Origin of the sequence: Pseudomonas sp. Z18(2022) (genome assembly GCF_036346535.1) — a bacterium.
GTDB lineage: Bacteria > Pseudomonadota > Gammaproteobacteria > Pseudomonadales > Pseudomonadaceae > Aquipseudomonas > Aquipseudomonas yamanorum_A.
In genome coordinates this window covers 1-56808 of sequence record NZ_JAOTOA010000005.1, presented here as the reverse complement: position 1 = coordinate 56808, position 56808 = coordinate 1, and the positions used below count along the sequence as shown (strand labels likewise).

Sequence of the window (56808 nt, the reverse complement as noted above, 5' to 3'; positions counted from 1 at the left end):
TTTCGGCTGAACTTGGTTTCCATCACGATATGGGACGCGGTGTGCGCCACGCCCTTGATCATATTGATGCGGGTGAGCTCGGCGTTGAGTTCGCTCAGGGTGGCGGTGGCGAGGTGAATGATGAAGTCGGACTCACCCGAGACCGCATACACGGCCTGCACCGCGTCCATCTTGCGCAGCGAGGTCATCACATCGGTGTAGCTCTTGTTGGTGCAGGAGGTCATGGTGAAACAGGTAACCGTCTGCTGCAGCCGGTCCTGGTCGATGCGCACGCTGTAGCCGGTGATGACGCCGGCCTTTTCCAGGCGGGTAATGCGCTCCTGCACCGCAGAGCGCGAGACCCCGAGCTTGCGCGCCAAGGACGCGGTGGGCTCGCGTGCGTTGGCTTGCAGCAGGCCAAGCAATTGCCGGTCCTTGTCGGTGAGGTTGAACAGTGGACCGGGATTCTGCGTATCCATGGGCATGTCATTGACCTCGCTGGGTTTCAGTTCTTATGAGTCGCTCGGTGTTGTGAACGCCTTTCCTGAAACAGGTCCATCATCTTCAGGCCTGCGTAAACCGTTTGTGCCGCCGCCGGGCCCAGGGGGCCGCCGTTCCATTCCAGGCCGTAGGCATCGAACAGTCGGTAGCGATCGGTTTCGCCGCAGATCGCTTCGGCGATCACCCGTGCACCAATCGGCGCGGTGTTCATACCATGGCCACCAAATGATGTACATGTCCACAAGCCCTGCCCGAGGGGGCCGATGTGCGGCATTTTGTGCCGCGCATAGCCCATCAGCCCGGACCAGGCTTTGTCGATCTTGATGCCGCGCAATTGCGGATACACGTCGAGGATGTCTTGGGTCAGCAGCTGGCCCAGGCGCTTTTCATCCTGCAGGTTGCGGGTGGTAATGCGACCGCCCCACAGCAGCCGGTCGCCCTCGACGATGCGGTAATAGTCCGAGGCCCGGCGGTTATCGCCCACGGCCTCGGTGGTACACACCGCCTCTGCCAGGCGATCACCCAGAGGCTCGGTCAGCACCGCATAGGTTGCGATGGGCAGGAAGGCGCGGCGCAGCTTGCCGAACTCAGGCCCGCCGTAGCCGCCGCAGCAATACACCACATGGGCGCAATCGACGCTGCCCTGGTCGGTGAACACCCGGTGTCGCCCGTTGCGGCTTTCGACGCGGACCATGGGCGAGCGCTCATGGATTCTGCCACCGCTGTGTTCGATCAGTTGGGCCAGGCCCAGGCAATAGTTCAACGGGTGGAAGTGAAAGCCGTGGTTGTCGCGCAGTGCCTGAAAATAGCGCTCGGTCTTGAGCTTTTCACGCACCGCCTGGCGGTCCAGGTAGTCGAGGTGAAAGTCGAAATCCGCCGCCATTTTGTCGCGCAGGCGTTGCAGATTCTCGCCGTCTTCGTAGCGCACCACGCTCAGCTTTCCGGGGGTGGGCGTGCAGCCGGGGAATTGATGGTGGGCGATCATGCCCCGCACGATGTCGACCCCTTCAAGGGACAGCTTGAACAGCGCGGCAGCCGTGGGTTTACCGCAGCGCCGCTCGATGGAGGACAAGCCTTCGGACCAGCCTTGCAGCACGAACCCGCCGTTACGCCCCGACGCGCCCCAAGCCACACGGCCGGCGTCCAGCAGCACCACGGACTGCCCCCGCGAGACCAGTTCCCACGCCGCGCTGAGCCCCGCCAGCCCGGCGCCGATCACACAGACATCGGCCTGGGCATTGCCGCACAGCACCGCGCGTTCGGTGGTGTCGCGCATCGTGGCGGTGTAGTAATTGTTGTTGTAGGTGTACATGAAGTCCGTCGTCCTTTTTTTTGCGGCGCAGGCGTACAGCGCGCCGCGTCGAGGACGGGCGCCTGTAGGGCCTGTGGGGTTTTTATTGCACCTGGGTGAGGTCGGCGCCGTACCATTTTTCAGACAGTTGCTTGAGCGTGCCGTCGGTTTTCATCTCGGCGACGATCTTGGTCAGCGCGCTGTTGAAGGCGTCATCGCCCTTGTCCACGGCGATGGCCAGGGGTTCGTAGTAGGCCGGTTTGCCTTCCACCCGGACGATGGGGTAGCCATTCTTGATGGCCGCGACGATGGTGGGCAGGGCGGACAGCGTTGCGTTCAGCCGCACCCCGTTGCCCATGCGCAGGTCATCCAGCGGGCCCATGCTGTCGCCGTACGTGCGAACCTCGCCGGGTGTGACGTCGTAAGTGAACGGCGGCACATCGGCGGCGTCGATCTTCAGGCGACGGTTGATGTAGTCCTCGGAAGTGGTACCGGCTTCGACGCCGATGATCTTGCCGTTCAGGTCCGCCAGCTTGGTCCCGGCTGCGTCCTTGTGCACCGCGAATACATACGGCGTGTAGTAGTAGATGGCGGGAAAGTCGAGCACCCGGGTGCGCTCGGTGGTGGGCGTCATGGAGCCCACCGACAAGTCCCAGCGGCTCGACCAGCGGCCCGCGGTGATGATCCCGTACTCGGGCGTCACGAAGTCGACTTTGCTGCCCAGGCGTTTGGCAATCTCGCTGGCGACATCGATATCAAACCCTTGCAGTTTGTTGTCCGGCCCGAGGAACGATTGCGGTGGCCAGTTGGCAGAGGTGGCCACTTTGATCACCTTGGTTTCATGGATACGGTCGAGGGTCGAGCCCGCCCAGGCTGCGCCTGTAAGGCCGGCGAGGGCGGTGGCGACAGTGGCTGCTGCGACTAAGCGAGTGAGCGAGATCATGGGTAAGCCTCCAGATATCGTGAGTACGGTTTTTTGTTGTTTTGGTCGATGTCCGACGGTGCTTCTCAGTGGCTGAGAATCTGCGACAGGAATTCCCGGGCACGTTCGTGCTGGGGGTTGTCAAAAAACTCGGTGGGCTTGGCCTGCTCGATGATGCAGCCCTGGTCCATGAAGATGATCCGGTCGGCAACCCGTCGGGCGAAGCCCATCTCATGGGTGACGCAGACCATGGTGATGCCGTCCTGGGCCAGTTCGCCCATCACGTCCAACACCTCCTTGACCATCTCGGGGTCGAGGGCGGAGGTGGGTTCGTCGAACAGCATGATGCGCGGGCGCATGCACAGGGCGCGGGCAATGGCCACGCGCTGCTGCTGGCCGCCCGAGAGCTGGCTGGGGTATTTGTCGGCCTGGTTGCCGATACGCACCCGGTCCAGGTATTCATGGGCCAGCTCGCGGGCCTGCAGCTCGCTGAGTTTGCTCACCAGGCGAGGGCCCACCATGAGGTTCTCCAGCACGGTCATGTGCGGGAACAGGTTGAACTGCTGGAACACCATGCCCACCTGGCGCCGTATGCCGGCCACGCAGGCGGCATCGCGGGTCAACTCGGTGCCTTCGATAAATACGTGGCCTTTCTGGAAGTCTTCCAGCAGGTTCAGGCAGCGAATCAACGTGGACTTGCCGGAACCCGACGGCCCGCACACCACCACGATTTCACCGCTGGCAATGTGCAGGTCGATCCCCTTGAGCACATAAAAATCGCCATACCATTTGTGCATGTCCTGGATCGAAATCGCGGGATACGGGGCAGGGGCTACTGAGGGCTGATTCATCGTCATGCTCCTGGTTCAGCGATGGGCGCGGTTGAAGTGTTTTTCCAGGCGGGCCTGGACGGTTTCCAGCACGATCGACAGCAGCCAATACAACACGGCGGCGGTGATGAGCATTTCCAGGTGCCGGAACTCGGCGCGTCCCTGGGTTCGCGCCAGGAACATCAACTCCCAGACCCCGATCACCGACACCAGCGAACTGTCCTTGAGCATCGAGATGAACTGGTTGCCCGTTGGCGGAATGATCAGGCGCATGGACTGCGGAAGAATCACCCGGGTCATGGTCTGGAAAGGATTCAGGCCAATCGCCCGCGAGGCTTCCCACTGGCCGCGGGAAATGCTGCTGATGCCCGCACGGAAGATCTCCGTCATGTAGGCGCCATAACACAGCGAGAGCGCCAGGATGCCGGCCGGAACAGCGCCGACCACATAACCGAGCTGAGGGATGCCCAGGTAAATCAGATAGATCTGGATCAGCAGCGGAACACCGCGGAAAAACGAGGTGTAGAAGCTGGCAATCGCAATCGCGAAACCGTTGGAAGACAAGCGCGCGGTGGCGCCCAGCAAGGCCAGGACGAATGCGATCGCAATGGAGATCGCCGACACATAGACGGTGGTGAACACCCCTTGGGTGATCATGAAACCGATCTTGGTCGCGATGAAACTGTAGGAAAGGTTGAAGGTGTCGAAGAACAGCAGGAACAGCACCAGCAACTCGCACCACACCGTGATGATCTGTGCGCGCAAGGGAAAGCGGCCGAGGATGAAGAGGTTCAGCACCACCGTTATGGTGAACGTGCCGCCCACTGCAATGTCGCGCGCCAGTGGTGCCTTCAGGTCGAGAACGATGGGGCCCATCAAATGGGAAAGACGGCCGTCACCCACCCCACAGGCCAGCGTGATGATGAAGATCACAACGGCGATTGCGCCCATGAAGGCGGCGCTGTCAGTCATGCGGGTCTTGACGATATGGTCTTTGTACATGGCTTACGCGCCCCGGGGTGAGCCCCTTTATTGTTGTAGGTTCATTATGGGTTGGCGAAATGCCGGGCGGCACCCTGCGCAATGTTGGGAAATGCAGTTGTTTTCGGCATATGAGGGGAGGGGACCCCTACATTTGCAGGAATCTTGTGAGGGTTGCGGTCCGGAGATGTTTCAGTAGAGACGCGCGCGTAACAGGCCCGCTCAGAGAACGCTCGCTGGGCACGATTTGCGAGGGAGAGAGTGGTCTTTTTCGCTTAACTAAAAAGTTCAATTCACTGCGAAAACGAGGGGTGACCACGACTATATAAAAAGCCTACGTCATAGCTTAGTTAGTGTGGTCTGCCCTATTATGTTTTGGTCTGCTATCAGCGATCTGCCAGAGCTATTTCTCTACTGTTAATGACTTTTTCGTTAACGATGCGACGTACAACCGGCTCGGTTGGTTTTTTAGGGGGTGTTGGTCTAGCCGTCATAGGTTTAGAGTGGTCATTATCACTTTTCATTTCTGACTCCCATTTGATCCGCCACCTAAAAAGTCTTCGAGCCCCGTTCGCAAAGGTGGAGGACTCGGTTTGACCGGTGCTTCTGGCTTAGGCTGTTGCTCATTGCCAGTTGGTTTTTTAGAGTCGCTCAATTGACTTGCCCCTTGTTCCAGAAGGATCGTTTCCAGGATTATAGTTCTTTTTTCCAGGTCTGCAATGGTGTCATTATTTGAAGTTCTTGCAAGTTGATTTTTTAAAGAGGCTATTTCGCCACCGACAAAGCTGTCTTTAATAGCAAGGTTTTTCCGGGGGGAAGATGTATCCATATCAAATATAACAAATAACAAGCTGGCTATGGCCAAGGGAATGCAGGCGATAAGAAATGCCAGCAGAGACTTAAAGACCCATCGTGACCGCTGTTCATTGGCGACGGCGTTATGTGTTGCGCAACTAACGTACGTTTTACATATGAAATCTTCCGTTTCTTTTTTGGGATCTATTAATGGAAGTATTTCCCCTTGTTCAACTTGAGAGTTATATTTGTCAACTTCGATGTTGTAATGGATCTGCTCGTCGTAGTATTCCTTGACTTTTTCGGCGTATGGCATTCTGTTGAACTCAGAACCGCTGAAGGCTTTGAAGTTGAAGTAAATGGATATTACTGAAATGGCGGCTACAAAAAAGACAAGTGCCGAGATTATGTAGGCTATTTCTGGTTTTGAAGAGAAATCTAAAAAACGAGCAAGATAGACAGCTGTAGAAACAAGTATGAATATTGCTGTAAATATCAGTTGTGTTTTTATGGATATATTGTTTTTTATCTCTTCTTCGTATATGTACATCTTTTCATATGTCGTTCCAAGATCGATATTGCTCAAAATAACGTTCCTTGTGTGCTTTTGTGAGTTCTGGCTATTAAATCACACGGCAGTCGAAAGCAAATGGTTTATGCCGCATCCCGTTCCATGGTTACCCAAATCGCCGGGTCGCTGCTTATAGCTATGACGACTCGGCGAGTAATGGATATGCGAAACGGGTAGCTCGTCAGGTTTAGCTACAAGGCACCTCACGGTCGATGAGTTTGCCCATCAACAATATCCCTAGCTCACTGAGCTGATGAATAGCCAACGCCACATCCCGGTCTTTCCCTGTCAGTTCTTCAGACAGATTAAGCAGCAAGGCACTCACGGAGGAGAAAGTTTCGTAACTATTGGTGATCAGGCTTTCGCTGCTGGCGTCGGCGGCGACGCTGAACAGGGCTGAGGGCGTTGGGGCGGGTTTTGAACTGGGATTGAGGTAGTGATCCATGGCGCGCTGGGCGGCCTGGTGGAGTTTTGGATCGCAAGTTCCCGGAGGATTAGGGGTAACCTTGAACATTGTCTGGATGCTCCATTTTGGCCACCGCCTTATCGCTACTAAACGAAAGGTGGCAGCTGTGTGCAGGTTAGTAGACCGGATATTCCAGACAAAACCGGCGCGCCCGAGGGCGCCCTGCACACAGCCACCATTAAGCACAGACAAAGACGTCCGACAGATGATGCTTATGCACATTGCCTAGAATACTTCGGGCTACTAAACCCGATCACTGAGTTTTCAGCGACCGAGCAACCTTAGAGACCCATCCTCAAGCGCACAAGCCGGCGGATTCTGACGTAACTGTAGGCAACGGAGCAAGGCGCCTCACGAATTGCTACGGGCCAAGCACTCATTCTGCAAACGATGTGGCCCGCCAAGTGCTTCGCATCTCGCGAAAAACCGACAGTGCATTCATGGCAAACGCTTAACACCGCCGGTGAACTTAACATCCTGCAATTCGCTGTCGATTCGGTGGCTCATTTCATAGTGGCCTGCAGAGGGACGCCCATCAAACTCTATGGCCCATGGTTGCTTGACAGCTACCCTACCAACTAGTAGGTTTAGGTCCGCGATGTGCCACCTTCTGGCTCCACTGTGGTGCCGATCCGTTCCCGTCTTGAGAGAGCTACTACCCATGACTCATCCCATTTCATCCCTTGGCGCGATCCATACGCTGATCAGTTTGGTCCCCGTTGTTGCGGGCCTCTACAGCTTCGCCCGCTATCTGAAAATCGACACGCTGACACGCTCCGGCAAGGTCTACCTGGCCGGATTGACACTGGCGGTTATCACTTCTTTTGGGGTCTCCAGCACGGGCGGTTTGAACCCCGGGCATGCGTTCGGCATCGTGATCCTGCTTGCGGCTTTTGGCGGCGTGTTTGTGCGGCGGGTGGCCTTCCTGGGCAGGCTTCGCCCGTACCTGTCGACCTTCGGGCTGTCGTTCAGTTTTTTCCTGTCGCTGGTGCCCGGCGTCAACGAAACCCTGACCCGGCTACCGGTCGCCCACCCACTGGCCGACGGCCCTGGCTCGCCAGCCGTGCTGGGCACGTTGCTGGTTTTTCTCGCTCTGTTCGCTATCGGTTTTGCCGCGCAGTGCTGGCGGATTCATGCGCGAAACAGCGAAATGGCACGTGCATAGAAATTGATGGACCACGTCGTTGACGGGCTGCTGACCAACCAGTAGGTTTGATTTTCATGAGCCCGTTTTGCGGTGTTCCAATTGCTATTTGTTGATGGATTCGTGTCATGAGTGAACAACTTTCCCCCAAGGCAGCCGAAATCGTGGCACACGCCCGATTGCTGCTTGCCGCGGGTGGCTACAACAGTTTCAGCTACGCCGATATTTCGCAACGGGTCGGCATCAGCAAGGCGAGTATCCATCACCACTTTCCAAGCAAGGCCGAACTGGTGCGTAACGTCGTCATTCGCTATCGGGAAGAAGCACGGGAAGGCATGGCCCACCTGGCACAACAGCTCGGCGATCCGCTGGCAGAGATCAATGCCTATGTCGATTATTGGTCCAGCTGCATTCTCGACGGCACGTCTTCATTCTGTATTTGCGCGATGCTGGCAGCCGAACTCCCGATGATCCCCAGTGAGATCGCAGACGAGGTTCGCGGGCACTTTGAAGACCTGACCACCTGGCTGACCTCCGTTATCCAGAAGGGGCAGGCCACCCGGCAGTTTCACGTTGCGGGCGAGCCGGCTGTCGAAGCGATGGCCTTGATGGCGACGGTGCATGGGGCCATGTTGGCCGCCCGTGCATTCGGTGCGCCCGAGACGTTCAGAACGATTGTTCAGCCGACGATCAAGCGGTTGATCCGGGTGCACTGAGCCGGGCAACCTCACCACAGGGGGAGCATTCCTGGGAAGAATAGCTCCTATGCTTTCAGCCTCTCTACTACCGCACCCTGCAAACAGCAATGCTGGTCTGGCGATTAAATCCGGGCGGTCAACCGCCCCCATGCCAGGAACCGAACATGACTCTTCAAGCAAAACTCGATGCCTTCAAAGCGGACTTCGTCGCCGGCAAACCACCCTATAACGCGCCGCCCCAGGTGCACGTTGTGATGAAGCGCGCCACCGACGAATTGATCGCCACCGGCCAGGCCGAACGCGCGCTGAAGGTCGGCGACAAAGCCCCGATATTCAAGCTCAACGACCCGGACGGCAACCCGGTTTCCTCGGTGGACTTGTTGGCCAAGGGCCCGCTGGTCATCACCTTCTACCGTGGCGTTTGGTGCCCGTACTGCAACATGGAGCTGCAAGCCCTGGAAGCAGCCTTGCCGGCGTTTCGCGAGTTAGGTGCAAGCCTGGTGGCGATTTCTCCGCAGAACAATGTGAACAGCCGCAAGTCGGTGCGCGAGAACAAGCTGAGCTTCCCGATTCTGTCCGACACCCTGAGCGACGTGGCCGATGCCTTCGGCCTGCGTTTCAAATTGCCCGACTATCTGGTGGACCTGTACAAGTCGTTCGGCAACGACCTGCCGGCCTTCAACAACAACCCGGATTGGGTGTTGCCCATGCCGGCGCGTTTCGTGATCGGCCAGGACGGCGTGATCACTTACGCCGAGGTCAACCCGGACTACACCCGCCGCCCGGACCCTGCCGAGTTGCTTCCCGCGCTGCAGGGTTAACGCTTTTCCATCAACTGCTCGACAAAGCCGACAAACGCCCGGGCCTTGGCGCTTGCCATGCGCCCGGTGGGGAAGATCGCCCACAGGTCCAGCTCCGGCAGCGCCCAGTCTCCCAGCACCGCTACCACCTCGCCACTCGCCAGCTCAGGGGTGAACATCCATTCTGACGAGACGGTGAGGCTGTAGCCCGACAACACCGCCGTGCGCACACCCTCGGCCGCGCTCACCCGTATACGGCCGGCGAGGGTGGCGGGTTGCTCGGTGCCGTCTTTCTTGAAGACCCATGAAGTGCCCCCGCCGCCCAGCGTATAGATCACGGCCTCGTGATCGGCCAGGTCGGCGGGGTATTGGGGCATGCCGCAGCGTTGGAAATATGCCGGCGTGGCCATCACCAACCGCCGGCACTGGCTGATTTTTCTCGCCGTCAGATTCGAATCACTGAGGTCGCCCATGCGCAAGGCGACGTCGATCCCTTCTTCAATCAGGTTCATCGAACGGTCGTCCAGGCGCACGTCGACCTCCAGCAGCGGGTGCTGCTCCAGGAACGCGCCAAGGTGTGGAAGAACGTGCAGGCGGGCGAAGGTGGTCGCCGCCGAAATCCGCAGGGTGCCGGTCAGCCCGGCCGCCGATCCGCGTGCGGCGAGCTCGGCTTCATCTGCGCCTTCGATGACCTTTTTGGCGTGCTCGAAAAACAGCGTGCCGGCCTCGGTGGGCGTCAACCCGCGGGTCGAGCGGATCAGCAGGCGCACGCCCAGGTGGTCTTCAAGCTGTGCGATGGTTTTTGAAATGGCGGGTTGCCCGACGTCCAGGCGCCTGGCCGCCGCAGAAAACGAACCGGTCTCTACCACGTAGACATAGGTTTCCATCGCCGCCAGCCGATCCATCCTGTTGTTCCCCGCCATGCTTCGTTGCGGGCAGTCTGCCGGGATTGCCGGGGGCGCGCCAGTGCATCAGGGTTTGCGATAGGCCCTGTAGTCATTCTGCAAGACGATATGGTCGGCCACGTACTTCGCATCGTGCCACACCCCGTAGATGAACGAAGACGCTCGGTTCACCAGGTTCGGCAAACCCAGGAAGTAAATCCCGCTCTGGGCCGAGATCCCTCGCTTATGGAAAGGCTCGCCTTTCTCGTCAAACGCATTCACCTTCAGCCAGCTGAAATCGAAGCTGAAACCGGTGGCCCACAGAATGGTGGTCACGCCGGCTTCGGCCAGGTCCAGGCTCAGGATCGGGTTCACCAGGCACTGCGGGTCAGGCAGCAGTTCCCACGCGTCAGGCTCAAACTCAAATGGCAGGCCGTTCTGCTCGATATAGGCGTCGGCATCCCGCAGCACGTCAAAGTAGGCACGGTCACCTTCGGCCACGTTGGCCGCCAGGCCGGGTTCAAACTCCATCACGCCGTCATCCCACGCGCGGGTGACGCCCACCAGCGTGATGCCCAGGTGCGCCAGGCGGCGGAAGTCGACGGTCTTGCCGCCTTCATAGCCACTGACGGCAAACGCTACGTGCTTCTTCTTCGGCTGGATTTTGACCTCGTCCCACAAACCCAGGGCGCCCAGCCACCAGCAGTAGTCGCGGCCACGATACGAGCGAGGAGGGCGATAGTGTTCGCCCACCGAGAGGTACACCGTCTTGCCGGCCTTTTGCAGTTCCTCGGCTATTTGCGAACCGGATGCACCGGCGCCCACGACCAGTACCGCCCCTTCGGCGAGCTGGCCAGGGTTCTTGTACGCAGAGGAATGAAGCTGTTGCACCTGGGCGTGTTCGGGCACCAGGTTCGGGATCGACGGCCGTTGAAACGGCCCGGTCGCGGCAACCACATTGTCAGCCTCGATCACCCCGGCCGAAGTGGTCACCTTGAACCCGGGCCGACCCACATGGCGCTCCACTTGCTGGACTTCAACCCCGGTGCGCACCGGCGCCTTGAGCATGTTCACATAGTCTTCGAAATACGCCGCCATGCGCTCTTTCGGCGGGAAGCTCTCGGGGGAAATGCCCTCGAATTTCATCCCCGGAAAACGGTCGTGCCAGGCCGGGCCATTGGCGACCAGGGAATCCCAGCGCTCCGACCGCCAGCGCTCGGCGATGCGGCTGCGTTCCAGCACGATGTGCGGCACGCCCATGAGTGACAGATGCTCGCTCATGGCGACTCCCGCCTGGCCTGCGCCGACCACCAGGGTGTTGATTGTTTCAACTGACATGTGAGCTTCCTAAAGATAAGCGACCATCGACAGGGGCCAGTGTGATCAAGTGCCGGCCAGCCGGAAATTCTGCTTTTTGAACGTAGAGGTTAGGCAAAACCAAAGCCCTTCAATCGGCCTCCAGCAGCTCGGCCACCGCCGTCAGGGCCAGGCGATAACCCAGCGCGCCGAGGCCCGCGATCACGCCGGTGGCGGCTTTGGATACATAGGAGTGATGCCGGAAAGCCTCGCGCTTCCAGATGTTGCTCATGTGGGCTTCGATGATCGGGCCGTCGAACGCCAGCAGCGCATCGAGGATCGGCACCGAGCTGTAGGTCAGGCCCGCGGCGTTGATGATCACCGCGTGGGCGTTGAGCCGGGCTTCCTGAATCCAGTCCACCAGCACGCCTTCGTGGTTGCTCTGGCGAAACTCCAGGGTCAGGCCCAGCTCCGTGGCGTGGCGCTGGCAGCGGGCTTCGATGCTGGCGAAACTCTCGCTGCCGTAGGTGCCGTTCTTGTCCAGCCCGTACAGGTTGGCGTTGGGGCCGTTGAGGAAATACACGGTGCGGGGCATGAGAACCTCCAGGTCGTCAGATTTGCTGGCCCGGGTTCCAGTCATCCGGCACCACGGCGATCACGTCGATTTCCATCAGCCACTCCGGCTGCCCCAGCCCCGAAATCACCAGGCCGGTGGAGATCGGGAATACGCCCTTGAGCCATTTGCCAACCTCCTGGTACACCGGCTCGCGGTAGCGCGGGTCGATCAGGTAGGTGGTGGTTTTCACGATGTGCGACAGGTCGGAACCGGCTTCTTCCAGCAGTTGCTTGACGTTTTTCATCGCCTGCTCGGCTTGCGCCCGCGGGTCGCCGAGGCCGACCAGGTTGCCCGCGAAATCGGTGCCGATCTGGCCACGCACATAAATGGTGTTGCCGGCACGCACGGCTTGGCACAGGTCGTTGTCCAGCGCCTGGTTGGGGTAAGTCTGCTTGGTGTTGAACATGCGAATACGGGTATGGGTGGGCATTGCTGGCAACTCTTGGGGAGCGGAATAAATCCAGCTTCACATTCAGCCCGTGCACGCGAAACCAGCATTTGCGCGAGGTAATGCTTAGGCAAAACCGAAGCGCCATACCCCGGCGTCAGCGTCAGGCCAAAACAGCATCCGGCATGAACCATGCAACGGCACCGTCAAGGCCGTCGACGCCGGTTTGGCGTCAGCTTATTGATGATGTGGAGGCGTGATGCTCAGTCGTATTACCCAGCGCCAACTGGAATATTTCGTGGCTTCCGGTGAGGCAGGCAGCATCAGTGCCGCGTCTGAACGCATTCATGTGTCGTCGCCGTCGATCTCGGCGGCGATCACCCATATGGAGGCCGAGCTGGGCATCCAGCTGTTTGTGCGGCACCACGCCCAGGGCATTTCCCTCACGGCGGTGGGGCGCCAGGTGATGCAAGAGGCCAAGCTGATCCTGGAGCAGATGACCAACCTTTACACCATCGCCTCCGAGTCGCTGAACAGCGTGCGCGGCCCGCTGCGGGTGGGGTGCCTGGAGTGGCTGGCACCGATGATCACCCCCGAGCTGGTGTTTGGTTTTGGCCGGGCGTTTCCGGGTGTGCGCCTCACGCAAGTGGAGGGCAACCACGAGGAAATGCTGGAAAAACTGCGCAGCGCCGAGATCGATATCGCCCTGACCTACGACCTGGTCACCAGTGACGACATCGACTTCCAGCCGCTGGCGCAACTGCCGCCGTATGTGATGGTGGGTGAGTACCACCCGCTGGCAAGCCTGTCGGCGGTGAGCATGCTCGACCTTGAGGATTACCCCGTGGTGCTGCTGGACACGCCGTGGAGCCGGGAATATTTCCTCAGCTTCTTTATGCAGGCCGGCACCACCCCGAACATCATCATGCGTTCCAGCAACCTTGAAACCGTGCGTTCGATGGTCGCCAATGGCATCGGTTATTCCTTCGCGAATGCCCGGCCCAAGGCCAACCTTTCCCAGGATGGCAAACGCTTGATCCGCCTGCGCTTGTCCGGCCCGCACCGGCCCATGCAACTGGGCTATGCCACGGCGAGCAACACCCAATTGTCCCGCGTGGTGTCGGCGTTTGCCGAGCGTTGCCGCATGTTTGTTTCAGACCAGTACATCCCGGGCATGGCGGCTCCGAGCTTTTTTGATGCCCATGCGGTGCGCACAGTCCTGTAGGAGCTGGCTTGCCTGCGATGGTCGTTAACGATGACGTTGGCATCCTGGATGAACGCGGTGCTCTCAGGTTCTTCGCTGGCAAGCCAGCTCCTACAGAGGGTTGTGTTCGCATTGCACCAAAAGATGGCGCTGGCTGCATTGCGCACGCGGTGTCGCACCAATACGAGACAGGCTGTTTTAACAGCCCGGTCGTCACCCAGGGAACGGTGACGCTGCGTAGGTTCTCCCTACCCAATAGGCCGGCTTTTACGAATTGACCCCAAGTGCCTCCTCCCACGACTCTCAGTCCATCGGTGCAGATCAGGGTTCGACCTTCACGTTGAGCATTCGGTGGGCATTTTCATTTTTTTGTCGAGCACAGTGACGATGACTTTCAACTGGAATTACATGTTTGGTTTGCTGGCCGATGCCGAGTTCTGGCGGGCGACATGGACGGTCATCCAGCTCAGTTCATTGACATGGGTGTTGAGTATCGCGCTGGGGTTCCTGCTGGCCCTGGCCAAGCAATCCAAACATGCGCTGATCAGCCTGCCGGCGCGCGGCTATATCTGGTTGTTCCGAAGCCTGCCGCTGCTGGTGCTGCTGATCTTCATCTACAACCTGCCGCAAGCGATTCCCGCCACGTCAGTGATTCTGGCGGACCCGTTCTGGGCCGGCCTGCTGGCCCTGGTGATTTGCGAAACCGCCTATGTCGCCGAGATTCACCGAGGCGGGTTGCTGTCGATTCCCAAAGGGCAGGGCGAAGCCGCCCGGGCGCTGGGGCTGAGGTTTTTCGGGATTCAGTGGCGGGTGGTGATTCCCCAGGCATTGCGGGTGGCGCTGCCGTCGTTGGCCAACGAATACATCTCCATCGTCAAGCTCACCTCATTGGTGTCGGTGATCTCGCTCACCGAGATCCTGATGGTTGGCCAGCGCCTGTATTCGCAGAACTTCCTGGTGATCGAGACGATGGCAGCGGTGGCGTTCTTCTACGTGTTCATCGTCACGGTGTTCGACTTCCTGCTGAAACGGCTGGAGCGTTTTCTCGACGTCAACCAACGCAACGTTTCCCGGGTGCCCGATGCAGAAGTGCTGGCCCTGGCGACTCAACAACGTGTCGCCTTGCAACGTCCTGCCAGCACCGACGGCCCGGCGCTGCAAGCCAGCCGGCTGCACAAGGCCTACAACGATGTGGAGGTGCTGGGCTCGGTCAACCTGCAGATCCAGCCCGGTGAAGTGGTGTCGGTGATCGGGCCTTCGGGCTCCGGCAAAACCACCTTGATTCGCCTGCTGAACGGCCTTGAGCAACTGGATAACGGCGAGATCAAAATCAACGGCCAACCCTTCATTCACCTGAACAAAGTCGGTGCGCAAAAGCCGCAGTACGTGGAGCACGCCGAGCATCGCCTGAACATCGGCATGGTGTTCCAGAGCTTCAACCTGTTCCCGCATCTGAGCGTGCTCGACAACCTGCTGATGGCGCCGAAGTACCACGGCCTCGGCAGCGTCGAAGAGCTGAAGCAGCAGGCTTACGCGCTGCTGCACAAGGTCGGGATGCTCGACCACGCCTGGAAGTATCCGCACCAGCTTTCCGGTGGACAACAGCAGCGCGTGGCCATTGCCCGCGCCCTGATGATGCGCCCGCAAATCATGCTGTTCGACGAGCCTACCTCGGCCCTCGACCCGGAAAAAGTCAACGAAGTCCTGCAAGTCATCGAAGCCCTGGCCCAGGAGGGCATCACCATGGTGATCGTCACCCATGAGATGAATTTCGCGTTCAAGGTCTCCGACCGGATCGTGTTCATGGAGAAGGGCCGGGTGGTGTGCGATGACACGCCGCACGCATTGCGCAGCGGTGAAAACCCACGTGTGGAGGCGTTCCTCAAGGACGTCTCGCTGGCGTGACCCCCTTAACGTTCGAGCGACAAGAGAGCAACAACATGATCGAGCAAGCGCAAATTGAACAGTTTCACCGGGACGGCTTTCTGGTGGTGCAAGACGTGCTGTCGCCTGAAGAAGTGGCCGCGTTGCAACACGACTTCGACCAGTGGGTAGAAGACAGCCGCAGCCACGACCAGGGCTTTGGTGAAACGGTGGATGGCCGTGCGCGGTTCGACCTGGAAGGCGACCATCGCCCGGATCATCCTTCGCTGCGCCGGGTGAGTTCGCCCACCGAAATTTCGCCGGCGTACCAGCGCGTGGCGCTGCAATCGCGGATGGCGGCGATCTCCGCGCAACTGATCGGGGGCGGCGGCGCGCGCTTTCATCACAGCAAGATCAACTCGAAATTGCCCCACACCGCCACGCAGGTGAAGTGGCACCAGGACTTTCTGTTCACGCCCCACAGCAACGACGACATCGTCACGGCCTTGCTGATGGTCAGCGAAGTCACGCCGCAAAATGGCCCGCTGAATGTGATCCCCGGCAGCCACAAAGGGCCGCTGTGGTCCCACTGGCACGAGCAGCGTTTCACCGGCTCGGTGGAAGACACGGTGGTTGACGACCTGTGCCGCAACCCGGTGGCCTGTTATGGCCCGGCCGGTTCCGTGTGCTTCATGCACACCCGTCTTTTGCATGCTTCAAGCCCTAACGAGACCGAACTGCCGCGCACCCTGTTTATCAGCGTCTACGCCGCTGAAGACGCGCTGCCATTCGGCGAAAACCCGCTGCCCAGCGCACACGCCGGCCTGATGGTGGCCGGTGAAGAAAGTGGCCTGGTGCGTTCCACGGAAAACCACCTGCGCTTGCCGCAGAAGCCCCGTGGCGCCTCTTTCTTTGTGCAACAGGCCGGCCAGGACTCAGTCACTGCCTAACCTTCTTCTCACCTTGCAGGGAATTACCATGACAGCGTTTCACATGATTGCTCGCCCAATTGCCGTGTGCCTGCTGGGCGCTGCGGTTGCAATGACGTCGTTGGCGGCTGCGGCTTTCCAGAAAGACGGGAAAATTGTCGCCGGTTCCGACGTGACCTTCTTCCCCTATGAATACATGGACAACAACAAGCCCGCCGGCTTCGATATCGAGTTCATGGACGGCCTGGCCAAGACCATTGGCCGCACCGTCGAAACCCTCGACACACGCTTCCCCAACCTGATCACCGGCTTGCAGGCCGGGCGCTTCGACGTGACCAACTCGTCGATGTACATCACCGCTGAGCGCGTCAAAGTCATCGACATGATTCCCTACCTCAAAAGCGGTGAATCGATCCTCACCCTCAAGGGCAGCGACTTCCAGCCCAAGACCCCGGAAGAGTTCTGCGGCCACAAGATCGGCTCCATGGGCGCCACGTCCTGGCTGGCGCAGATGCACAAACTGTCGGATGAGTACTGCGTGAAAAAAGGCCTGAAGCCGATCGCGATCAGCGAGTACAGCACCGACCCGCAAACCACCCAGGCGTTGCTGGCCCATGCGGTCGAAGCGCAGATCACCGACGCCGCGGTGGCCCGTGGTGCGGTGGAAAAACTTGGCGGGCGCGTGGTGATTTCTTCCGAGACCCTGATCTACCCGGTGCTGAACGGTTTTGGCGTGAAGAAAGGCAATGACGAGGTCAAGAATGCCTTGATCGAAGGCATCAAGAAATTCAGCGCAACCCCTGAATACGCGGCCTTGCTCAAGAAATACAACTTCCAGGCGCCCACCGATGCCGACATCGCCGAGCTGATGCCGAAGTCCTGATCACAAGAGTGCTCACTTAAAGGAACGCACCGAACCTGTGGCGAGGGAGCTTGCTGTGGCGAGGGAGCTTGCTCCCGCTGGGCCGCGAAGCGGCCCCCTCGCGTTATCCAAGCGAATGGGACTGCTGCGCAGTCCAGCGGGAGCAAGCTCCCTCGCCACAGCAAGCTCCCTCACAGCAAGCTCCCTCACCACAATAAACCCCTCGCCATCTAATCGCCCTGCGGAGAAAGCAATATGGCGTTATCACTTGAAGAGCAAACCCGCATCGACCTGGCCGCCACGTTCCGCATCGTTGCGCACCTGGGCATGCATGAGGCAGTGGCCAACCATTTCAGCGCGGCGGTGTCGGCCGACGGCAAACAGTTTCTGCTCAACCCGAAGTGGAAGCACTTCTCGCGCATCCGTGCCAGTGACCTGCTGCTGTTGAACGCCGACGACGCTTGCGGCGCCGACCACCCGGACGTGGACGCCACCGCCTGGTCGATCCACGGGCAGATCCACCGCTTGTTGCCACAAACCCGCGCCGTGCTGCACCTGCACCCGGTGTACACCACGGCCGTCGCCTGCCTGGCCAGGCCGCATGTCCCGCCGATCGACCAGAACACCGCGCGCTATTTCAATCGCGTGGCGGTAGATGAGTTGTACGGTGGCATGGCCGACACCGAGGCCGAAGGTGAGCGCCTGGCCGGGTTGTTGGACGGCAAGAGCCGCTTGCTGATGGGCAACCATGGGGTGATGGTCACGGCCACCTCCATCGGCGAGGCATTCGACGATATCTGGACCCTGGAGCGCGCCTGCCAGATACTCGTCACGGCGTGGTCCACCGGCCAACCGCTGCGGGTGCTGTCTGACGAGGTGGCGGAAAAAACTGCACGGGGCTGGGAAGGCATCACGGATTTCTCGCAACGGCATTTTGAAGAAATGAAGCAACTGATGATCGACGCCGACCCTTCGTTGCTCGATTGACTTGACCCCTCAGAGGCAGGATTCCCCATGACCTTTTCGGTTGTCGCCCGCTGTGCCGAAACCGGCCAGCTGGGTATCGCTATCAGCTCGTCGAGCATTGCCGTGGGCGCCCGTTGCCCCTGGTTGCGCCCGGGCGTGGGTGCGGTGGCGTCGCAGAACATCACCTTGCCGGCGCTCGGCCCGCAAGCCCTGGATCTGCTGGCTGAAGGCATGGCACCCGGTGATGCGCTGGCTGCGGTGCTGACCCCGCAAAGCCACAGTGAGTATCGCCAGGTGACCGCCATTGACAGTACCGGCAAAACCGCGCATTTCAGCGGCGCCCACACCCTGGGCATTCATCATGCGGTCAGCGGTGAGCAGTGCGTGGCTGCAGGAAATATGCTGGCCAATACCGGCGTGATCGAGGCCATGGTGCGCGCCTTTGAAGACGCGCCAGGGCACCTCGCCGACCGACTGCTCGCCGCCATGCAGGCGGGTGTGGCCGGGGGCGGCGAGGCGGGGCCGGTGCATTCGGCCGCGCTGGTGGTGGTCGGCGATCACCTGTGGCCCATCGTCAACCTGCGGGTGGACTGGGCCGACACAGACCCCATCGGCGCCCTCGACCAACTCTGGCAGGCCTATCGCGGGCAAATGCAGGACTACATCGACCGCGCCATCAACCCGCAAAACGCCCCGGGTTATGGTGTGCCGGGGGATGCGCGATGAACCGCAGCCGCGAGCTGCTGGCGCAACTGGTCAGCTTCGACACCACCAGCCGCGAATCCAACCTGGCGCTGATCGACTTCGTGCGCAACTACCTGCAGCACCACGGCGTGAGCTGCGAGTTGTTGTTCAACGAGCAAAAGAGCAAGGCCAATCTGTTGGCGACCATCGGCCCGGCGGACGTGCCGGGCATCGTGCTGTCGGGCCACACCGACGTGGTGCCCGTGGACGGTCAGCGCTGGAGCGTTGCGCCGTTCGAGCTGACCGAGAAGGACGGCAAGTTGTACGGCCGTGGCACCGCCGACATGAAAGGCTACATCGCCTGTGTGCTGGCCAGCGTGCCGGCGCTGGTACGGGCACCGCTGCGCATGCCGGTGCATATCGCGCTGTCTTACGATGAAGAGGTGGGCTGCCTGGGCGTGCGTTCGCTGATCGAAGCCTTCCACGCGAACCCGGTCAAACCGTTGCTGTGCGTGATCGGCGAACCCACAGAACTCAAGCCGGTGCTGGGCCACAAGGGCAAGTTGGCGATGCGCTGCGAGGTGCACGGCGCGGCGTGCCATTCGGCGTATGCGCCGTCGGGGGTGAACGCCATCGAATATGCTGCGCAATTGATCATCGAACTGGGCCGGCTCGGCGAAGAACTCAAGGCGCCGCAACACCACGACCGGAGTTTCGATCCCCCGTTTTCCACGGTGCAGACCGGCATGATTGCGGGTGGCAAGGCGCTGAATATCGTGCCGCAGCACTGCAGTTTCGATTTTGAAGTGCGCTCGCTGCCGGCGCAGGATCCCTGGCAGGTCGCGGACCGGCTGCGCGGTTATGCCGAGCACACTTTATTGCCCGCGATGCAGGCCGTGAGTGCGCAGTGCGCGATTCACTTCAGCGAGCTGTCGAGTTACCCGGGGTTGTCGACCGCGGCGCAAAGCCAGGCGGCCGAGTGGGTCGCCGATTTCTGTGGCTCCCGGGAATACGGCACGGTGGCGTTCGGCAGCGAAGGCGGGTTGTTTAACCAGGCGGGGATTCCCACCGTGGTATGTGGACCGGGCAGCATGGACCAGGGGCACAAGCCTGATGAGTTCATCAGCGTTGCGCAGCTTGAGGCCTGTGACCGGATGCTGGAGCGGGTGCTGGCGTTTGTGAGCCAGTAACCTGACTCACCCCACCTGTCCCGCAAACACTAACCCTGTGGCGAGGGAGCTTGCTCCCGCTGGAGTGCGCAGCGCTCCCAGGATTTTGGGGCTGCTACGCACCCCAGCGGGAGCAAGCTCCCTCGCCACAGAGGGTTACCGTTCTGCCACCGCTGCTGAGTGCTTTTGCCCCATTTTCGCGCACACCTCTCAGATTGTTCAGCGATGCCCCGTCTGATCTGCGGCCTTTGCCCGGCGGTCCGTTTCTTGCTTGAGCCAGCTTAATCAATGACATGGCATTTTGCCGTCAGTCATTTCAAAGCTTGATTCGCCGCTCAGGCGAGTGGTTCTAGGAGTAGTCGGACATGCAAAGCCTCTTGTCGCCGGGAATCCGCCTGCTCGGACGTTTCGGATTTGCGCGCAAGTTCCAGATCCTGTTTTTTCTGTTCATGCTGCCCCTGGCGGGCAGCTTGTGGATGATCGCGCAGGAGTACCGCACCAAGCTGACGGTCATTTCAAACGAGCAATCCGGCGTGCGCGAACTGCTGGCCCTGGATGCCCTGGACGCCCAGCTCACTGCCCAGCGCAACCTGGCAGCACGCTGGAAAGCTGCCGACATCCTCCACGACCAGACACCCGCCGCCAAAGCCGCGATGACCGCAGTGGACACCAATTTCCCGCTGATCCTGCAAAGCGTGCAGGCCCTGGGCGAGGCGCTGAAAGCCCAGAACGCCAGCGCAGACACCGTTGCGCGCTTCGAAGCGTTGCAGGCCTCGGTCACTGGCATGGACTCCCAGGCCCTGCGTACTGTGGGCTGGTGGCCGGACGGTTACGACCGCTTCACCTCTGCCCTGAGTGCGATGCAAACCCTGCGGGAACAGATCACCATGGACGCCGGTTTGATCCTCGACCCATGGCTTGAAACCTACCTGTTGATGCAGATATCCACCCAGCAGACCCCCGACCTGATCGAACGCATCGGGCGCATGGCAAGCGTCGGCCAGTCCTCCATCGCGTCGGGCCAGTTCACCCTGCAAAGCCGTTTGCAGATGCGCGACCTGCGCGGGCGCATCGGCGATGCCCGGGACCAGTTGGTCAAGGCCGCTGCATCGCTGAAGGCCAAACAATACCCGGGGCTGCAACCCTGGATCGCGCAATACGACGACAGCCTGCAACGCCTGGACAGCGAGCTCAAAGCCCTGGACGACGGCGTGTTCGGCGGCACCATCAAGCTCGACACCAGCGCCTTCGAACGCAGTGTGGATGGCATGCTCGGCACCCTGGGGGCGCTGCGTAACCAGTCGCTGACCTCGCTGGATGCGCGCCTGGGTTACTACCGCGACAGTTCCCTCAAGCAATTCATCCCGGTGGCGGTGACGTTCAGTGTGTTGGCGTTGGCGGCCTTGTACCTGTTCGTGTGCCTGCAGGCGTCGATCCGCCGCAGTGCCAGCGGCATCACCACCCTGGCCGAATCCCTGCGTGACGGCAATTTGTGCGTGGAGGTGGCGGTGGAAGGGCGCGACGAACTGGCGGCGATCAGCACTGCGCTCAACGTGGCCGTGGTGCAATTGCGCGCAAGCCTGTTGGGCGTCAACCACGAGACGCAGCAGTTGGGCTCTGCGGTGCTGACGCTGAATTCGCAATCGGGCAGCACGCTGACCGAAGTGGAAGACCAGCAACAGCAAATCAGCCAGATCGCCGCGGCCGCCACGCAGTTGGCCGCCACCTCCATGGGCGTCGCCAGAAGCTGCGAGCAGGCTTCCGGCAGCGCGCAGAAAACCCGGCAGATTGCCGAGGACAGCAGCCGCGACAGCCAGCGCACTACCGCCAGTATTCAACAGCTCAACCAGCGCTTGAGCGACACCTCCGACGCACTGGAGCGGGTCAGCCAGCAGGGCCAGCAGATCCAGTCGGTGGTCGACACCATTCGCGGGATTGCCGAGCAGACTAACTTGCTGGCGCTTAACGCTGCCATCGAGGCCGCACGGGCTGGCGAGCAGGGCCGGGGTTTTGCGGTGGTGGCCGATGAAGTGCGCAGCCTGTCACAACGCACCCAGGCCTCCACGGCGCAGATCGCCGGGACGGTGGACAGCCTGCGCTCGACAGTGAGCCAGGCAGTCACGCTGATGGGCGCGGCCTGTGAGCAGGCGGTGACCGACGCCGAGTCCGTCACCGGCCTGGGCCATCGCTTGGGCGAGATCGCCAGCGCAGTGCAGAGTGTCACCGACACCCTGGCGCAGATTGCCACGGCGGTGGAGGAGCAAGCGGCAACGGCGGACGAGGTAAGCGGCAATATCCAGCAGGTGGACCAGGCCGCAGGGCGCTTGCTGGATGGCGCGCGGGCGGTTAACCAGGCGGCAGACACCTTGAGTAAAGGCAGCCGCGCATTGAGTGACAACACCGCGCGGTTTCGGTTGGGGTGATGGGGCAGGAGGTCGGGGATACCCGACCCAGGCCGACCCTGGCTAGTTTTTCTTCTTGATAAGCTTGTTGATGTAGTACTTGAGGCTTAGACGGTCTTTTGGCCGGGGTTTGTAGTGGGTTTTGTTTCTTTGTGCCGGGTCGATCGCCACGGCCGAGGCAGTGTAGTAATACAGCGCTATGGATTTGCGCGTGATGTGTTCCGGCGTGGTCAACGGTTCTGGGTGTCCGTGATTGCTGTCTTTGTCTGTATTGAAAATGACACAACGGTTGTACACGGGTAGCACTTTCTTGAGGCAGGTTTTCATGCCGGGATCCCAAAGCTCCAGGTTGCCGCCATAGGCCTCCTGCCAGTTTTCATTCAGGTAAATGATGATATTCAGCCTGCGCTCAATATTGAGTTTCTTGTTGAGCCTGAAGTCGGAGTGCACGCCCAGATAGCCGCCGCTTTTTGTTTCATGCAGCCCGCCACCGGTGAAGTAGGGGTCGGGTATCAAGCCGTCGATGCCCGTGAGATGTTCCAGAAACTGCAACATGGGCGCCGAGTTGAAAGCGTTGAACACCGATTTTAAATAGGGATCACATTCGTTGGGGCTGATTTGACGTTTGCGCTGGCCTTTATAGCCGCGCTCATACAGCGTTTCGTTATGGGTTGGCTCAACGGGGAAGTGCGAGCAAATGCTCGCGATCAGCTCGTCCTGCAGGAAATCATCGATGACGATGTGCGCAAACGGCGTGGCCTGCACATACAGACTGCTCAATGACGTACCTAGCTCGCTGGCCGCCTTCTGATCGAAGTCGAGCGCTGGAGAAAGGCTCATGGGTAGCGTTTGGGTGATAGGTGCCATTACCGCTCCGATACTGAAAATAAAGCGCTGTGGAGGCCTTCGATCACGCTCGGACTGGCCCCGGTCGCGTGTTGCCGAAGCCTAGGCACCAAGGGCGTCCTTGTTAAGGCGCCTGAGAATGTTGTTATACATCCTGGTTCGCCTGTGGGTTGCGCCATAGCCACCCGCCGCCGAAACGGTCCCGGCCTGGATGTGATCCAGGTAACTGAAGATTTTGCGCGGCGGCAGCATTTCAACGCTGTAGCCGAGTGCAGTCATGCGATCTTGAAGTGTATAGCCGGGCACGCGGTCATCCATTGAAAAGTGCAGGCCATGTTGCTTGATGAGCTTGCAATTCCATAAGGTGCAAAAGCTCTTCAGGTAGAGTTCCCGGTATGGCTTGGGTTCTCTTGAACGTAGCCCCAGGGCAATTTTCAGGCGTCGGAAATAATGCTTGAACAGGCGCGAGCTGAAACGCCAGAACGTTCTGGTGGGGCCGCGATTGAGTTGCTCTACACAACCCACTGCTGCGACGTCTGGATAGTTGATGCACTTGTTCAGCATCATCGGAAAAACGTTCTTGTCGAAAATGAAGGTGTCCGTGTGAATCAGCAATAAGTAATCAGTGTCAACGCGCTCCAGCACCTTATCCAGTGCTTTGCCATGGGCGATATGGCCCGGCTCGGGCTCGGAAGTGGTCCGCTCGATCAAGTTGATCCAGTCAAGTGTTCGCAAATACTCGGTGCTTTCATCGCCTGAATAGTTGTCGACCACCCAGACAGGCGTGCGGCGGGGGTCAATATGCTGGTGCAATAGCTCCAGGCAGATCTTGGTGATTTCAGGCGTTTTATAATTGACAAGAACTATGCTGAATGGCATTGGAAGTTCGCTGGGGATATCGGCTTTACTCATCATTCACGTACTCAAAGTGGGTGTGTATGAGGGTAAAAAATCCTTGTTCTTAGTTGTCCTTGAGTTTCATTTTTAACAAAGCAATTGGCGTGAAAAAGACGTGTGGCTATGTATGCAATTGTTGCTGATTGTGTCGCGCCTGACATATTTAGATACTCAATTAACAACTGTGGAGCGGGCTGCGTTATTTAGGCCCGCTTTATAAATAAGTGAATGTGAAATAAGTATGAAAATGCAGTGGATAAAATCTTGGTTTTTATGCGGGCTATAGGGCAACCGTATAATGGATAGATGTTCTATCATGAGCATCTGTTCATAAGCGGTGATGCGATGCCATGAAAGACCTGCCACCCACCTCGACATTGCGTGCCTTTGAAGTTGCGACGCGGCACGCCACCTTTACCTCGGCCTCGCAAGAGCTGCATGTCACCCAAAGTGCCGTCAGCCATCAGCTCAAGCATCTCGAAGCACTCTGGGGATTGCAGCTGTTCCAGCGGGGCAAGTCCCTCAGCCTGACGCCTGCCGGGGCGGCCCTGGCGCCGATCGTGCGCGAGTTCTTCATGAACCTTGAGACCACACTCGCAGACCTGCGAGAGCAGAAGGGCCGGGTTCGGCTCAAGGTCAGCACCACTTATTCCTTCGCGCTGAAATGGCTGCTGCCACGGTTGCCGAGCCTGGCCCAGCGGCATCCTGAAATTCTGGTCACGCTGGACTCCAGCGACAAAGCCATCAACTTCTCAAGTGCGGAGGCGGATGTGGCGATTCGCTTCGGCAATGGCAATTACCCGGCCCTGTACTCGGAGTTCCTCTTCCGGGAGCAGATTTTTCCGGTGGCCAGTCCTGACTTGTTAAACCGTTTTGGCATGCCGCGCACGCCAGCGGAACTGCTGCGCTATCCCTTGTTGACGCGGGACGGCGCGGACCTGGTGCCGAAATGGGAAGTCTGGTTCCAGCACGTCGGGCTGGGAATTTCGCCGCTCAAGGAGAGCGTCAGGTTTGCGGATACCAACATGACGATCGAGGCCGCATTACTCGGCCAGGGCATTGCGTTGGCGCGCAGCGGGCATGTGGAATCGGAGCTCCGGGACGGCAGCCTGGTCAAGTTGTTCGACGTGCCGTTTCCGTCGCCGGTGGCCTATTACTTTGTCTGCCCCAAGGGCATCGAGTCCCGGCCACACATCGTCAGCTTCCGTGAATGGCTGATGCAGGAGGCGGTGAACGCCGGGTTGGCGTATGAATGAAGCATGAGGAAATGCTCATTGTTGAATGAGGAGACTTTGTTACATTTAACGCGCCACTTTGCTTAAGATCGGCGCATGCCTTATCACATCATTCTCCTGGTTCTCTTCGCCGCCTTACTGCATGCCAGTTGGAACGCGCTGCTGCGTGGCGGCGCCGACCGGCTCTGGTCGATGACGGTCATGTGCCTGGCGGTGGCCATCGCCAGCGCCGCAGTTGCGGTGTTCCTGGAGCCGCCGGCACCGGCCAGCTGGTTTTATGTGGTGCTGTCGGCGGTGCTGCACGTTGGCTATAACCTGTTCCTGGTGCGCAGCTACAAGGTGGGCGACCTGGGGCAAACCTACCCGATTTCCCGCGGCTCCTCGCCGGTACTGATCACCCTTGGCGCCGCGGTGTTTGCCGGGGAGAGCGTGTCGGCCAGCTCATTGCTGGGCATTGCGCTGGTATCGGGCGGCATCATTTCCCTGGCGTTCAGGGGCCGCCGGCTGGCCGTTCCCAGCCTGCCTTACGCCTTGGGCACCGGGTGTTTCATTGCCGCTTACAGCGTGACGGATGGGATTGGCGCACGCCTGTCGGGTGCCCCGATGGCCTACACCGTGTGGATGTGCGCCTTGTGGGGCGTGTTGATGCCGGCGGTGTATATCGGCCTGCGCGGGCCGAAAAGTCTGTTCAGCCTGCGGCCCGGGTTTTTCACGGCCTTCGCCGGTGGGCTGGTGTCGCTCCTGGCCTACGGAATCATCATCTACGCCATGGCCGGCGCGCCCATGGGCGCGGTGTCGGCACTGCGTGAAACCAGCGTGTTGTTTGCGGCGCTGATCGGTTATTTCTTCCTGGGCGAGACATTGACGGTTCGAAAGGTACTGGCGTGCGTGGTGATTGCCACCGGCACCTTCCTTATCGGCTGAGGCCAGGTAACGCTTTCCCCACCACATGAAGGTTCGCTCAATGGATACCGTCTCGCAGGCACCGCTGATTCTGATAACGGGTGGAAGTCGTGGCGTAGGTGCCGCCACCGCGCGGCTGGCCGCCGCACAAGGTTATGACGTGGCGATCAGCTTCGTTTCCGATGAGGCTGCTGCCCTCGGGGTGGTGGCGGATGTCGAGGCGGTGGGGCGCCGGGGGCTGGCCGTGCGCGCCGACAGCGCCGACCCGGAGCAGGTCATTCAACTGTTCGCCGCGATCGACCGGGCATTCGGCCGCATCGATGTGCTGGTCAACAACGCCGGGATCAACGCATTGCAGTCCCGGGTAGAGCACCTGGCGTTCGAGCGGATGCAGCGGATTTTTGCGGTGAACGCCATCGGGCCGATGCTGTGTGCCCAACAAGCGGTGAAGCGTATGTCGTTCCGTCACGAGGGGCGCGGCGGCTCGGTGATCAATCTCTCGTCGGCCTCGGCCCGGCTCGGCAGCCCCAATGAATACGTCGACTACGCGGCGTCGAAGGGTGCGCTTGAGACCTTTACCATCGGGTTTGCCAAGGAAGTCGCCCGGGAGGGAATACGCGTCAACTGCATTCGTCCCGGGCATATCTACACCGATATTCACGCCAGCGGCGGGGAGCCGGGGCGGGTTGACCGCGTGAAGGATTCGATCCCCATGGGCCGGGGCGGTCAGCCCGAAGAAGTGGCGCGGGCGATCCTGTGGCTGGCCGGCGCCGAGGCATCCTTCATCACGGGAACGTTCCTGGATGTGACTGGCGGCAAGTGATCAGCGCACCACCTCCAGGGCGGTGATTTCGTACACGTCATGGTCGGCACCGGACGTTGACTCCAGCGTAATGGCGAGGCCCAGGTCTTCTACAAAGGCCTGGGATGTGCGGATTTCGCCCTGGACACACGCAAGCTTGATGGCATCCCCCGGCAGCGAGGCGAATACCTGGCGGGCAGGCATGCGGTCGCCCACGGTGCATTCCAGTTGAGTCTTGAAGGGCTCGTCGCCGGGCTTGGCCGGCACATGCTTCATGAGCAGGCGTGCACTGAGGGTCTGGCCCGGGCTCCAGCTTTGGGGTGCCTTGAATTCCATTTCACTGGTTTGCAGCACGCTGTCATCCCCGAGGCCGATCATCTTCGCCTTCAGCTGGATCAGGTCGGCCTTGGTCACCCGTTCGACCCGGAAGCTGCTGTAGTTCTCTGTTTTGTTCAGCAGGCCATTCTCGACCTTGTACTCCACCGACTTCGAGTCCCGCTTGGTGGCTCCCACCGGTTGTGTCGTGTAGGTGTAGGTCAACGATTTGAATTTTGGCGCCAGCAGGGGCGAGTCGAGTTTCTTCAGCAGTTCCTGCGGCACGGGGACATCGCCGATCGCCTTTTCCAGGCGTGTTTGCGGGTACTCGGCGGGCGGGATGTCCGGACGCAATTGCACCAGCAGCGCGGCGTCGACGGCGCCTTGCACCGAGCAGCTCAGGCGGGTTTGTGCGCCTTCCGGTTCCAGCAGCAATACGCGCTCTACCCGCGACTTGCCAGGGGCGCTGCCCGGCATCGGCTCGATGCTCACCCAGTTGTCGCGAAACCGCAGTTCACTGCGCACGTAAGCCGTGTCGATTTTCTTCAGAAGGGCGGGCTTTTCAAGCAGCGGGCCGAGGCGTTTGGCTACGTCGTCCGGACTGCCATCGACCATGAAACCCCAGTAGAAGTAGTAGCCCACGTTGCCGAGGTCGGTACTCTCGTCGAAATAGGACAGCAGTTTCATCCCGGCGACAGGGGGCAGGTTACGCAGGGCCACCGTGTTGCCGGAACGGCTGGCACGGTTGGCTACGGTAATCCACGCGGTATCCTTGTCCTGCTGCAGCGGCGCATAGGCTTTCCAGGCATCGCTGTGGGCCTTGAGGCTTGAGAAGAAGCTGGCGTCACACCGGCTGAAGGCCTTGAGTGTGTCGTCCAGCGCCGCATCGCCGGCATGGGCAATGGACGGAAGCAGCAGGGCAGAGGCGAGAAGGGGCAGCAATTTCATCGAGCAAGATTTCCGTATCGTTGGCTGGGCGTGTGATCACGCGGGGGCCATTATCCAGAACTTGCACGCTTCCCTCTACTTATCCTTCATCGCCTCGTGCCTGAGCCTAGCCCGTGGCGTTGAGCTTGACCTGCTCTTTCGCCAGCTTCACCACGTTCTCCAGGGTGAAGCCGAACTTGGCCTGCAACTTGGCCAAGGGTGCCGAGGCGCCAAAGCTGTTCATCACCACCTTGGCCCCGGTCTGGCCTACGTAGCGATCCCAGCCCAGGGGGCCGGCCTGTTCCACCACCAGCCGGGCCTTCACCGCAGGCGGCAGTACGCTGTCGCGGTAGGCCTGGTCCTGTTCTTCGAACAACTCCCAGCTCGGCATCGACACCACCTGCGCCGCCACGCCCTCGGATTTCAGCTGCTCATAGGCGTCTACGGCCAGGCTGACCTCACTGCCGGTGGCCATCAGGATCACCTGAGGCTTTTCGGCGCCAGCCAGCACATAAGCACCACGGGACGTGCCCGAGGCCGCTGAGTACTTGGTGCGATCCAGGGTCGGCAGGTTTTGCCGCGACAGCACCACACACGTCGGCCGATGGGTCTGGGCCAGGGCGATTTTCCAGGCTTCCAGGGTTTCATTCGCGTCCCCCGGGCGCAGGGTCAGCAAGCCCGGCGTGGCCCGCAGTTGGGTCAGGTGTTCGATGGGCTGGTGGGTAGGGCCGTCTTCGCCGACGCCAATCGAGTCGTGGGTAAACACGAACACCACCGGCAACTCCATGATCGCCGCGAGGCGAATCGGCGGTTTCATGTAGTCGCTGAACACCAGGAAGGTCGAGGTGTAGGGCCGAAGGTACGACAGCGCCATGCCGTTGGCAATCGCGCCCATGGCATGTTCACGAATGCCGAAGTGCAGGTTGCGCCCGCCATAGTTCTCGGCGCTGAAACGCCCGGCGCCGTCGAAGGTCAGGTTGGTCTTGGTGGACGGCGACAAATCGGCCGAGCCCCCCAGCAACCACGGGATCTGTTGGGCAAACGCGTTCAACACCTCACCACCGGCTGCGCGGCTGGCGACGCCCTTGGCATCGCTGGCAAAGCTTGGCAATGGGTCCTGCCAATGCTCGGGCATTTCGCCCGCGCGCATGCGCCGCAGTTCATCGGCCAGTTCCGGCTCGTACTGTTCCAGGTGGGACAGGGTTTGCGTCCATTGTTCATACAGCGGCTTGCTGCGCGCCAGCAGCGCATCCCGCAGGACCGTGCGCGCCTCATCCGGCACCAGGAAGCTTGAGTCTTCGGGCCAGCCGTAGGCGGCTTTGGTCAGGCGGATTTCTTCTTCGCCCAAGGGTTCGCCGTGGGCCGAAGCGGTGTTGTGTTTGTGGGGCGAGCCGTAGCCAATCACGCTGTCGACCACGATCAGGGTCGGTGCCCCGGTGTTTTTCTGAAACGTGCTCAGGGCATCGCTCAGGGCCAGCAGGTTATTCGCATCGGTGACGTGCAGGGTGTGCCAGCCATAGGCCTGGAAGCGCTTGATCACGTCTTCGCTGAAGGCCAGTTCAGTGTGGCCTTCGATGCTGATGGTGTTGTTGTCGTAGATCCAGCACAGGTTATCCAGCTTCAAGTGCCCGGCAATGGAGGCGGCCTCGCTGCTGATGCCTTCCATCATGTCGCCGTCGCCGCACAGGGTGTACACGTTGTAGTCGAACAGCACCTGGTCGTCATGGTTGAAACGCTTGGCCAGCCAACGCTCGGCCATCGCCATGCCGACGCTGTTGGCGCAGCCCTGCCCGAGTGGCCCGGTGGTGGTTTCCACGCCGGTGGTCATGCGGTATTCGGGGTGGCCGGGGGTTTTCGAACTCATCTGCCGGAACTGCTTGATGTCGTCCAGGCTGATGGCTGGCTGGCCGGAGCGCTTGCCGTGGGCGTCAATCTCCACCACGCCCGCCAGGTGCAGCAGCGAATACAACAGCATCGACGCATGGCCTACCGACAACACGAAACGGTCGCGGTTGGGCCAGTCGGGGTGGTCGGGGTGATACCGCAGGAAGCGGCTCCACAGGGTGTAGCCGACGGGCGCCAGGCCCATGGGCGTGCCCGGGTGGCCGGAGTTGGCCTTTTGCACGGCGTCCATGGCCAGGGTGCGAATGGTGTTGATGCACTGGGTGTCGACAGCGTTGGCAGCGTGATTCATGGAACCTGTTCTCCATCGGGTGACGATCTACAGTGGAGGCCAGGGTGGGCCAAAGGTTTTATGAAATCGTCTGCCCAGCGACGAACGGGGACTCAAACGCGACAGGTTGATCTCAAACATGACAAGAGCCCGCCAGATGGGCTAGCTTCAAGGTGCACTCAGTCATTGATCAACTTGCGGAGGTACTCCATGCCAGTGAAACACGACCTGTATCAGGACCTGACTTTCACCAAGGAAGACATTCAACAGCGCAGGGCGGGCGACAACTACCTGGATTCGCTGCTCCACCAGTACGACAGTGCCGACAAGGAGGTACTGGAGCTTGAGTCCTCCAGTGGCAGCGACGATGAGTTGGAAAAGCTGAAGAAGAAACGCCTGTTGATCAAGGACAAGATCGTCGAGCAACTGGAGAAAGCGGCGGCCAGGTAGAAGATTTGTTCAGAATTGTCTGAAAGACAGCGACCTTGGCGCTGCCTATCATGCCAACCGTTCGCCCGGCACTGGGGCTCTTAGACGGCGCATGGAATGCGCTGTGGCCGGGCGAACTCTCTTTTCAAGCCAGCAGCGCGCGGGTGCATTCGTCAATCGAGCGCTGCTGGGTTTCCCCGTACAACTTCAACTCATCGATCGTCGATCGGCCCAGGGCCTTTTCGAACTCGGCCTGGTTGGCGTTGGCGGCGTAGTGACTCTGCGCGGCATCCCCCAGGTTCGACTGGAAAATCCCCGCCGCACTCACCGGCAGAAAATCTTCATACACCAACGGCTCCACGTCCACGTGGCCGGCGGCGATCAGCTCGTCCAGCGTCGCGGCCTTGTGCTGGGCGGCCAAACCTTTCTCGGTCACGAAATAGCGGAAGTACGCCAGTTCCTGTTCACGCATCTGCCGGTAATTATCGGGGAACGCCTGGAAGTGCTGCTCCATCAGTTCGGTGTAGCGCCCGGCGTTGGCTTCATTTGGAAACGCCCCCAGTTCATCCCGCGCGGCATTCAGCAGTTGGTCATACAGCGCACGCCCCTTGGGAGTGAGCGCCACGCCGCGTTGTTCTATTTCGCCGAAGCGCGCGCTGTGGCTGCCCTGGGCGTCGGTAAAGGCGATGGCCTCGTCGAGGGCCTTGAAACTGGTCTGGCGCAGCAGGATCGGGCACTGCCGGCGGGGCGGGCCTTCGATCACGGCCTTGGGGGTGATGCCTTTGCCGGGCATCGCGGCCTGCACCTGGTCGATGTCCAGGGTGCGCGGCGTCAGGTGGTTGATGTGCGGGCCCTTGAACGCCACGACGTCGGCGATCAACCGGTGCTGGTCGCTCAGTTGCTGGTATTGCGCGGCGGTGACGGTGGCGGTGTGGTGCCAGCGGAAGGTTTCCAGGGCTTGCTGGATAAACTCTTCGGCATGGGCCGCGTCGAGGCCGCCATCGGCTTGCGCCTGCTGGATCAGCTCAAGGGCGCGCGGGGTGAAGATCGAACGCTTGGCCAGGGCCGACTGGGCGAAGGCTCGCAGTTCAGGGTTTTCGATCAGTTCCAGGCGCAGCAGGGAGGTGAACACCCGGAACGGGCTGGCTTGCAGCGCGCTTTCATGCACGGCACGAAAGGCCGTGGAATGCACCGGAACCCCGGCCGGCGTGAGGTCGTAATAGCCCACCGGCTGCATGCCCATCACCGCAAACAGGCGGCTGATGGTCGCCAGTTCTTCGGCGGTGCCCAGGCGGATGGCGCCGTGGCGCTCCATGTCCAGGCGCTGGATTTCCCCGGTGCGCTGCAGTTGGTGCGCCAGCCCGGGGTCGGTTTCCAGTACGCGGGCGTTGGTTTCGGCCACCAGTTCCATCAGTGCGCCATACAGCGGCACTTCATCGCGGTACATGTCGGACATGGCCTTGGAGAAGCCTTTGCGAATCTCGTCAGGGCTGACAGGGCGGACGGTGGGCATAGAAAAATTCCTGGCGGCTACAGAGGTAAAAAGCACGGTTGCCTGATTTTGTTGGGCCTGCCGGCGCCTTGCAAACGAAGATTCCTCTGGACTTCATTCTGCAAATGAATGAGCTGCATGTAGTCAGCTTCACGTGCATCTCATCGCCGAAGGGCTCTACACTGGCCGTCACCTCGGAACGCGACGGAAGACTCGATGACGGCACAGCCTGCGACGAACATTCTGGAAACGATTGAAGGCCAGCGCCTGGCCAGGGACGACGCCGAGCGCTGGCGTGACTGGGGCCCCTACCTGAGCGAGCGGCAATGGGGCACGGTGCGCGAAGACTACAGTGCCGACGGCGACGCCTGGCGCTACTTCCCCCACGAACATGCCCGCAGCCGCGCCTACCGCTGGGGCGAGGATGGCCTGGCTGGCTTCAGCGATAAGGCCCAGCGCTGGTGCCTGGGCCTGGCGCTGTGGAACGAGCACGACGCAATCATCAAGGAGCGCCTGTTCGGCCTGAACAACGCCGAGGGCAACCACGGCGAAGACGTCAAGGAACTGTACTTTTTCGTCGATGGCGTGCCGAGCCATGCCTACATGCGCATGCTCTACAAATACCCCCACGCGGCCTTTCCCTACGACGACCTGATTACCGAGAACGCCCGGCGTGGCCTGGGTGACGCTGAATACGAAATCCTCGATACCGGGGTGTTCGAAGACAACCGCTATTGCGATGTCACCGTCGAATACGCCAAGCACCAGCCCGATGACGTGTTCATGCGCATCACCGTGCATAATCGATCCGACCAGCCCACGCGCTTGCAGGTGTTGCCCCACCTGTGGGCGCGCAACGATTGGAGCTGGACCGCGGATGCGCCCAAGCCCGAGTTGCGCCTGGAGGGTGAGCAGGTGCTGGCGCGGCATCATGAATTGTCTGATCGTCATCTGAGTGCGTGGGGCCAGGACGGGGTGGAGTGGCTGTTCTGCGAGAACGAAACCAACTACCCCAGGCTGGACGGGCTGCCTGGGCCCGGGCCGTTCAAGGACGGGATCAACGACTACGTCACCACCGGCGCGCCCACCGCGATCCGTCGGGATTCGGGGACCAAGGTCGCCGCCCGTTTCATCCTGGAGTTGGCGGGCCTGCAAAGCAAAACCCTGTACCTGCGCTTCGCCCCGGCGGACGCGCCCTGGATCAACGCGCGCAAGCTGTTCGAGGCGCGCCGCCAGGAAGCCGATGACTTCTATGCGGCCCTGCAACAGGGCATCGCCGATGAGGACGCGCGTAATGTGCAGCGCCAGGCCCTGGCCGGGTTGCTGTGGTCCAAGCAGCTGTATTACTTCGACGTCAACCAATGGCTCGACGGCGACCCGGCCCAGCCCGCGCCGCCGCCCGAGCGCCTGCATATTCGCAATACCCATTGGCGGCACCTGTCGAATTTCGACATTCTTTCAATGCCCGACACCTGGGAATACCCGTGGTACGCCTCGTGGGACCAGGGGTTCCAGGCAGTGGCCTTTGCCCTGATCGATCCGGGTTTCGCCAAGCAGCAACTGCTGTTGTTGGTGAAGGACCGCTTCATGCACCCCAACGGCCAGTTGCCGGCCTACGAGTGGCGTTTCGATGACGCCAACCCGCCGGTACACGCCTGGGCCAGTTGGCGGGTGTACCAGCAGGACAAAGCGCTGAACGGCGTGGGCGATATGGATTTCCTCGAACGGATCTTCCACAAGCTGCTGCTGAATTTTTCCTGGTGGGTCAACCGCAAGGACGCCGAGGGTCGCAACCTGTTCCAGGGCGGGTTCCTGGGGCTGGATAACATCGCGCTGTTCGACCGATCGGCCGATCTGCCGCCGGGTTACCAGCTGGACCAGGCGGACGGTACGGCGTGGGTGGCCGCGTATGCCCTGGACCTGATGCGCATTGGCCTGGAGTTGGCCAAGCGCAACGTGGTGTACGTGGACATTGCGGTGAAGTTCTTCGAGCACTTCCTGTACATCGCCGGCGCGATTAACCGCGTGGACAACGGCGAAGAAGGCCTGTGGGATGAGCAGGACCAGTTTTTCTACGACGTGCTGCACCGGCCCGGGGGTGAAAGCGAACCGGTGCGGCTGCGCTCCATCGTCGGGCTGATGCCGCTGTTTGCGGTGCTGGTGCTGGAGCAGCGCGAGCATGAAGGCTTGGAGGGGCTGCGCGAGCGTCTGTTGGGCTTTATGAAGCACCGGCCAGACCTGGCCAAGCTGGTGTCGCGCTGGAACGAGCCGGGGCAGGGCAATCGCCTGTTGCTGGCGTTGTTGCGGGGCGAGCGGACCAAGGACTTGTTGCGGCGCATGCTGGATGAGTCCGAGTTTCTCTCCACGTTTGGCGTGCGCTCGCTATCCAAGGCCTTTGCCGAGGAACCGCTGGCGCTGAAGATGAATGGCAACACCCTGTGCGCCCGCTATGAGCCGGCGGAGTCTGACTCACGACTGTACGGCGGCAACTCCAATTGGCGCGGGCCGTTGTGGATGCCGGTCAATTACATGCTGATTGAGTCGCTACGGGAGTTTCATCGCTACTACGCCGACAATTTCTCGGTGGAGTATCCGGCGGGGAGTGGGTACCTGGCGTCGCTGGAGGAGGTTGCAGACGGTCTCAGCCAGCGCCTTACCCGCTTGTTTCTGCGAGATGAAAACGGTTCAAGGCCGTCGATGGTGGGGTATGCGCAGTTGGAGGCCGACCCGGCGAGTCGCGACCTGGTGTTGTTCCATGAGTACTTTCATGGTGAGACCGGGCGTGGGTTGGGGGCGTCGCACCAGACGGGGTGGAGTGCGTTGGTCGCGCTGTTGTTGCAGCCAAAAACCTGAAAACAACACGATCAAAATGTGGGGCTTATGTGGGAGCTGGCTTGCCTGCGATGCAGACGCCTCGGTGAATCAGTTGCACCGAGGTGATGCTATCGCGGGCAAGCCCGGCTCCCACACAAACTCACCTGGTCTGGCCAGAGTTACCCTGATCAGGCCGGGAACAGCTCGCTCAATTTCATCGCCAGCATCATGTCGCCTTCAGTGCGCAGTTTGCCGCCCATGAATGCCTGCATGCCATCGGTGGAACCGTCGACGATGCCTTCCATGGTTTCGGCGTCCATCACCAGGGTGACCTGGGCGTCAGGGTTTTCGCCTTCCAGCAGTTCGCAGGTGTTGTTTTTCACCACCAGCGAGAAGTTCTTGGTGTCGTCGATACGGAAACCGAACACCAGGTCCAGACCGTCGGCAGCGGCTGGGTTGAATTTGGCTTTCATTGCTTCTACGGCTTTAGCTACGTCAGTCATGGTTTCGATCCTTTTATGGTGAGTCCAGTGACCTTGGGGTCACGGTTGGCCGCAATTCATCGGAAGGTGATGAGCTGCGGCGCCTTCAACAGTTGCAAGTGGGTATGACTGTTGAAGGAAGCCAGTGCCACCTCGCGACCACGGAATTTCAGCTGGTTGAGCGAGGTGTTAACAATTTGCCAGTTCAGTTCGAAGGCCTGCGCGGCAGGCATCCGGGTAATCAGATGGAGCAGGGCAGTGATGGTGCCGCCGGAGGTGAACACGGCGATCTTGTGACTGTTATCGGCGGTTTCGAGCAGGCGTTGCAGGCCGCCCTGGACCCGTTCGACAAACCCCAGCCAGCTTTCCAGGCCCGGCGGGTCGTAGGTGCCGGCCAGCCAGCGTTCGACAATCAAGGAAAAGATGCGCTGGAACTCGCCACGGTTTTGCGCGGCGTTGCGCAGGATGTGCAGGGCTTCGGGTTCGCTGTGCAGCAAGTCCGGGAGCAGGGCGCGAATGATTGCCTCGGCATCGAATTCGTTGAACGCGCTGTCGATTTCCAGCGGCGGTACCGGCAGGCCAAGGGCGCTGTACTGTTCGAAGGCAGCGGTGGCCGTGTGCTGCTGGCGACGCAGGTCGCCGGACACGCAACGGTCGAAGCTCAGGCCCAGTTCCGCCAGATGGCTGCCCAGCACTTGCGCTTGTTGCACGCCGATGGGCGACAGCACGTCGTAGTCGTCTGCACCGAAGGAGGCCTGGCCATGTCGAATCAGGTAGATGCTGCCCACGTCCGTTTTCCCGGTACGTTGAAAGTCTGGCGAGGTTATGAGGATGCCGGGAAGCTGTCAATGAAAAAACATACGCTTGTTTTAAAAGCTCGTTGGAAGGCCGCCCCGGCGCCGGGGCGGCCTTGCTCGTGCGCCGTTGTCAGCGGCCTTTTTGATCAACCCCGCTGGTCAGCAACTGGCTCTGGTCGTGCCCGCCGGCGCGTAGCAGGCCGGTATCGAACTGCTCGTCGGCCAGGCTTTGCGGGTCGCGGGCGTCGGTGTACGCATCGCGCAGTGCAAGGCCCAGCAGCAACGGGGACGAGGAGGCATTGAGGCCCAGGTCCGTACGTTGGTCGCGGCCACTCAAGTCCTTGCCGGTAACCGCCGCGCCGCCCAGGTCCACGGCGCCGTTGCTGGCGCCGATCCGCGCGCCGAGCAAGTCGACACCGCCCGCCACCTGCAGATTCACGCCGTCACGACCCTGGATGCCGGAGGCCTCGGCCACGGTGTTGTTGCGGGTACGGCTGAAGTCCGCCAGCAAGGTCGGGGTGACATCGCGGTTTTCAGGGTTCTGGAACAGCAGGTCCTTGAAGCGGTCACGGGAGGTGCCCGGGCTGCCAGTACTTCTGGCCAGCAATTTATCCTTGAGCGCCTGGGTTTTGTCGCCGGCCTTTTCGTAGAGTTTTTTGCTTTTTTCTTTCACGCTGCCACCAATCGGGCCGGCGGCAACGCTGGCCTTATCGATGCCGCCAGACGGATTTTTTTCGGTGGCCAGTTGTGCATCCACATTCAACGTCAACCCCCGGACCTGGTCTTGCCGGCTTTCCACCCGCAGGTCACCGCCGATCCGGCCACTGACCTCGCCGGCCGTGACGGTGGCGCCCAGCAAGCGCGTGTCGCCACGGCTGTCGAGTTGTACCCGGTCGGCCCGCAGGCGCGTGTTGTCGTGGGTCTGGCTGTCGAGTTGGTCGATGCCGCCTTTCACCCGCGCGAACAGGCCCGAGCCGTTATTGGACGAGTCCGAGCTACGGGCGAGGCTGGCACCCAGCCCGGCGGACAGGGCTTTGTTATTGCGCTGCTCGTCGGAAACGGCGGACTCCAGGATCAGATTGCCGTCGGTGGCGGCCAGCTCGAACGCCTGGGCGTTGCCTTGCACCCCTTGCAGCTGCACGTTGCGGCCCTCGATTTGCACCGTACCGCGGCTGTCGACGCTGCCGCCCCGTTGCAGGGTGATGCGCTCATCGATGCTGCCCACGCTGCCCTGGAGGCCGAATGCACCATTGCCGCCGCTGGCGGTGTCGCTTTGGGTGGCCTTGACGCTTACACGCCCGCCGCCGCCCAGGTTGCCGCCTCGGGCCGAGTAGGTATCGACGCCGGCGAGGAATTCAACGTCGCCACCGGCCTTGAGCCGCACATCGCCGTTGCTGTCGATTTGCGTGCCCTGCAGCGTCAGGTCCTGCCCGGCGACGATCTCGGTCACCCCTTCGGCGAACAGGCTGGCACTGCGGCCTTGAGTGTCTTCGACGTCCAGCCAGGCCTTGTCGAGCTGGCCGCCGGCGTTGGCTTTTTTCAGGGTGTCGGGGCTGGTACCGGCTTCCACCCAGCCAAATCCGCCCAGAGTGGTTTCGTTGCTGGTTTGCCAGTCGCGGGCTTCGGTAAAACTCAGGGAGCCGGGCGTGCGGATCTTCAGGTCACCTTTTCCGGCGTCAAACCGGGTGCTTTCATAGCGACCGTCAGTACCCAGTTGCACCTGGATGCCGTATTTGCCTTCCAGGCTGCCGGGTACGGCGGTGCCGGTGGCCTGCCGCAGGTCGAAGCGGCCGCCCGCACCGAGGATACGCGCGTTGATGTCGCTGCCGGTGGTGGTATAGGTCCGTAACGAGGTATCCACATCGGTGCCCTTGTCCCGGGCGAAGGTGGTGTCTTCGGCGGCCGCGAAATCGTGGCTCCCGGCGGTAATGGAAAGGGTGCCGTCGGTGGCCTCGTAACGGGTGCCGGTGTCGGTCAGTGCGCCGTCGACCTGCACGTTGACCGAGCCGCCTTCGAACTCACTCACCACCGCCGTGGCGGACCCGGACTCGGCGCTGGCGTCCCGTACGCCGACGGCCAGGTCGAGCCCGGCGTTGGGCGGGTCCAGCGCATCCAGTACCGACGGCTGGTAGACCTTGGTCTGGTCGATTCCGTCGACCACTTTCTTGATCGGCCGGGTCACGTCCTTGTACTCGATATTGGCACCGGCGCTGAGGCTCCAGTGATCGACCTCTCGGGTCTCGACAACGCTGTCGTACACCGCGCGATTGTCCAGGATTCCCGCACTGATATTCAGCTCACCCTCGGCCTTCACCTTAACGGCTTCGGTGATGATCCGGCCTTGGCCATCGCTGGCAATCACATTGATATTTCCTGCCCCGTTCAAATGGCTCGATTGAACCTTGGTGATGTCGGTGGTCGTCACTTCCTTATCCTTGTCGACCTGCCAGCCACCGCCTGCGCGGTCCATGCCGCCGGTGTAGAACTGGCCCAGGCTGAGGCTGTCTTCCTCCACGACCTCGCGGTTTTTATCCGCCTCGCTGAGCAACTCGATGGACTGGGCCGCGAGGTTCAGATCGCCGTCGGTGGCCGTCACGTCCGAACCCTTGACCAGCAGATTGTTGCCCGCGTTGATATCGACGCTGCCACCACTGAGCTGGCTGCCTTCGTGGGTGAGTGTGTCCACGGTGGTGGTGGTTTGCTGCTGGTTGTAGTTGATCCCGGCCTGGTATTGCTCCGACCCTTTGACGCCGGGCGCGGCTTCCTTGGTTTCGCCGGCTGACGCAGAGAACCCGTGCCGGTCTGTCTCGGTGACGGTTTTTTCGGTGTTTTTCCCCGCCAGCAGGTTGATGTCGCCGGCGGCCTCCAGTTCCAGCCGACCTTGTGCCGCCACGTCGGAGCCGATCACGTTCACGTCACTGGCGCTTTGCAGGCGCAGGTTGCTTTGGGATTGCACCTGGCTGCGCACCTGAGTGGTGGTGTTCTTGCGCTCGCGGGTCTGGTCCTTGAGCAGGCCGAACAGTTTGCTGTCGGTGGCGGATTTGTCCGAGCTGATCAGGTTCTGCGCACCGTCGATGCTCAGGGCGCCGCTTTGGCTGATCAGCAGCGCATCCTTGCGGCCCAGTACCTGGCTGCCACTGATGACCACGTTTTCGGAGCTGATCCTCAGGGTGCCGTTGCTGTCGACCTGGCTGCCGACCACCAGGTCCTGGCTTTGATCGTCCTGGGCGTTCTGCCCGAAAAACGTCCCGGAGAGCAGGTCGCCTTTGTAGTTTTTTTCCAGGCGTTCCTGGATCACGCGAGTGGTGCCGATTTCGACTTTGCCCCCGGCGTCGACCGTCAAGTCGCCCTGGCTTTGCACCTGGCTGCCGAGCACGTGCAGGTTCTCGCCGCTGGCCAGGGTCATGGCGCCGCCGCTGACGAGGGCGCTGCTGCGAGCGGTTTCGATTGTTTCGGTGGTGTCGTAATCGCCGCGCCAGAGGTTTTTGCGGTGTTTGACGGTTTCGCGAGTTTGCGTGGCGTCGTTCAGCGCGGTCAGGCGCAGGTCCTTGCCGGCCTTGGCCTGCAAAGTGCCGTCGGCACTCGCGGTGGAGGCCTTGAGGTCGATGTCTTGACCGGCCTTGAGGGTCAGGTTGCCGCTGGCCTTGAGGTGGCTACCCTGTTGCTGGAGACGGGTCTCGGTGTTTTTTTTGTCGTAGGTTTCGGTGGTGATGAACAGGACTTTCTTGCTCCAGTCTTCCTGCTTTTCGGTCGTGCGCGAGCTGGTCAGCGCGTCAAGGCGCACGTCACCCCCGGCGCTGGCATCGATGTTGCGGCCATTGACGTCGGAGGCCTTGAGCACCAGGTCGTCCTTGGCGTGCAACTGCACATCGCCGTTGTCGCTGTTCAGTACGTTGCGGTTGGCGACGAGCGAGTTGGTGAACGTGCTGCCGGTAATCTCCAGGTTGCCGGCGGAGGCAACTTTCAGGTCACCGGCGGCGAGCAACGGCGCCGCCACCTTGACCCCAACCCCGTCGGCCGTGCTGATGATATTGATCCGTCCGGCCTGCATCGCGCCGAACAATTGCGCATCCACCGTCGGCCTGCCGGGCTGGCGGGTCTGCTCGATCCGCAAGTCTTCGTACGCCACCTGATTCAGGCCCATGATCACCTCCAGGTCGCCCCGCGCGTCTGCGCTGCCGGTGGTGTCGATGCGGGGGGCGATCAGCGCGATGGCGCCGCCCATGTTGCTCACTCCCAGATCGCCGACCGTCAACCCGGCGCTGGCGTCGAGGGTCGAAAGCCGTGCAAGGCGCCCGTTTTCCAACTCAGGGCTACCCACCACAAACGTGGCGCGCGGCGTATTGATGAAGCTGGCGCCGTTGACGTTGATGCCGTTGGGGTTGGCCAGCACATAGTCGGCGGCCCGGCCGAAGATCTCCTGTGGGCCATTGATGCTTGAGCTGTTGCGGCTGATCACTTCGTTGAGAATCAGGCTGGCGTCGCGGCCATTGAACTGCGGGTTGGCGCCCAGTTGCCCGGCCAGTTGCGACTGCCCGGCCAGCGTGGAGTTGTTCAGCACCAGGCCTTGGCGCTCGACGTCATAGTTCAGGAACTGGTTATGGGAAAGGCCCGCCGAATTGGGGGCCACGATGTTGATCACCGGCACGCCTTGGTTGGAGGACACGGTGGCGCCGCCGGGCGCCGGGACCAGGCTCGGCGCAGCCTGCATGGTCATCATGACGATTGCTCCGTCGGCGGCGATGGCGGGCTGCAGGTAGTGGATAAATACCAGGCTGCCGATCATCCAGCGCAAGGTCTGGCAGGGTTTGAGGGCGGAAGGGGGGAGGTGCGCAGTTCTTTTCATGACGAAACCTTGTGATTGTTGTTATCGGGTTGCGTGCACTGTCCTTATGTTCCTTGCGAGCACGGTGAAGCTCCTCGGGTGTTGGTCCGGAACACCCGTGTTGTGGATTCACATTCGCAGGCTCAATTCCAGGCGCCAGAAGCCGGGCTCCCGGCTCGAAGGGGTCGGGCCGAAGAGTCGGCGCTGGTAGTCCAGGTCCAGCTGCCAGTCGCGTGAACTCAGGCCGACACCGATATTGGCCCCGGCCAGCCGCTGGCTTTCGGCGCCCGCCACCAGCCGGCTCCAGCCTATGTCCAGCCCCAGGCGCGGGCTGAGGGTCCATTGCGCGCCGAGGTGGCGGGAAAGGCTCAGGGTGTTGCGCCACACCGCGCCATTGGCTGCCTGTACCAGGTCCTGACGAAAGCCGCGCACCGCGTAGTCGTCGGTCAGCAGCATCTGTTCCAGGCTCGGCAGCGGGTCGGGGCTGTACTGCAAGGCCAGTTGGCTGTTCCAGTTCCATTGCGCATCGCGGCCCTGGCGCCAGTAGCTGATGTCGGCTCGATACTTGCGAAACTGCGCGCGGGGCAGCGCGGGCGACAGCCGTTGCTCGTCGCGGTCGGCTCCCAGCCAGTCCAGGCCCTGGGCGTAGCTCACGCTGGTATTCCAGAGGCCGTCGGTGATCTTCACCAGGTTGAGGCTGGCCTCGGCCACCGTCAGGCTCGGACTTTGGATGGCCAGGTATTGTTCGGCGAAGTAACTCTGCGAGCGCTTTGAACTCAGGCGCAGCATGCCGTTGAGCAGCGTGCCCTGGTCGCGCCAGAGCAGGCGGTTGAGGCTGAGGCTGTATTGACTCGTCTGGCCGTTGGCGCGGACGGCCTGGCTGGGCAACTGGACCGGATAGCGGTATTGCGAGTGGCTGGCGCTCAAGGCCAGGGTCCAGAAACCGTAGGGAATGTTGTAGTACAGGCTTTGGCTGCGGCTGTAGGCGGACGTCTGGTCCAGGGTGGTACTGGCGGCGAGGGCGATAAAGTCGTTTAACCCCGAGGGGCTGTCGTAGGTCAGGGTCAGCGCGCCGTTATTGGGTCCGATGTAGTCGGTGCCACGGTTGTTGTAGCTCACCACGGCGCCGATCGGCGCGGCGCTGGTGCGTGGGCGAATCAGCAAGCGCGAGCCGCCGGGCAGGCTGCCGGGGGCCACGTCGGCGGTCAGGTCCAGGGAGCGCAGGCGGTTGAGTTGGTCAAGGCCCTGTTCCAGCTCGCGCAGTTGCAGCGGCTTGCCGAGCATGCCGGGGAAGGCGCCGCGCAGCGAGATGGCCAGCTCCGGGGCCGCGAGTTCGATGCTTTCCACAAAGCCTTCCTCAATGCGGATCTCCAGGCTTTGCCCGTCCTGTGGCCGTTGCGCCAGGTAAGGCCGACTGGCGATGTAGCCGGCGTCCACATACAGCGCGGTGAGGGCCGCCAGCAGTTGGTTGAGTCGGGTGACGCCCATGCAGTCGCTCATCAGGGGCTGAAGGCGTGTATTGATCTGCCCTTGGCTGATCAAGGTGTTGCCGGCCAGCCTGAGCCCCCGGACCTGCCAGCAGGGCTCGTCGGGCGGCGACGCTGGTGGTGCGGGCGCAGCCTTGGGGGACGATGGGCCGGAACGCTCCAGCAGGCGCAAGCGTTGCTCCAGTTCCAGTTGTTCCCGCGTACGCCGCTCAAGCTCCTGGGCGCGTGGGTCGGCGGCCAGGGCTGGCGCTGGGGCAATCAGCACAATCGCCAGGGCTGCCAGCATCCAGGAAGTGGACACGGGGCGTGGAATGTCGGGATGCCTGCTATGCATGAGCGTTGCTTCTACGGAAGGGTCGATAAACGCGGAGTTTAAGTCGGTTTTTTCCCGTAAATGCTGGTCGTCAGGTCTGAAAATGTTGTGGGAATTGAGCTACGCAAGTAGGAAAAAATGGTTATTTTTGTAGGAAATTGTTGCGTTCGACAGTGTTAGACATCACGACGACAATCCCCGTAGACTGCGCCTTTCAAGCCTCACAGGTGCCTTATGGAGTTTCTTGCCGAGTACGCAAGTTTTCTAGCTAAAACCGTCACCCTGGTGGTCGCCATTCTGGTGGTTCTCGCCAGTTTTGCCGCGCTGCGCAGCAAAGGGCGTCGCAAATCTGCCGGCCAGTTGCAGGTCAGCAAGCTCAATGATTTCTACAAGGGCCTGCGGGAGCGCCTGGAGCAGACCTTGCTCGACAAGGACCAGCTCAAGGCCTTGCGCAAATCCGAAAGCAAGGCTGAAAAGAAGAACAGCAAGAAAAAACCCGAGGCCAAGCCACGGGTGTTCGTGCTGGATTTCGACGGCGATATCAAAGCCTCGGCCACTGAAAGCCTGCGCCATGAAATCACCGCGCTGCTGAGCCTGGCCACGCCCAAGGACGAAGTGGTGCTGCGCCTCGAAAGCGGCGGCGGCATGGTCCACAGCTATGGCCTGGCGTCGTCGCAACTGGCGCGTATCCGCGAGGCCGGCGTGCCGTTGACGGTATGCATCGACAAGGTTGCGGCCAGCGGCGGCTACATGATGGCGTGCATCGGCGAGAAGATCATCAGCGCGCCGTTTGCCATCCTGGGCTCGATTGGCGTGGTGGCGCAGCTGCCCAACGTCAACCGCCTGCTGAAGAAGCACGACATCGACTTCGAAGTGCTGACCGCCGGTGAATACAAGCGCACCCTGACCGTGTTTGGCGAAAACACCGAGAAGGGCCGGGAGAAGTTCCAGGAAGACCTGGACATCACCCATCAACTGTTCAAGAACTTCGTGTCGCGCTACCGCCCGCAGTTGGCCATTGACGATGTGGCCACCGGCGAAGTCTGGCTCGGCGTCGCGGCGCTGGACAAGCAACTGGTAGACCAGCTGCAAACCAGCGACGAATACCTGGCCTCCAAGGCCAAGACCGCCGAGGTGTTCCACCTGCACTATGCCGAGCGTAAAAGCCTGCAGGAGCGGGTAGGCCTGGCAGCCAGCGGTTCGGTAGATCGGGTGCTGCTGACCTGGTGGAGTCGCCTGACCCAGCAGCGTTTCTGGTAACAGATCAACTGACTGGCGAAGATCAAAATGTGGGAGCGGGTTTGCTCGCGAATGCGGTGGATCAGTCACACATGTATTGACTGACACTCCGCATTCGCGGGCAAGCCCGCTCCCACATGGGTTTGTGGTGGTCAACTCACCGAGTTGGTAGTGAAGCCTGCGGCACCGCTGGTATTGGATGGCGCATCAGTGTCCCCACCACAAACGCCCCCAGCAATCCCAACAATCCGGCCACCCACAACACCACGCTGAACCCGCCGACAAATGCCTGCCGCGCCAGTGGCTGCACCATCACCCGCGCCGACTCAGGCAGCAGCGCCATGGCCGCCGGCATATCACCTGCTACCACCCGTGACGCAATCCCCGACACCTGTTCTTGCCACTGCGTGCCCAGGCTGGTGTGCAGCAACTGTTCGCTGTGGCTGCTCAACAATGCCCCGTACACCCCGATCGCCAACATGATCGCGCTGAAGCGCATGGTGGTACTCATGCCCGACGCCATCCCGGCACGGTCCCGTGGCACGCAGGCCATGATGTTTTTCTGGGTGTCGCCGTTGAGCAATCCGGCGCCGGCCCCGGTGACGGCGATCGCCAGGGCGAAGGGCAGGTAGCCGCCGACATTCACCGCCCAGGCACTGAGCAGGTTGCCGCAACCCACCAGCGTGAGCCCTGTGGCCATCATTGTCGCCGGCGCAAAGCGACCGGCCAGGCGTGCGCCAATCCTCGGGCACACCAGCATGGTCAAGGCAAAAGGCAGCATGCCCAATCCGGACGCTATCGCAGAAAAACCCAGGCCGTTCTGCAGGTAGAACGGCAGCAGCGTCATCATCACCTGGGCGCAGCCGGCGTAGGCGAACATCCCCAACAGCGCACCGATGAATCGTGGGTGCCTGAACAGCTGCAGGTCCACCATGGGCCGCTGTTGCAGGCGTTCGGCGAGCACAAACAAGCCCAGCAAAGCGATGCCGCCCAGCAACCGGGCGTAAGTCAGCGGGTTGTCCCAGCCGATGCGGTTGGCTTCGATCAGGCCCCAGATCAAACACAGCAGGCTTGCGCTGAAAGCGAGACTGCCCCAAGGGTCCAGCCGCGCCGATTGGCTGTCACGCGAATGCGGGATGGCATGCACCGACAGCGCCATCAAACTCAGCCCGATGGGCAAGTTGAGGTAGAAAATCCAGCGCCAGCCCAGGTACTGGGTGATCAAACCGCCGAGGGTCGGCGCGGCGGTCATCGCCACGCCCATGCACGCGCCCCAGAACGCCCAGGCCTTGGCGCGCTCCACTTCGTCATGAAAGGTGTGGCCGATGGAGGCCAGTGCAGAAGTCAGCAACAAGGCTGCCCCAACACCTTTGACGGCCCGGGCGATATCCAGGAACAACGCAGTCGGCGCCGCACCGCAGCCGAGGGAGGCGAGGATGAAAATGCTCAGGCCCCAGATCAGGCTTTTCTTGCGCCCGAAGCGGTCGGCAATGCTCCCTGCCGGCAGCAACAGCGCGGCAAAGGCCAGCATATAGGCGCTGACCACCCATTCGATGTCGGCAAAGTTCGCCCCCAGGTCCCGGGCGATGCTCGGGAGGGTGACGGCGACGATATTGGTGTCGAGCACAATCAGCGAGCAGACCCCGGAGGCGGTCAGCAGCGTGAGGCGTGGGCTGACGTTGCTCATGGCTGCACCGAACCGACCGCCGCGAGGGCGATCTCGTCGTCATGGGCCGGCGTATCGGCGCTGATGCCGATGGCGCCGACCACCTGGCCTTCAAGGATGATGGGCTGGGCGCCTTTCATCATCAACAGGCTGGCCGTGATGGCCGCCGGACGGCCGTTGTTGATGGCGTTTTCCAGGTCACCGGAGGGCCGCTTGAACAGCGCTGAAGTGCGCGCCTTGCCCTGGGCCAGTTCGATGCCGGCCACCACCGGGGCTCCATCCATGCGCAGCGCCAGGATCGGCCAACCACCGTCGTCGACGATTACCAGGGCGCAGGGCCAGCCCTTGTCAGCGGCGACTTTGCGGGCGTGTGCGGCAATCTGCTGGGCCGTCGCCAACGTCAGGATTGCCTTGTGGGCAATGCTTGCGGGTGCTTCTGCGGCCAGCGCTGCGGGTAAGGTGCAAAGACCGGCAAGCGCCAGGACCAATGATTTGACGAACATGGAAAAGCCTCTCTACTGTAAGCGTACCGCGAGCTTATCCCCGGCGAGTGGCGTCCTTGTTAGGCGCCATAACGAACTTCATTACCTTTGAGCTAATCCTGTGATGGAAATACGGCATTTCCGCTACTTCCTGGCCGTTGCCCGGCAACGCAATTTCACCCGCGCCGCCGAGCAGTTGGGCATCGCGCCACCGACCCTGAGCCGGCAGATCCAGGACATGGAAAACACCCTCGGCACCCGCCTGTTCATCCGCCGCCAGCGCGAAGTCAGCCTGACCGAGGCGGGTGCCGCGTTGCTGATCGAGGCCGAAGCCACGGTGCGCCAGTTCGAGTTTGCCCAACGCAATGCCCAGCGCGCCGGGCGTGGCGAGATCGGTCATATCGAGTTGGGGTATGTGGCATCGGCGGTGTATTCGGGGCTGTTGCAGCGCCAGGTGCAGGCGTTCTGCAAGGATTGCCCGGATGTGAGCCTGAGCGTGCGGGAAAGTCCCATGGCCGCGTTGCCAGGGCTGGTGGCGGAGGGGCGTTTTGATATTGGCTACATTCGTTCGCCGATGACCTTGCCTGATGGCGTCGACGCGGTGCGCTTGAGCAGTGAGGGGTTTGTGCTGGCGCTGCCTCAGGATTCGTGGCTGCTGGGGTTAAAGGCGATCGGTTGTGAGCATCTGCAGAACGAGACCTTTATCTTGCCCGAGCAGATCAGCGGCACGCTGCATGTGGCGGCGCAGGGCGGTTATGCGCCTCGGTTAGGGCCGCAGCCGGGTGGTTTGGTGGCGGTGATTGCGCTGGTGTCGCTGGGGCAGGGCGTGGCGGTGGTGCCGGAGTCGGTGGTGGGGCATGTGGGGTTGCCGAACGTGGTGTATCGCAGGATTGAAGGCAGCGAGGCGTCGTCGTGGCTGTCGCTGATCCACCGGCGCTTTGAAAAGGCGCCGGCGGTGGCGCGGTACATCGAGCAGGTCAAACAAACTCCAAACCTCCCGTAGCAGCTGTCGAGCCTTGGCGAGGCTGCGTGGCGGTGTGTCTGATGTACCGCTACGCAGCCTCGCCAAGGCTCGACAGCTGCTACGGAGGTGGTAATGGTTGGGTTAGATCAGTCGGGGTTGAACCGAATCCGCCAGCCGCGTCAGAATCAGGCAGCACGACACGGCCCCGGCATCCAGCACGCCCAGCGAGCGCTCGCCCAAGCGGCTGGCGCGGCCGATTTTTGCCACCAGATCCTTGGTGGAGTCGCGCCCCCGCGAAGCAGCACTTTTCATCGCCTCCAGCGCTTCACTGAACGACGCCCCCGACGCATGGGCCTGTTCAAACGCCTCCACCGCCGGAATCAACGTGTCCATCAAACACTTGTCGCCCACACCAGCCTCGGTGATGTCCTGCAACGACGTCAGCCCGCCCCGCAGCAAATGCGCAAAGGTCGCCGCGTCAATCTCCTCGCTGCCCCGCACCTCATCCGCCATGCCGATAAACAGGCTGCCATACAGCGGCCCCATGGAACCGCCGATGCCTTCCATCAGGCTCAGCGTCAACTCGTCCAGTGCTTCGGCCAGGGTCAACTGGCGGCCTTCAATGGTGCGCCCGCAATGGGCGAACCCCTTGGCCATGTTGATGCCGTGGTCGCCATCGCCAATGGCGCCGTCGACTTCGCTCAGGTACTCGCGGTTGGCAACGATCACGCTCACCAGGTCGGCGACGATGGCGCTGCCGTCGTGGGTGGAGAAATGCTGGCTCATGGTTCAGTCCGCCTGGGTCATGCCGATGGAACGGCAGGGTTGGTCGATCAGGGTTTTCAGCTCGGCGTCCAGGCCCAGCAAGGTCAGGGTCACGCCCATCATTTCCAGGGAGGTGAAGTAGTTGCCCACGTAGCAGCGGTGAATCTTCAAGCCCCTGGCCTGCAGCTGACGTTCAACCTCGGCGTAGAAAATGTAAAGCTCCATCACCGGCGTCGCGCCCAGGCCCGAGACCAGCACCACCACGCTGTCGTCCTGGCTGAAGTCGCGGTCGGCGAGGATCGGCGCGAGCATGCGCGCGGCCATGGCTTCGGCCGACTCGATAGGGATCACTTCAATGCCCGGCTCGCCGTGGTGGCCGATGCCCAATTCCATCTGGCCGTCGGGGATCTGGAAGTTCGGCTTGCCCACCGCCGCAATGGTGCAGGGCGTAAGGCCGATGCCGATGGAGCGGCAGTTGTCGACCGCCTTCTGGGCCACACGAATCACTCCGTCCAGATCGTAATGCTGGGCAGCGGCGGCACCGCCGATCTTCCACATGAAAATCTCACCGGCCACGCCACGGCGCTTGGCGATATCGGCCTTGGGCGCGGAGGCCACGTCGTCGTTGGCGACCACGGTGCGGATGCGCATGTCCTTGCTGGCGGCCATCTTCATTGCCAGCTTCACGTTCATGTTGTCGCCGGCATAGTTGCCGTACAGGCACGCCACGCCAGCACCGTGGTCGGCGGCGCGGAAGGCGTCGAAGAAGCTTTTGGCGGTGGGCGAGGAGAAAATCTCGCCGACGGCCACGGCGTCCACCAGGCCCGGGCCGACATAGCCGAGGAAGGCCGGCTCATGCCCGGAACCGCCGCCGGTCACGATGCCCACCCGGCCCTGTGGTGAAGGCTTGGCCTTGCCGATCACCCGTGGATTGGTTTCGTACTGGCGCAGCTCGGGGTGCGCGACCAGAATGCCCCGCAGCATGTCCTCGACCACCTGATCCGGATCGTTTATCACTCGATTCATAACGCGGTTTCCTGTGTTCTTGTTCTGGGTGTGGGAGCCGGGCTTGTGTGGGAGCTGGCTTGCCTGCGATTGCATCGGCTCGGTGTCACTGATAGACCGAGGCGTCTGCATCGCAGGCAAGCCAGCTCCCACAAAAAGCCAAAGCCCGGCTCCCACAGGGTTCTGTGTTATTTAGCAAGTCAGGGTTCCAGGACCACTTTAAGCGACTTGTCCCCGCGTTCCATCACTGCAAACGCTTCCTTGAAGTCCGCCAGGGCAAACTTGTGGGTCACCACGTCGCGCATGTCGATCTTGCGGTTGCCGATGAAGTCGATGGCGCGGGGGTACATGTACGGGCCCAGGTGCGAACCCAGTACGTCCAGTTCCTTGCGGTCGCCGATGATCGACCAGTCCACCGTGGCCTCGTCGTTGAACACGCTGAACTCCACGAAGCGCCCCAGCTTGCGCAGCATCGCCAGGCCCTGGTTCACCGCCTTGTGGTGCCCGGTGGCCTCGATGTAGATGTCGCAGCCGTAGCCATCGGTGATCTCGCGAATCTTCGCCATCACGTCGACTTCGGCGGGGTTCCACACTTCATCGGCGCCCATGCGCAGGGCGAGGGCGGCGCGTTCGGGTTTCATGTCGAGCACGATGAGTTTTTTCGGGTTGCGCATGCGCACCGCGCCGATGATCCCCAGGCCCAGGGTGCCGGCGCCGGCCACCACCACGATGTCGTCGAAATCCACATTCGCCCGTTCCGCCGCGTGCAGCGAACAGGCCAAGGGTTCGATCAGGATCGCTTCATCCGGGGCAATCGAGTCCGGCACTTTGTGGATGATGCCTTCCTTGGTGAAAATCATGTACTGGGCCATGGCGCCCTGGACGTTGTTCTGGAAGCCGTACAGGTCGTGCTTCTGGCACATCCAGTACTGGCCGTGGTTGCAGAAACGGCAGCCCCAGCACGGTACGATCTGCTCGGAAATCACCCGGTCGCCGACCTTCACCCCGCGCTTTTCCGCGCCCGGGCCGAGGGCAACCACGCGGCAGACGAATTCATGCCCGGGAATCATCGGCGGTTTCACATAGCGCGGCTGCTCGGCGTCGCCCCAGAACGACGGCGCGCCGCGGTAGGTCTTGATGTCGCCCATGCAGATGCCGCACAGCTCGACCTTGGTCAGGATCTCGTCGGGGCCGGGCGTCGGCACGTCGACGGTCTCCAGGCGATAGTCTTCGGGGCCGTGGCAGACCACGGCCTGCATGGTTTTCGGAATCACGGGCGACAGTTGTTCGGCGGTGCGTTCGGTAACGGTAGACATGACGATAAACCTCACGACAAAAGATCAATTACTGGATGCTGTAGCCGCCGTCGATCACCACGTTTTCCCCGGTGATCATCTGGGCGGCGTCGCTGAGCAGGTACAACGCCAGCCCGGCGATTTCTTCCGGCTGGGCAAAGCGGCCCGCCGGGATCTGCAATTTGGCCCGTTCTCCCAGCTCGCCGGCCCAGGCCTTTTTGCCCAGGGCGGTTTCAACGATGGTCGGGGAGATGGCGTTGACGTTGATGTGGGGCGCCCATTCCATCGCGAGCACCTTGGTCATGCCGACCACGGCGGCCTTGCTGGCGCAGTAGGCGACGTGACGGTCCAGGCCGATCACAGCCGCCTGGGAAGCCAGGTTGACGATGCGCCCGCTGCCCTGGGCAAGCATGTGCCTGGCGCAGGCCTGGGCCACGAAGAAGCTGGCCTTGAGGTTGATGTCGAGGGTGGTGTCCCAGGCGTTTTCGCTGACGTCCAGGGCCTTGTCCAGCAGGGCGACGCCGGCGCTGTTGACCAGGTAATCGAGGCGCTTGAAGTGATCGAATACGTAGTCGACGGTGCTCTGCACCTGGTCGAGTTGGCGCAGGTCCACGGCGATGCCGATGTTCCCGGCACCGAGGCTGGCGGCGACGTCGGCCACGGCCGGGTCGCGATCCAGCAGGGCCACCCGCGCACCGCGCTCCACCAGCAGGCTGGCACAAGCCAGACCGATCCCGGCGGCCCCGCCGGTGATCACGGCGCAGCGGCCGGTGAGGTCGAAGGCTTGATTCCAGAATCCAGACATGAACATGACTCCATTTTGACAAAGAAAACCACTGTAGGAGCCGGCTTGCCGGCGATGGCGGCCTTGAGGCAGGTGTTGATCTTGAGATCGCCATCGCCGGCAAGCCGGGCTCCTACAGGGAGCGCGCGGTCACTTGCTACCGCTGACCTGCTGATACAGCGCATCCGCATTCGCATTGGTCACCGGCACCCACGGCAGGATGTAGTTCTTGGCCGTGCCGTCACCCCATTTCACGTCCTTGCCATAGCGTTCCCAGATCACCGACTGCGGCTTGTAATCCTTGCCGGCCAACGCCCGCAATGCCACATCCAGCGCGCCCTGGGACTGCGCCTGGGCATCCTGCAGGAAGGTGGTCACTTCATCTTTCTTCGCGGCCTGGATCGCATCCGGCATGCCGTCGATGGAGGTCACCGGCACATCCTTGGATGTCAGCCCATGGGACTTCAATGCCTGCACCGCGCCAAGGGCCATGTCGTCGTTCTGCGCGATCACCCCGTTGATGCCCTTGGGGTGGGCGTTCAGCCAGTCTTCCGTCAGGGCCAGGGCCTGGGCGCGGTCCCAGTTGGCGGTTTTCTTCTCGATGATCTTGATGTCCGGGTGCTTGCCCAGCACTTCCATCTCGCCCTTTTCGCGGTCGATCTGTGCCGACTGGCCAATCGGACCCTGGATGATCACTACGTTGCCTTTACCCTTGAGCTTGTCGACCATGGCCTGGGCCTGGAGGCGGCCGCCTTCCACGTCGTCGTTGCCCACATACGGCACGTTGGCGTCAGCCACCTTGGTGTTGGAAGCGATCACCACCACGTCGTTGCTCATGGCAGCCTTGACGGTGCCGACGCCGGCCTTGGTGTCGATCGGCACGAACAGGATCGCGTCGTAGTGCTGGGTCACCATGTTTTCAATCTGGTTGTTCTGGGTCAGTGCGTCGTAGTTGCCGTCGAATACGGTCAACTGCACGGTGCCGTCCTTGACGGCCGGGTGTTCCTTCAGCTCACGCACCCAGTTCTGCATGAACTGGCCCTTGAGCCCGTACACCGCCGCGCCGATCTTGTAGGTCTTGCCATCGGCAGCCAGGGCAATGCTGCTGGCGAGCAGGGAGAGTGCCGCGACGGCGGCCAGGGAAATACCAACTTTCATGATGAGAACTCCGCTTATTGTTGTAGGTCGTTCAGTTCGGTTTTCGAGGAAAAGCGACTAGCGTTTTTTCTTGCGCCACACATCAATCAGTACTGCGAACACGATGATCAGGCCCTTGGCGACCTGCTGGTAATAGGAGGACACGCCGAGCAGGTTCAGGCCGTTGTTGATCACGCCGATCAGCAGCGCGCCAAACAGCGTGCCGACAATCGTGCCGGTGCCGCCCGACAGGCTGGTGCCGCCGATCACCACGGCGGCAATCGCGTCCAGCTCATAAGAAGTGCCGGCCTGGGGCAGGGCGGAGGTGGTGCGTGCCGACAGCACCACACCGGCCAACCCGGCGAGCAATCCCGAGACCACGTACACCGAAAACATCACCTTGCGCACACCGATCCCGGAGGTGCGCGCACTCTTCTCGTTGCCGCCCACCGCGTACACGTAACGGCCGTAAGTGGTGTAGCGCAGCACCATCCAGAAGATCAGCGCGACCACCGCGAAGATCACAATCGGCACGCCAATCGGACCGATCTTGCCGATGCCCAGCGCCAGGTAAGCGTCCGGTAGATCAGTGATCGGGCTGCCGTCGTTGAGGATGAAGGTCATGCCCCGGGCAATGCTCAACATGCCGAGGGTCGCCACGAACGGCGGGATCGACAGGTTGGCGACCATAAAGCCGTTCACCACCCCGAGCATCGCCCCGGCGAACATCCCGGCGCTGACCGCTGCCAGCACGCCATAGCCCTGGGTTGCGACCATGGCGCTGCACAGCCCGGCGAATGCCAGGATCGAGCCCACCGACAGGTCGATGCCCTTGGTCAGGATCACGTAGGTCATGCCCACGGCGAGGATCCCGTTGATCGAGGTCTGGCGCAGGATGTCCATCCAGTTGCGCCAGGTCATGAAGTATTCGCTGGCGAAGGCCATCACCAGGCACAGCAGGATAAACACCAGCGGCAGGCCGAAGCGGTCGAGGGACAGGCGCAGGCGGCTGCGCGGTGCGGTGGTGATGGGGGCGGCTGCAGGTGTAGAAAGTGATTTGGCATTCATGAGGCAAGACTCAACAAGGCTTCCTGGGAAAGGGCGGTATCGCTGCTGATGGTCACCAGCCTTCCGCCTTTGAACACGGCAATACGGTCACTCAGGTGGAGCAATTCAGGGGCTTCGGACGACACCACAATCGCCGCGCCACCGGCGCGCACGAACTGGTCCAGCAGGTGATAGATCTCCTGCTTGGCCCCCTCATCGATGCCCCGGGTGGGCTCATCGCACAGCAGGCAGATCGGCTGGGTCGACAGGCATTTGGCGAGCACCACCTTCTGCTGGTTGCCGCCGCTCATGGATTCCACCGGCAGGTCCAGGGAGGTGGTCTTGATCTGCAGGCGCTTGACCATGTCCTGGGCCAGCTGGTTTTCCTCGCGCGCATTGATCAGCGACCAGCTCGACAGCTGCTTGTACGCCGACAGCGCGATGTTCGAGAGGATGCTGCCGCTGAGCACCAGGCCGCTGTCCTTGCGGTCTTCGGTGACCAGCGACATGCCGGCCTGGATCGTCGCCTTGGGCAGGCCGATGGGCATCGGCTTGCCTTGCAGGGTCACGCTGCCGGAGTCTGGCGTGGTGAGGCCGTATATGCAGTTGAGGAATTCGCTGCGGCCCGAACCCATCAAGCCATAGATACCGAGGATCTCGCCCTGGCGCAGTTGCAGGCTGATGTCCTGGAACTCGCCGGCACGGCTCAGGCTGTCGACATCCAGGCAGCATTCGGCGGCGCATTCACGGCCCACCTTGTGATCGATGCGGGTCAGTTCCTGGCCGACGATGCCGCGCACCAGGTGGGCGCGGTCGATATCGGCCATGCGCCCGGTCTCCACAAAGGCGCCATCGCGGAAGATGCTGTAGTCGTCGGCAATCTGTGCCAGCTCACTGAGGCGGTGCGACACGTAGACGATGCCGGCGCCACGTGCGGTGAGGCGGCGGATCGCCTTGAACAGGGTTTCGGCCTCGCGTTCGCCGATGGCCGAGGTGGGCTCGTCCATGATCATTACCTGGCAGTCGTGGCTGAACGCCTTGGCGATCTCCACCAACTGGATCTGCGCCACGCTCAGGCGATGCATGGGGCTGGTGGCGTCGACGTCGAATTCCAGGCTTTCCAGCAATTGGCGAGTGCGCCGGTTCAATTCCTTGCTGTCGACGATGCAGCCGGCGCGGCGCGGTTCGCGGCCCAGCCAGATGTTTTCGGCGACGGTCATGTAGGGAATCGGTTCAAGTTCCTGGGTGATCATCGCGATCCCCGCCGCCAGTGCTTCGCTGGGGCGGTTGAACTGAACCGGTGTGCCGTTGAGCAGGATGGTCCCGGCATCACGCTGGGTGATGCCCATCAGGATGCTCAGGAAAGTCGATTTGCCTGCGCCATTGCCGCCGCACAGGGCGTGGACGCTGCCGGCCCGCAGAGAGAGGCGCCCCTCACGCAGGGCAGGGATCCCGGCGTAAGCCTTGGCGACGTGTTCAGCCTGGAGCAGTAATGGCGTGGCCATCGGCGTGTCCTCGTGCTGTGAATTCTTATTAGGTCGCACAGTCATGTTTCGCTGTGAGCATATGTGTATCAAATGAAATTCTGATCAGTCAATCTCTTTCACTGAAAAGTTGTAAATGGACGGATTTGCGCAAAGTGTGCCGGTTTAGAGGGCTTTGACTGTGAGGTCAGCTAAATCCTGCTTGACAGGGCGCCTGGAATATCCGAGAAATGACTGAGCGAAATTTCATTGAGTGATCATATGATCATTCCCCAGCACCCAAAACGGCAGCGGAGCCAAACGCCATGAACACACCTTTCCCGGTGGCTATCGGATGCGATGAAGCGGGTTATGAGCTCAAAGAACTGTTGAAGCGCCATATCGAGGCACTGGGTTACCCGGTGACCGACTTCGGCACCCACTCCACGGCGCCGGTGCTGTACCCGGACATCGCCCTGGCGGTGGCCACGGCGATCAATGCCGGCGAACAGCGGCTGGGCGTGTTGGTGTGCGGCACCGGCATCGGCATGGCCATCTCGGCCAACAAAGTCCTGGGGATTCGTGCGGCCCAGGCTCACGACACCTATTCCGCGGAGCGGGCGCGCAAGAGCAACGATGCGCAGATCCTGTCCATTGGTGCACGGGTGATCGGCGCGGAACTGGCCAAGAGCATCGTCAAGTCGTTCCTGGAGTCGGAGTTCGAAGCGGCGCGTTCCGGGGCCAAGGTCGACCGCATCAACGCGATCGAGCGTGACGGGCATCAGTAGTGGACGGAACGGGGCAAGAGTCGGGAGAATGTGCCTTTGACACCGAAACGGAAGCCCGTGCCCATGAGTGACAGTACCCAGCGCATCGCCAGCGACATCGACCTGATGACCGAAGTGGCGATGCTCTATTACCTTGAGAACGTCACTCAGGAAGCCATCGCCAAGCGCTTCGACCTGTCCCGTGCAAAAGTCAGCCGCCTGCTCAAACGCGCACGGGATGAAGGGATTGTCGAAGTGCGGGTGTTGCAGCACCCGGCGATGAACAACGAGCTGGAACAGGCGCTGGTGGATCGCTTCCAGCTGGACCGCGCCTTGATCGCGGTCGACCACAGCGACCCCGACACCCAGCGTTCGGCGGTTGCGAGCCTGGTGGCCAACTACCTGAACAAAACCCTCAGCGATGGGATGATTGTTGCGGTTGGCATGGGCCGTAACGTCGGCGCGGTGGCGGATAACGTGTTCCTGCCGGTGACTCGCAACTGCACGTTTGTGTGTGCCATTGGTGGTTCGCTCAAGGCTGGCGAATATATGAATCCCGACCATATCTGCCGGCGCCTGGCCCTGCGGTTTGGTGGCGAGAGTGAAAGCCTGTATGCGCCGGCGCTGGTGGCTAATCCGGAGTTGCGCGGTGTGTTGATCAGCAACGATACCGTGCGCTCGACCCTTGACCGTGCTCGCCGTGCCGACATGGCGTTGATTGGTATTGGCGACATGAGTGAAAACAGCAACATGGTGCGCATGGGCTGGTTTTCACCGCAGGAAATCGCCCAGGCGCGGTTGTCCGGCACGGTGGGGGACATGATGGGGTATGACTTTATCGACATTCACGGGCAGCCTGCGGTCAACGCCATCCAGGGGCGGGTGATCGGGTTGACGGTTCAGGAGTTGTTCCGGATTCCGGATGTGGTGGCGATTGCCAGTGAGAATACCAAGGCGGCGGCGACGCTGGGGGCGTTGCGGTCGGGGGTGATCAATACCTTGGCGACTACGGTGACCAATGCTCATACGATTTTGGCGTTGGATGATGCGACGCGTAAAAGCTGACACGCACGATAGATCAGTGTTTTTGTGTTGGGGGGGCATATCCGTTATTTAGGTAACGGCGTCTATTGGTTCCGCTCTTACAGCGGCTCACTTTTGAACAGCGCAAAAGTAAGCAAAACGCTCTTGCCCCACCACTCGGCACCTCGCTTGG

The 56808-nt window shown here is 61.4% G+C and carries 49 protein-coding genes (1 of these 49 only partly in view); 20 read left to right on the top strand and 29 right to left on the bottom strand.

Annotation, left to right across the window (positions count from 1 at the left end):
* From V3W39_RS13430 to V3W39_RS13400, 7 genes are all read right to left on the bottom strand, one after another.
* Positions 1-458, bottom strand: the 5' portion of a protein-coding gene (locus tag V3W39_RS13430) for an Lrp/AsnC family transcriptional regulator (RefSeq protein WP_076016960.1). Its footprint begins 13 nt before the window's first position; 458 of the gene's 471 nt are visible here — the first part of the coding sequence; the start codon lies at positions 456-458; its stop codon lies off the left edge, out of view.
* Positions 459-484: 26 nt separating this feature from the next.
* The gene (locus V3W39_RS13425; RefSeq protein ID WP_330212757.1) at positions 485-1792 is read right to left on the bottom strand and encodes an NAD(P)/FAD-dependent oxidoreductase; all 1308 of its coding nucleotides are present in this window, start codon (positions 1790-1792) and stop codon (positions 485-487) included.
* Between the two features lie 82 nt (positions 1793-1874).
* Positions 1875-2714, bottom strand: coding sequence for a transporter substrate-binding domain-containing protein (locus V3W39_RS13420; protein WP_330212756.1), 840 nt, complete (start codon positions 2712-2714; stop codon positions 1875-1877).
* A 65-nt stretch (positions 2715-2779) separates the two neighbouring features.
* Positions 2780-3544, bottom strand: a complete 765-nt coding sequence (locus V3W39_RS13415) for an amino acid ABC transporter ATP-binding protein (RefSeq protein ID WP_177042469.1) — start codon at positions 3542-3544, stop codon at positions 2780-2782.
* 15 nt (positions 3545-3559) lie between these two features.
* The gene (locus V3W39_RS13410; protein ID WP_177042468.1) at positions 3560-4525 is read right to left on the bottom strand and encodes an amino acid ABC transporter permease; all 966 of its coding nucleotides are present in this window, start codon (positions 4523-4525) and stop codon (positions 3560-3562) included.
* Positions 4526-5024: 499 nt separating this feature from the next.
* Positions 5025-5885, bottom strand: coding sequence for a hypothetical protein (locus V3W39_RS13405; RefSeq protein ID WP_259197708.1), 861 nt, complete (start codon positions 5883-5885; stop codon positions 5025-5027).
* A gap of 172 nt (positions 5886-6057) precedes the next feature.
* A complete protein-coding gene (locus tag V3W39_RS13400) occupies positions 6058-6384 on the bottom strand; it encodes a DUF6124 family protein (protein WP_330212755.1) in 327 nt (108 codons plus the stop codon).
* Between the two features lie 613 nt (positions 6385-6997).
* On the opposite strand from V3W39_RS13400, the gene V3W39_RS13395 reads away from it, so the two are divergent.
* The 3 genes from V3W39_RS13395 (at position 6998) to V3W39_RS13385 (ending at position 8999) form a co-directional block, all read left to right on the top strand.
* A complete protein-coding gene (locus V3W39_RS13395) occupies positions 6998-7501 on the top strand; it encodes a hypothetical protein (protein ID WP_330212754.1) in 504 nt (167 codons plus the stop codon).
* A 107-nt stretch (positions 7502-7608) separates the two neighbouring features.
* Positions 7609-8196: a TetR/AcrR family transcriptional regulator gene (locus V3W39_RS13390; protein ID WP_330212753.1), complete on the top strand. Its 588-nt coding sequence runs from the start codon at positions 7609-7611 to the stop codon at positions 8194-8196.
* Positions 8197-8342: 146 nt separating this feature from the next.
* Positions 8343-8999 carry a peroxiredoxin-like family protein gene (locus tag V3W39_RS13385; protein WP_330212752.1) on the top strand — a complete coding sequence of 219 codons (657 nt, stop codon included), beginning with the start codon at positions 8343-8345 and terminating at the stop codon, positions 8997-8999.
* Here V3W39_RS13385 and V3W39_RS13380 read toward each other — a convergent pair.
* The 4 genes from V3W39_RS13380 to V3W39_RS13365 all read right to left on the bottom strand — a co-directional run bounded on the left by V3W39_RS13380 (position 8996) and on the right by V3W39_RS13365 (position 12204).
* A complete protein-coding gene (locus V3W39_RS13380) occupies positions 8996-9883 on the bottom strand; it encodes a LysR family transcriptional regulator (protein ID WP_330212751.1) in 888 nt (295 codons plus the stop codon). The genes V3W39_RS13385 and V3W39_RS13380 overlap by 4 nt on opposite strands.
* A 66-nt stretch (positions 9884-9949) precedes the next feature.
* Positions 9950-11200, bottom strand: coding sequence for a flavin-containing monooxygenase (locus V3W39_RS13375; protein WP_177120242.1), 1251 nt, complete (start codon positions 11198-11200; stop codon positions 9950-9952).
* Positions 11201-11309: 109 nt separating this feature from the next.
* Positions 11310-11753 (bottom strand): type II 3-dehydroquinate dehydratase, encoded by a 444-nt coding sequence (locus V3W39_RS13370; protein ID WP_177077072.1) that lies wholly within the window; start codon positions 11751-11753, stop codon positions 11310-11312.
* A gap of 16 nt (positions 11754-11769) precedes the next feature.
* Positions 11770-12204 (bottom strand): RidA family protein, encoded by a 435-nt coding sequence (locus V3W39_RS13365; protein ID WP_177042461.1) that lies wholly within the window; start codon positions 12202-12204, stop codon positions 11770-11772.
* A 217-nt stretch (positions 12205-12421) separates the two neighbouring features.
* On the opposite strand from V3W39_RS13365, the gene V3W39_RS13360 reads away from it, so the two are divergent.
* The 8 genes from V3W39_RS13360 to V3W39_RS13320 all read left to right on the top strand — a co-directional run bounded on the left by V3W39_RS13360 (position 12422) and on the right by V3W39_RS13320 (position 22262).
* Positions 12422-13387 carry a LysR family transcriptional regulator gene (locus V3W39_RS13360; protein ID WP_177042460.1) on the top strand — a complete coding sequence of 322 codons (966 nt, stop codon included), beginning with the start codon at positions 12422-12424 and terminating at the stop codon, positions 13385-13387.
* A 366-nt stretch (positions 13388-13753) separates the two neighbouring features.
* Positions 13754-15271, top strand: coding sequence for an amino acid ABC transporter permease/ATP-binding protein (locus V3W39_RS13350; protein WP_177077026.1), 1518 nt, complete (start codon positions 13754-13756; stop codon positions 15269-15271).
* 35 nt (positions 15272-15306) lie between these two features.
* Positions 15307-16179, top strand: a complete 873-nt coding sequence (locus V3W39_RS13345) for a phytanoyl-CoA dioxygenase family protein (protein WP_177042458.1) — start codon at positions 15307-15309, stop codon at positions 16177-16179.
* 28 nt (positions 16180-16207) lie between these two features.
* Positions 16208-17041 carry an ABC transporter substrate-binding protein gene (locus V3W39_RS13340; RefSeq protein WP_330212750.1) on the top strand — a complete coding sequence of 278 codons (834 nt, stop codon included), beginning with the start codon at positions 16208-16210 and terminating at the stop codon, positions 17039-17041.
* A 234-nt stretch (positions 17042-17275) separates the two neighbouring features.
* Positions 17276-18007, top strand: coding sequence for a class II aldolase and adducin N-terminal domain-containing protein (locus V3W39_RS13335; protein ID WP_177042456.1), 732 nt, complete (start codon positions 17276-17278; stop codon positions 18005-18007).
* A 27-nt stretch (positions 18008-18034) separates the two neighbouring features.
* Positions 18035-18712, top strand: a complete 678-nt coding sequence (locus V3W39_RS13330; protein ID WP_330212749.1) for a DUF1028 domain-containing protein — start codon at positions 18035-18037, stop codon at positions 18710-18712.
* Positions 18709-19860, top strand: a complete 1152-nt coding sequence (gene argE, locus V3W39_RS13325) for an acetylornithine deacetylase (RefSeq protein ID WP_330212748.1) — start codon at positions 18709-18711, stop codon at positions 19858-19860. Before V3W39_RS13330 ends, argE begins: the two co-directional genes overlap by 4 nt.
* Positions 19861-20204: 344 nt before the next feature.
* Positions 20205-22262 (top strand): methyl-accepting chemotaxis protein, encoded by a 2058-nt coding sequence (locus tag V3W39_RS13320; protein ID WP_330212747.1) that lies wholly within the window; start codon positions 20205-20207, stop codon positions 22260-22262.
* Between the two features lie 42 nt (positions 22263-22304).
* Here V3W39_RS13320 and V3W39_RS13315 read toward each other — a convergent pair whose 3' ends face one another.
* Together V3W39_RS13315 and V3W39_RS13310 are read right to left on the bottom strand one after the other, a co-directional pair.
* On the bottom strand, positions 22305-23108 hold the full coding sequence (locus V3W39_RS13315) for a 2OG-Fe(II) oxygenase (protein ID WP_330212746.1): 804 nt from the start codon (positions 23106-23108) through the stop codon (positions 22305-22307).
* 81 nt (positions 23109-23189) lie between these two features.
* The gene (locus V3W39_RS13310) at positions 23190-23999 is read right to left on the bottom strand and encodes a glycosyltransferase (protein ID WP_330212876.1); all 810 of its coding nucleotides are present in this window, start codon (positions 23997-23999) and stop codon (positions 23190-23192) included.
* A gap of 335 nt (positions 24000-24334) precedes the next feature.
* Here V3W39_RS13310 and gcvA point away from each other — a divergent pair, with 335 nt between their 5' ends.
* The 3 genes from gcvA to V3W39_RS13295 all read left to right on the top strand — a co-directional run bounded on the left by gcvA (position 24335) and on the right by V3W39_RS13295 (position 26945).
* Positions 24335-25240, top strand: coding sequence for a transcriptional regulator GcvA (gene gcvA / locus V3W39_RS13305; protein ID WP_177042451.1), 906 nt, complete (start codon positions 24335-24337; stop codon positions 25238-25240).
* A 75-nt stretch (positions 25241-25315) separates the two neighbouring features.
* Positions 25316-26143, top strand: coding sequence for a DMT family transporter (locus V3W39_RS13300; protein WP_177042450.1), 828 nt, complete (start codon positions 25316-25318; stop codon positions 26141-26143).
* A gap of 40 nt (positions 26144-26183) precedes the next feature.
* Positions 26184-26945 carry an SDR family oxidoreductase gene (locus V3W39_RS13295; protein ID WP_330212745.1) on the top strand — a complete coding sequence of 254 codons (762 nt, stop codon included), beginning with the start codon at positions 26184-26186 and terminating at the stop codon, positions 26943-26945.
* Here the strand turns inward: V3W39_RS13295 and V3W39_RS13290 are convergent, their stop codons facing one another.
* Together V3W39_RS13290 and tkt are read right to left on the bottom strand one after the other, a co-directional pair.
* A complete protein-coding gene (locus V3W39_RS13290) occupies positions 26946-28187 on the bottom strand; it encodes a hypothetical protein (RefSeq protein WP_330212744.1) in 1242 nt (413 codons plus the stop codon).
* A 106-nt stretch (positions 28188-28293) separates the two neighbouring features.
* Complete coding sequence (gene tkt, locus V3W39_RS13285) at positions 28294-30360, bottom strand: transketolase (RefSeq protein WP_330212743.1); 2067 nt, start codon at positions 30358-30360, stop codon at positions 28294-28296.
* A 189-nt stretch (positions 30361-30549) separates the two neighbouring features.
* Here tkt and V3W39_RS13280 point away from each other — a divergent pair, with 189 nt between their 5' ends.
* A complete protein-coding gene (locus V3W39_RS13280) occupies positions 30550-30789 on the top strand; it encodes a DUF465 domain-containing protein (protein WP_177042446.1) in 240 nt (79 codons plus the stop codon).
* A 124-nt stretch (positions 30790-30913) separates the two neighbouring features.
* Here V3W39_RS13280 and hglS read toward each other — a convergent pair whose 3' ends face one another.
* Positions 30914-32281: a 2-oxoadipate dioxygenase/decarboxylase HglS gene (gene hglS / locus V3W39_RS13275; RefSeq protein ID WP_177077045.1), complete on the bottom strand. Its 1368-nt coding sequence runs from the start codon at positions 32279-32281 to the stop codon at positions 30914-30916.
* 195 nt (positions 32282-32476) lie between these two features.
* Here hglS and V3W39_RS13270 point away from each other — a divergent pair, with 195 nt between their 5' ends.
* The gene (locus V3W39_RS13270; protein WP_177077047.1) at positions 32477-35113 is read left to right on the top strand and encodes an MGH1-like glycoside hydrolase domain-containing protein; all 2637 of its coding nucleotides are present in this window, start codon (positions 32477-32479) and stop codon (positions 35111-35113) included.
* A 149-nt stretch (positions 35114-35262) separates the two neighbouring features.
* On the opposite strand, the gene V3W39_RS13265 is transcribed toward V3W39_RS13270, so the two are convergent.
* From V3W39_RS13265 to V3W39_RS13250, 4 genes are all read right to left on the bottom strand, one after another.
* A complete protein-coding gene (locus V3W39_RS13265; protein ID WP_177077050.1) occupies positions 35263-35577 on the bottom strand; it encodes an SCP2 sterol-binding domain-containing protein in 315 nt (104 codons plus the stop codon).
* 56 nt (positions 35578-35633) lie between these two features.
* Complete coding sequence (locus V3W39_RS13260) at positions 35634-36344, bottom strand: histidine phosphatase family protein (RefSeq protein ID WP_177077052.1); 711 nt, start codon at positions 36342-36344, stop codon at positions 35634-35636.
* Positions 36345-36483: 139 nt separating this feature from the next.
* Positions 36484-41199 carry a hemagglutinin repeat-containing protein gene (locus V3W39_RS13255; protein WP_330212742.1) on the bottom strand — a complete coding sequence of 1572 codons (4716 nt, stop codon included), beginning with the start codon at positions 41197-41199 and terminating at the stop codon, positions 36484-36486.
* 108 nt (positions 41200-41307) lie between these two features.
* A complete protein-coding gene (locus V3W39_RS13250; RefSeq protein WP_330212741.1) occupies positions 41308-42999 on the bottom strand; it encodes a ShlB/FhaC/HecB family hemolysin secretion/activation protein in 1692 nt (563 codons plus the stop codon).
* Between the two features lie 213 nt (positions 43000-43212).
* Between V3W39_RS13250 and sohB the strand changes: the two genes are divergently transcribed.
* Positions 43213-44238: a protease SohB gene (sohB, locus tag V3W39_RS13245; RefSeq protein ID WP_177042440.1), complete on the top strand. Its 1026-nt coding sequence runs from the start codon at positions 43213-43215 to the stop codon at positions 44236-44238.
* Between the two features lie 136 nt (positions 44239-44374).
* Here the strand turns inward: sohB and V3W39_RS13240 are convergent, their stop codons facing one another.
* Together V3W39_RS13240 and V3W39_RS13235 are read right to left on the bottom strand one after the other, a co-directional pair.
* Positions 44375-45904 carry an MFS transporter gene (locus V3W39_RS13240; RefSeq protein ID WP_330212740.1) on the bottom strand — a complete coding sequence of 510 codons (1530 nt, stop codon included), beginning with the start codon at positions 45902-45904 and terminating at the stop codon, positions 44375-44377.
* Positions 45901-46386 carry a GlcG/HbpS family heme-binding protein gene (locus V3W39_RS13235; RefSeq protein WP_330212739.1) on the bottom strand — a complete coding sequence of 162 codons (486 nt, stop codon included), beginning with the start codon at positions 46384-46386 and terminating at the stop codon, positions 45901-45903. Before V3W39_RS13235 ends, V3W39_RS13240 begins: the two co-directional genes overlap by 4 nt.
* A 103-nt stretch (positions 46387-46489) precedes the next feature.
* On the opposite strand from V3W39_RS13235, the gene V3W39_RS13230 reads away from it, so the two are divergent.
* On the top strand, positions 46490-47368 hold the full coding sequence (locus tag V3W39_RS13230; RefSeq protein WP_177042438.1) for a LysR family transcriptional regulator: 879 nt from the start codon (positions 46490-46492) through the stop codon (positions 47366-47368).
* 102 nt (positions 47369-47470) lie between these two features.
* On the opposite strand, the gene dhaL is transcribed toward V3W39_RS13230, so the two are convergent.
* The 7 genes from dhaL to V3W39_RS13195 all read right to left on the bottom strand — a co-directional run bounded on the left by dhaL (position 47471) and on the right by V3W39_RS13195 (position 54867).
* Positions 47471-48115: a dihydroxyacetone kinase subunit DhaL gene (dhaL, locus tag V3W39_RS13225; RefSeq protein WP_177042437.1), complete on the bottom strand. Its 645-nt coding sequence runs from the start codon at positions 48113-48115 to the stop codon at positions 47471-47473.
* 3 nt (positions 48116-48118) lie between these two features.
* Complete coding sequence (locus V3W39_RS13220; RefSeq protein ID WP_177042436.1) at positions 48119-49120, bottom strand: dihydroxyacetone kinase subunit DhaK; 1002 nt, start codon at positions 49118-49120, stop codon at positions 48119-48121.
* Between the two features lie 179 nt (positions 49121-49299).
* Entirely contained in the window at positions 49300-50415 is a 1116-nt protein-coding gene (locus tag V3W39_RS13215) for an erythritol/L-threitol dehydrogenase (RefSeq protein WP_008434653.1), read from the bottom strand.
* A gap of 28 nt (positions 50416-50443) precedes the next feature.
* On the bottom strand, positions 50444-51199 hold the full coding sequence (locus V3W39_RS13210; RefSeq protein WP_177077064.1) for an SDR family oxidoreductase: 756 nt from the start codon (positions 51197-51199) through the stop codon (positions 50444-50446).
* Positions 51200-51328: 129 nt separating this feature from the next.
* Entirely contained in the window at positions 51329-52336 is a 1008-nt protein-coding gene (locus V3W39_RS13205; protein WP_169388881.1) for a substrate-binding domain-containing protein, read from the bottom strand.
* 57 nt (positions 52337-52393) lie between these two features.
* On the bottom strand, positions 52394-53383 hold the full coding sequence (locus V3W39_RS13200) for an ABC transporter permease (protein WP_010172022.1): 990 nt from the start codon (positions 53381-53383) through the stop codon (positions 52394-52396).
* A complete protein-coding gene (locus tag V3W39_RS13195; protein ID WP_330212738.1) occupies positions 53380-54867 on the bottom strand; it encodes a sugar ABC transporter ATP-binding protein in 1488 nt (495 codons plus the stop codon). The genes V3W39_RS13200 and V3W39_RS13195 overlap by 4 nt, the downstream gene beginning before the upstream one ends.
* Before the next feature lie 284 nt (positions 54868-55151).
* On the opposite strand from V3W39_RS13195, the gene rpiB reads away from it, so the two are divergent.
* Together rpiB and V3W39_RS13185 are read left to right on the top strand one after the other, a co-directional pair.
* Entirely contained in the window at positions 55152-55613 is a 462-nt protein-coding gene (rpiB, locus tag V3W39_RS13190; RefSeq protein ID WP_003215716.1) for a ribose 5-phosphate isomerase B, read from the top strand.
* A gap of 63 nt (positions 55614-55676) precedes the next feature.
* Positions 55677-56657 carry a sugar-binding transcriptional regulator gene (locus tag V3W39_RS13185; protein ID WP_017479041.1) on the top strand — a complete coding sequence of 327 codons (981 nt, stop codon included), beginning with the start codon at positions 55677-55679 and terminating at the stop codon, positions 56655-56657.
* Positions 56658-56808: the final 151 nt, after the last annotated feature.

What these genes read in the sequence shown, in the direction of transcription:
- V3W39_RS13220 (WP_177042436.1), bottom strand. Translation starts at nt 49,120, where the DNA reads ATGAATCGAGTGATAAACGATCCGGATCAGGTGGTCGAGGACATGCTG.
- V3W39_RS13250 (WP_330212741.1), bottom strand. Translation starts at nt 42,999, where the DNA reads ATGCATAGCAGGCATCCCGACATTCCACGCCCCGTGTCCACTTCCTGG.
- V3W39_RS13320 (WP_330212747.1), top strand. Translation starts at nt 20,205, where the DNA reads ATGCAAAGCCTCTTGTCGCCGGGAATCCGCCTGCTCGGACGTTTCGGA.
- V3W39_RS13350 (WP_177077026.1), top strand. Translation starts at nt 13,754, where the DNA reads ATGACTTTCAACTGGAATTACATGTTTGGTTTGCTGGCCGATGCCGAG.
- V3W39_RS13265 (WP_177077050.1), bottom strand. Translation starts at nt 35,577, where the DNA reads ATGACTGACGTAGCTAAAGCCGTAGAAGCAATGAAAGCCAAATTCAAC.
- V3W39_RS13210 (WP_177077064.1), bottom strand. Translation starts at nt 51,199, where the DNA reads ATGTCTGGATTCTGGAATCAAGCCTTCGACCTCACCGGCCGCTGCGCC.
- V3W39_RS13400 (WP_330212755.1), bottom strand. Translation starts at nt 6,384, where the DNA reads ATGTTCAAGGTTACCCCTAATCCTCCGGGAACTTGCGATCCAAAACTC.
- V3W39_RS13365 (WP_177042461.1), bottom strand. Translation starts at nt 12,204, where the DNA reads ATGCCCACCCATACCCGTATTCGCATGTTCAACACCAAGCAGACTTAC.
- V3W39_RS13375 (WP_177120242.1), bottom strand. Translation starts at nt 11,200, where the DNA reads ATGTCAGTTGAAACAATCAACACCCTGGTGGTCGGCGCAGGCCAGGCG.
- V3W39_RS13255 (WP_330212742.1), bottom strand. Translation starts at nt 41,199, where the DNA reads ATGAAAAGAACTGCGCACCTCCCCCCTTCCGCCCTCAAACCCTGCCAG.
- hglS (WP_177077045.1), bottom strand. Translation starts at nt 32,281, where the DNA reads ATGCCCACCGTCCGCCCTGTCAGCCCTGACGAGATTCGCAAAGGCTTC.
- V3W39_RS13280 (WP_177042446.1), top strand. Translation starts at nt 30,550, where the DNA reads ATGCCAGTGAAACACGACCTGTATCAGGACCTGACTTTCACCAAGGAA.
- V3W39_RS13370 (WP_177077072.1), bottom strand. Translation starts at nt 11,753, where the DNA reads ATGCCCCGCACCGTGTATTTCCTCAACGGCCCCAACGCCAACCTGTAC.
- V3W39_RS13345 (WP_177042458.1), top strand. Translation starts at nt 15,307, where the DNA reads ATGATCGAGCAAGCGCAAATTGAACAGTTTCACCGGGACGGCTTTCTG.
- V3W39_RS13185 (WP_017479041.1), top strand. Translation starts at nt 55,677, where the DNA reads ATGAGTGACAGTACCCAGCGCATCGCCAGCGACATCGACCTGATGACC.
- tkt (WP_330212743.1), bottom strand. Translation starts at nt 30,360, where the DNA reads ATGAATCACGCTGCCAACGCTGTCGACACCCAGTGCATCAACACCATT.
- V3W39_RS13230 (WP_177042438.1), top strand. Translation starts at nt 46,490, where the DNA reads ATGGAAATACGGCATTTCCGCTACTTCCTGGCCGTTGCCCGGCAACGC.
- V3W39_RS13205 (WP_169388881.1), bottom strand. Translation starts at nt 52,336, where the DNA reads ATGAAAGTTGGTATTTCCCTGGCCGCCGTCGCGGCACTCTCCCTGCTC.
- V3W39_RS13195 (WP_330212738.1), bottom strand. Translation starts at nt 54,867, where the DNA reads ATGGCCACGCCATTACTGCTCCAGGCTGAACACGTCGCCAAGGCTTAC.
- V3W39_RS13235 (WP_330212739.1), bottom strand. Translation starts at nt 46,386, where the DNA reads ATGTTCGTCAAATCATTGGTCCTGGCGCTTGCCGGTCTTTGCACCTTA.
- V3W39_RS13385 (WP_330212752.1), top strand. Translation starts at nt 8,343, where the DNA reads ATGACTCTTCAAGCAAAACTCGATGCCTTCAAAGCGGACTTCGTCGCC.
- V3W39_RS13415 (WP_177042469.1), bottom strand. Translation starts at nt 3,544, where the DNA reads ATGAATCAGCCCTCAGTAGCCCCTGCCCCGTATCCCGCGATTTCGATC.
- V3W39_RS13335 (WP_177042456.1), top strand. Translation starts at nt 17,276, where the DNA reads ATGGCGTTATCACTTGAAGAGCAAACCCGCATCGACCTGGCCGCCACG.
- V3W39_RS13240 (WP_330212740.1), bottom strand. Translation starts at nt 45,904, where the DNA reads ATGAGCAACGTCAGCCCACGCCTCACGCTGCTGACCGCCTCCGGGGTC.
- argE (WP_330212748.1), top strand. Translation starts at nt 18,709, where the DNA reads ATGAACCGCAGCCGCGAGCTGCTGGCGCAACTGGTCAGCTTCGACACC.
- V3W39_RS13360 (WP_177042460.1), top strand. Translation starts at nt 12,422, where the DNA reads ATGCTCAGTCGTATTACCCAGCGCCAACTGGAATATTTCGTGGCTTCC.
- gcvA (WP_177042451.1), top strand. Translation starts at nt 24,335, where the DNA reads ATGAAAGACCTGCCACCCACCTCGACATTGCGTGCCTTTGAAGTTGCG.
- V3W39_RS13390 (WP_330212753.1), top strand. Translation starts at nt 7,609, where the DNA reads ATGAGTGAACAACTTTCCCCCAAGGCAGCCGAAATCGTGGCACACGCC.
- V3W39_RS13315 (WP_330212746.1), bottom strand. Translation starts at nt 23,108, where the DNA reads ATGGCACCTATCACCCAAACGCTACCCATGAGCCTTTCTCCAGCGCTC.
- V3W39_RS13290 (WP_330212744.1), bottom strand. Translation starts at nt 28,187, where the DNA reads ATGAAATTGCTGCCCCTTCTCGCCTCTGCCCTGCTGCTTCCGTCCATT.
- rpiB (WP_003215716.1), top strand. Translation starts at nt 55,152, where the DNA reads ATGAACACACCTTTCCCGGTGGCTATCGGATGCGATGAAGCGGGTTAT.
- V3W39_RS13425 (WP_330212757.1), bottom strand. Translation starts at nt 1,792, where the DNA reads ATGTACACCTACAACAACAATTACTACACCGCCACGATGCGCGACACC.
- V3W39_RS13215 (WP_008434653.1), bottom strand. Translation starts at nt 50,415, where the DNA reads ATGTCTACCGTTACCGAACGCACCGCCGAACAACTGTCGCCCGTGATT.
- V3W39_RS13340 (WP_330212750.1), top strand. Translation starts at nt 16,208, where the DNA reads ATGACAGCGTTTCACATGATTGCTCGCCCAATTGCCGTGTGCCTGCTG.
- V3W39_RS13200 (WP_010172022.1), bottom strand. Translation starts at nt 53,383, where the DNA reads ATGAATGCCAAATCACTTTCTACACCTGCAGCCGCCCCCATCACCACC.
- V3W39_RS13330 (WP_330212749.1), top strand. Translation starts at nt 18,035, where the DNA reads ATGACCTTTTCGGTTGTCGCCCGCTGTGCCGAAACCGGCCAGCTGGGT.
- V3W39_RS13380 (WP_330212751.1), bottom strand. Translation starts at nt 9,883, where the DNA reads ATGGATCGGCTGGCGGCGATGGAAACCTATGTCTACGTGGTAGAGACC.
- V3W39_RS13270 (WP_177077047.1), top strand. Translation starts at nt 32,477, where the DNA reads ATGACGGCACAGCCTGCGACGAACATTCTGGAAACGATTGAAGGCCAG.
- sohB (WP_177042440.1), top strand. Translation starts at nt 43,213, where the DNA reads ATGGAGTTTCTTGCCGAGTACGCAAGTTTTCTAGCTAAAACCGTCACC.
- V3W39_RS13420 (WP_330212756.1), bottom strand. Translation starts at nt 2,714, where the DNA reads ATGATCTCGCTCACTCGCTTAGTCGCAGCAGCCACTGTCGCCACCGCC.
- V3W39_RS13410 (WP_177042468.1), bottom strand. Translation starts at nt 4,525, where the DNA reads ATGTACAAAGACCATATCGTCAAGACCCGCATGACTGACAGCGCCGCC.
- V3W39_RS13395 (WP_330212754.1), top strand. Translation starts at nt 6,998, where the DNA reads ATGACTCATCCCATTTCATCCCTTGGCGCGATCCATACGCTGATCAGT.
- dhaL (WP_177042437.1), bottom strand. Translation starts at nt 48,115, where the DNA reads ATGAGCCAGCATTTCTCCACCCACGACGGCAGCGCCATCGTCGCCGAC.
- V3W39_RS13300 (WP_177042450.1), top strand. Translation starts at nt 25,316, where the DNA reads ATGCCTTATCACATCATTCTCCTGGTTCTCTTCGCCGCCTTACTGCAT.
- V3W39_RS13295 (WP_330212745.1), top strand. Translation starts at nt 26,184, where the DNA reads ATGGATACCGTCTCGCAGGCACCGCTGATTCTGATAACGGGTGGAAGT.
- V3W39_RS13310 (WP_330212876.1), bottom strand. Translation starts at nt 23,999, where the DNA reads ATGAGTAAAGCCGATATCCCCAGCGAACTTCCAATGCCATTCAGCATA.